Consider the following 57671-nt stretch of genomic DNA (forward strand, 5'->3'; position numbering starts at 1 on the left):
CCCTTGGCGGATGCCTCTCTTCCAGGTGCTGGGCCCGCATCTCCGATCTGCGCTCCAATATCTTCCTTTCCCGGCCGCCCGCGTTCCTGGCCGGGCTCGGCGTCGCCAGGCGAGCGCAATCCGTCGAGTAACCCGCCGATGCTGTCGCGCAGCTTCTCCGGAACGATGCGACGCACGATCTGGACCACACGCTGTCGGAAGGTGATGCCGTGCCTCTCGGCATAGCTTTGCGCCGGGTCGGCTTGCTCATAGTCGGATGCCATGTCCTTGGAGCGGTCGCGTGACAGCGTACGGACCAGCCGGTCGCGTGTGGCAAAGTCATCGGTGCCGTAGTGCAGATCCATGCCATCTCGATGGCGGGACAGGGCGACGTAGCTCCCGTGTGCATCCATGCCTGGCGTAGCAAGCACATGGGTGCGGTCAACTGTCATGCCCTGAGCCTTGTGGATGGTCGCGGCATAGCCGTGGTCAATGAGGGCATAGTTTTTCAGGTCAAAGCGCACCGACCTGCCGTCGTCGGTGCGCACGGCCATGCTCTGTGTGCTGACCTGTTCGATCACACCAAGCGTGCCGTTCTTGACGCCGAGCCCGCGCTCGTTGCGCAGGAACATGACACGGTCGCCGCCTGCGAAGTTTCTTGGGCCGCGTTCGACAGTCACTTGCACTTCGTCGCCGAGATCGCCGGCAATGCGCATGCGCTCGCGCGCTGCCTGGTTTAGGGCGCGCACCTCGTCGTTTGTGTGTGTGAGAATGATCCGGCTTGCCTCTGGATGCGCCTGCCTGTCACGATCCCAGCGCTCGACGAGTTCAGCTCGCGCGTCATCGCGCGTCGCGGCCTGATGCACCATGCCTTGCGCGTCGTATGCACTGATCGCGGCGCCGATCCTGCCGGTCGCCAGATCGCGCGTGGCATCGCGTTGCCAGTCCTCGCGCTGCCGGCGCACCTGGCCGATTTCGACGCCGCCATGACGCTCGTGAATCGAGCGGAATGCAGCACCGGCTTCGATCGCCTGCAACTGCTGGGGATCACCAACAAGGACGACCTTCGCCCCAACGTCCGCCGCATGGGAGAGCACGCGCTCCAACTGGCGCGTGCCGACCATGCCGGCCTCGTCGATCACGAGCACGTCGCGCGCAGTGAGCAGATCGCGACCCTGTCCCCAACCGTGTTCCATACTGGCGATCGTGCGAGACGGGATGCCTGATCCGCCTTCCAGATTCTCGGCCGCAATGCCTGAGAGTGCGGCGCCTTTAACCTCATAGCCCGCTGCCGCCCATGCCTGGCGTGCAACGCCCAGCATGGCGCTCTTCCCCGTTCCGGCAAAGCCGACGACGACACCAAGACCGCGCCCATCGGTGATGTGATCCAGTGCATCGGTCTGCTCGTCCGACAGGACAAGCCCGCGTTGTGCTGCCCGTGCCAAAGCTGCCTCGCGCTGTGCGTCACTCACCGCGTGACGCTCCTCGCCGGCCATGCGTTCCGCCGCGCGATGCAGGCACTGTTCGGTCTCGATCATCTGCCGGGTGGTGAACCGATCTTCGCCGCGTCCGTCCTTGCCGAGTTCGACCAGATCGGGTGAGTTGCCGATGGCTGCCATGACCGCGTTGAACTGCTCCATCCCGTCGCTGTGGCGATGCGAGAATTTTGCCATGTCCTTTCGGGTGAAGGTCGACTGCTGATGCGTGATTGCCACCAGCGCCACGGACGGATCCGCGATGATGCGCGCGCCATTGTTGCGCGCGATTTCGCGGTGCAGCTGGGCGCGATCTGCTTCAATGTCGGCGGCGTCAGTGCCACCGCCCTGAATGCGTTGAGCCGGTGCGCCAATCTGGGTTTGCGGCTCCAGGACAATACCCTGTGCTTCCAGACTGCGATGATCGATGCGGGCGTCTATGTCGAGTTCGGCCAGGCGCTCATTGGCAAGCTCCGCCCATCGCTCGCGCCAGCGTTCGACCATCTGGGTAGCATTCCAGTCGCGCACTTTTGCGCCAAAGCCATCTTCGTCCACGGACCGCATGGTCAGCATGACATGAGCATGCGGCTTGGGGCTGCCATCCTCTGCCCTGTCCCAGTGCACATTGAGATCGGCAACCATGCCCTTGCTGACAAACTCGACTTGTACAAAGTCGCGCGCCAGTTCGATGCCTTGCGCCTGGCTGAGTTCACGCGGGAGGGCAAACTCCACCTCGCGGGCCAGCTGCGCATCCTTGCGCAGCTCGAACGCCTCGACATCGTTCCACAGCCTCTCGCGGTCGCGCCAGGCCTCCGGTGCATCCTCCGGCAACATCACCTCGGAATGGACGACACCGCGCTTGGCCGAGAAGTCATGCGTGCGTTCGATCCGCTCGTCATGCAGCCGCGAAGCCGAACGGTAGGCGGCCGACGCCACAGCGCTGCTCCCTGCCTTGCGGCCAATGACCTTGACGTGAAGATGATAGATCGCCATCGCGACCAGATCATTTGCACGGCAAAGCGCACGTCGGCACGACGTATAAGCGCGCCCTCCCTCGAAAAATTCTCGGGATGGACCAGCCCGTCCCGGGCTGTCTCGGCAACCCTGAAGCCTTCCGGCGGTCGCTCGCCTATCATCGCCGCATCGCCAATCGATGGAGGCAGCCATGCGCAAACCACGGGACTTCGACGCAGATCTGAAGGCGCTGGAAGAAAAAGCGCGAGAACTCAAAACGCGAAAGGTGCAGCAGCTTGGCGAACTGGTCATCGCCACCGGCGCCGATCAACTCAGCACCGACGAGCTGGCTGGCGCGCTGGTCGCAATCGCCGAAACGACAGACACCGCAAAGCGTGAGGCATGGGCCAAGCGTGGGGTGATGTTTTTCGATAGCCGGTCGCGGCGAACTGCTCCGCCATCTCAGCGCAATCTTCGTGGCGCTTCAGCGCAACCGGGCAGCTCACAATTGCCTGCAAGCGGCACTGGCTCGCAATGACATGCGCACCTGGCAGGTCGAGCGCCGCAAGCGGACCCGACATCTGATCGAGCTTGGCGGGCTCGTTGTTAAAGCAGGCATTGTTGAGTTGGCCAACGACGATCGCGCCGTAATCTACGGAGCGATGCTCTGGATCGCCGCCAAGCTGCAGAGCGATGAAGGCAAGCATTCGCGCGACTTATGGGCTGTGAGGGGAAAGCAGGCGTTCAATGCGGAACAGCATGAGGAGAAAAAGGGCCAGCGAACGTAGCGGTGTTTGGCACGCGCGGCGGGCGGCGCGGAGACTTCAAATATCGTAGCGCCGCCCGCTTTGCTCCGGCAGTCGATTTTAGGTTCTAGAATCTCGAAGGTCTCGACGGGGCCCTGTATGGACGGCTCTCCGTTGGCAAGGGATTCTTTGAGCTTTGCCTTTGCTGGTTGGTGCGGCCATGTATCCGACCTGTAGGTGCGGCCTATCATGTGCCGCTGGCCATAATGCCATTCGCGCGTCTCAGGTCCCGATCGTAAGCTCGCACTCGAGGTGCACGGCCCCAGTGGGTTTTCCTGATCCGGCGGTATCAACCGGCTTTGTGCATTAGCTCCTGTCCGCCCTTTCCAACCTCGTCAGCGATCGCTCGCCTTATCTTGTTCTATGCGATGACCGGCTCCCTGTAGCGCTCACTGTTCGTCATCAGTGCCCAGACCATCCGGGCGGTCTTGTTGGCCAACGCAACCGCCGCAACCTTGGCTGTTCGCCGCGCCATCAACTGCACGAGCCATGGCCTCCTGGTACCGTTGCGCTCGGCATAGCGGATGACCGCCATCGCACCCACCACGAGCAACTGCCGCAAGTACCGATTGCCGGCCTTGGAGATACTGCCGAGCCTCTCCTTCCCCCCGCTCGAGTTCTGCTTCGGCACGAGTCCGATCCATGCCGATAGACAGCGCCCCGACTTGAACGCATGCGCATCGGCGACCGTAGCCACGAATGCACTTGCCAGCAGCGGGCCGACGCCTGGGATTTCCATCAACCTGCGACCAAGCTCGGTCTCACGCGCATTCGCCCGAACCCTACGATCGTTTTCGAGGATCTGTTTCTTCACGACCCTGAGCTGCGCCTCAAGCATGCGAAGGCATAGCCGCGCGTCAGCTGGTATCCTGGTCTCGTTCTCGTCGTTGACGACCACGAGCAGTTGCTCAATCCCATTCCGCCCGATCGGCGCTACGATCCCGAACTCGGATAGGTGTGCCCGCAACGCGTTCGATATCTGCGTGCGCTGGCGGTTGAGCATCAACCGGACCCGGTGTAGCATCATCACACTTTGCTGCTCGGGTGATTTCACAGGCACGAAGCGCATGGTCGGCCGAGTGACCGCCTCGCAGATCGCCTCTGCATCTGCGGCATCATTCTTCTGCCGCTTCAGATAAGGCTTCACATATTGTGCCGGCAGTAACCTCACATCGTGACCACGTGCGATTAGCTCGCGAGCCCAATAATGCGACGAGCTGCAGGCTTCGATACCGACCAGGCAACGTGGCAGGCTCTCGAAGAATGCCATCACGCGCCCACGCGTCAGCTTCCTGCGAACGACAACCTCACTCGCCGCATCCACCCCGTGGATTTGAAACACTGACTTCGCAATATCCAGACCAATCGTCGTAACGTTGCCCATCATAGATCTCCTCCAGCTTCTGGCCCAACGATCATACCGCAGGGCGGGAGGAGAGCCGTCCACCGCATCATAAGCGGAACATCGGCTTTCAGCATGCTCGGGCCAAAAAGCGTACATTCGCATCAGCCAAAGCCCACCTGGATGCAGTCTGACGACGCGTTGTCTACTTCTGCCGGAACGCTGTGTGCAAAGACGTCGTCAGTGGTCCAAGAATGTAGTCCAGCGCCGTGCGTTTCTCGGTCACGATCATCACGGAGGCCGGCATGCCTGGATAGAGCTGGATCTGCGGTGCGGCGGCGAGTTCCTGCTGATCTACGGCAATGTCGGCGACATAGTAAGGAAAGCCAGTTTTGGGATCGGTGATCCGGTCCGCGGAGATGTGGGTGACACGGCCGTGGATGACGGGCGTCGTGCGCTGCTTGTAGGAGGTGAAGCGAACCTCGGCCGTCATGTCGGCGCGCAGGCTGGATATGTCCTCAACCCGGACCTGCGTTTGGACGATCAGCGAATTCCTGGTCGGCACGATGTCGAGGATGGTCTGGCCCGGGGAGACGACCGCGCCAGTCGAGAAGATGGTCAAATCCATCACCTGGCCGTCGTAGGGAGCGCGCACTTCGGCGCGGTCCACGGTCGCCTGCGCGGCAAACATCTTCGGTACCAGGTCGGCGAGATTCGATTGCGTGTCGATCAGCATTGCCGAGAGTTTTGCGCGCCGTTCGTTGGTGAGCTGCGCGATCTGGCTTTCCAACTCGGCCTTGCTCTGGCGGTTGCCGGCAATTTCGCCAAGCGCCTGGTCAATGAGGCCCTGCAGGTCGGAGGCGGAACGGTCGAGTTCCAGGATGCGCGTGCGCGTCGTCAGCCCGGCCTTCAGCAATTTGTTGAGGCCCGCCTTTTCGTCGATCGTGGACTTGAGCTGCGCGCGAAAAGACTCGACGCGTGCCTGTTTGCCGTCGATTTGCTCGTCCAGTTCGGCTATCCGCTTCTGTAGGATCTGCTTTGCGCCAGCCATCGAGGCGCGCTGGCTCTCGAGGTCGGTGATCTGGTTGGCCATCGCGTCCTGCAGATAGCCTTGGTGCTCGGCGGAAATATCCTTGGGGAAGGCGACCGCCTCGCTGCCGTCGAGTTCGGCGCGGATACGAGCATCCGTTGCGCGCAGCAGCGCATATTGTTGAGAATAGAGGTTGAACTCGGAGCGGGCGCGGGTGTCGTCGAGCATGACCAGCATATCGCCGGCTTTGACGATATCGCCGTCCTTGACGCGGATTTCCTTCACCGTGCCACCATCGAAGTGCTGCACGCTCTTGCGGTTACCCTCGACTTTCACCACCGCGTCGGCAAGCACCGCGCCATTGAGCGGTGCTATCGCCGCCCAGCCGCCGAACACACCGAAGAAGACAAGAATGATAAGCAGCCCGACCAAGACCGGGCCCCGGATCGAATCCGGGTTGGCGCTCGCGTCTTCGGCGCCGGACAGGCTGTGATAGGTGGCCGCGATGTCAGTCATTGGGTTGCCACTGCAATCGGCGCGGCGCGCTGGTTGAGCAGCGCCACGATCTCGTTCCTCATGCCGAAGGCCTCGACCCCGCCGTCCCTGAGGAGCAGGATCTTGTCGACATTGGCCAGCGTCGAAGGCCTGTGCGACACGATGATCACCGTGCTTCCACGACGCTTGAGTTCCAGCGCGCACTCCGCGAGCGCACGATCACCGTCGGCGTCAAGGTTGGAACTCGGCTCGTCGAGAACGATGAGGTTTGGCGTTCCGAAGACAGCTCGGGCAAGCGCGATGCGCTGCCGGTAACCGCCCGACAGCACCGCGCCGCCTTCGCCGATCTGCGTCTCATAGCCTTGCGGCAAGCGGATGATCATCTCATGCACGCCGGCGAGCCGGGCCGCCTCGATCACTTCGCGGTCGACATCGATTTTGAAGCGCCCGATATTGGCAGCCACGCTTTCGGAAAAGAGCTCGATGTCCTGTGGGAGGTAGCCAATATGGTCGCCGAGCGCCTCCCTTCCCCATTGCGTCATGTCAGCGCCGTCCAGCCTGACCGTGCCCCGACTCGGCTGCATGATTCCGGCGAGGTGACGGGCAAGCGTCGACTTGCCGGCGCCGGAAGGACCAACGATGCCCAGGGCCTCGCCGGCCTCGAGCTTGAACGAGACATCGCGCAACAGCACCTTCTGCAGGCTTGGAATGGCGAAACTGAGCTGTTCGACGGCGATCTTGCCGGTGGGCTTGGGAAGGCTAAACGAGCGTTCCCCTTGCGCGCCGCCGTCAAGCAGCTTCTCGGTCCTGCCGAGAGCAGCCCGCGCCAGGATCAGGCTGCGCCAAAGGCCGACGATCTGCTCGACAGGCTGCAGCCCCCTGCCTAGAAGAAGGCTCGCCGCAAACATCGAACCGCCGGTGATCTGCCGCTCGATCACCAGATAGGCACCAAGGCCCAGAATCAGCGACTGCATGGTGAGGCGCAGGAAGCGGATAACCCCGGACATGAGTGCGGCCCGGTCGCTGGCCTGCCCCTGCTGCTGCAGCGCCAGGCCGCGGTCGCGTCCCCAGCGGCGGACGAGGCCGTCGATCATGCCCATGGCGCGAACGACTTCCGCGTTTCTCAGGCTCATTTCGGTGAAATTGTAATTGGCCGTGGCGAGATCGTTGGCCTGCTTCAGCGGCACTCGCACGATGTATTCGTTGAGCACAGCCATGGCGATCAAGAGCAGCGAGGAACCGAGCGCGAAGAAGCCGAGCCATGGATGAAGAAGGAAGATGATGCCGATATAGATCGGCGACCACGGCAGGTCGAACAGTGCGTGGATGCCGCTGCCGGTGATCACCTGGCGGAACGTGTCGAAATCCCGGATCGGCTGGCTTTGCGAGGCGCCTAGCGATGGCCTCTCGACGGAGGCCGCCAGGATCTTCGCCGAAAGCAAACGGTCGAGCCGCGCGCTGGCGCGCGTTAGGATAGCGGCGCGTACGAGGTCGAGACCGGCGAGCGCCAGGAAAGCGGCAAGCAACACCAGGGTGAGCATCACCAGCGTGGTCTCGCTGCCGCTGGTGACCACCCGGTCGTAGATCTGCAGCATGTAGAGCGGGGATGCGAGATAAAGCAGGTTGATCGCTAGGCTGAACGCCGCCGCAAACAGGAAATAGCGGCGGCAGGCGCGAAGCGCTTCCCTCACCACCTTGGATTTGCTGTCGAGACCCAAAATACCCAACGGAGAACCGCCCCCTGTCCAAAATGCATGCCCGGACCCGATACTACTCCCGATCCCTCAACCGGCCACCCGATCTGCACGTAAACCTTCCGTAAACCTTAATTCGTAAGCTAAACGCTAGGCCGGCTGAGAAACCGGGCTAGCCGCGCATGATTGCGGGCTCGCTCTCTTTCTGTCACGCAGCGAACTCGCTTGTTCCCCCGGCTACGCCAGTCAGCGTGAACTCCGGATTGTAGGTGACGACGGTATGGCCTTCGCCGTCATCGGCAAGCCTGAAGCCGTTTGCATCATAGGTGCCGAGCAAATGCAGCGTTGCATTGTGGGCGCCGTCGGAGACCGTCAACGTGCCGCCGCTGCCGTCCTGGCTCGCCTGATAGGCAACCGTCGTGCCGGTGCCGAACAAGACGTCGTTGAGGTCCAGCTTGTCGTCGTTGGTGATGCCGCCGATCCGTCCGCTGTAGTCAAAGGAGTCATCGAGCTCCAGCGTGCCGGCCGCGTTCTGCGCGAAGGTGACATCCGTCGACGACGCTGCGCCGAATTCCAGCTTCGACAGGTTGCCGATAGTGGCATCGCCGTCGCCGGTGACTTCACCGTGGATGACGATGTTGCCGCCATTGGCCGAGAGCATTCCGGAATTCGCGATCCCGCCGGCGACGATCAGGCCGCCCGAACCGGTCGCCTCCAGTGTGCCGGAATTGGCGACGACACTGCCGCCGGTATCGATGACGAGCGCATTGGTGCCCGAAGCGATGATGGTGCCCCTGTTGTCGAGGCCGAGCATGCCATTGCCCAACTGGCCGGCGCCCGAGATCGTGTTGTCAATATTGATCAGGGTGACGTCCGGACCGGTTCCGGAGATGACGTTGAACGCACTGTCGGAGAGCTCGAGCTGCCCCCCACCCTGCAGCGTCACGCCATGCTGGATGACCTGCAGCAGGGTTTCGCCGCTGGTCGAGTTCAGCGAGATGACGCCGCTGTTGTTGACCGTGCCGCTCAGCGGCAGCAGCGCGCCGTCGCCGATGGTCATGGTTCCGGCATTGTTGACCGCCGGCGTCTGGTCGAAGACGAAATTGCCGGCGCCGAGCGCGGAGGAATGCACGCCTTCCAATGTGATCGACTGCCCGTCGCCCAGCGTGATCACCGCATTGCCGCTGGCGTCGTCCGCGGTATGCGCCTGGACGTCGGCAAAGCTCTGGAAGCCGGAATAGCCGACGAGGTCGACCTGATCGGCGGCAGCATCGAAGCTGTGCACGGTGTCGTTGCCGATCGGCTGCGAGAAGACGAACAGATCATTGCCGCTGGAGCCGGTGAGCACGTCGTCGCCCGACCAGGCGAAGATCGGCGAGCCCGGCGCATAGGCCTCGACATTGTCGGCAACCGACATGCTGCCCGTCGTGCCGTCGGCATTAGTCCAGGTCATTTGAACGTCGAGCACCGCCGCGCCGGCGAAATCGGCCGGCGTGGTAGCCGTCAGCTCGTGGACGGCGCTGGACTGCACAGTCCAGGACCCGTCTGCGTTCTGCGTCGCGCCGTCGATGGTCCAGCCGGAAGGCACGCCCTTCACAATAACGGTGACGGCCTGGCCGTCCGACGGGTCGGTCAGCGCGAGGTTAATGGGCTCACCAGCAACACCAGCGGGCAAACTGAATATCGGGCTTCCTATGCCGCCATGTCCGGTAGAGTCTGTCCAGAATGACGAGCCCGTGCCGCTACTTATCACGCTAATAGTGTGCGACCCCCCTCCAGACGCGCCCTTAAGAGCCAGCGTGTAAATGTCATGGCCACCGGTCATCCCTACGTGAATGATCGGTCCATCGACGGTTGCTCCGACAATCTGGAGGTCGCTGAGACCAAAACCCGTAACCGCTTCGCTAAAAGTAAATGTAACCGTAGGTTTCGAACCGTTGTTGTCCGATGTTATGACCACTGTCGGCGGCGCATCGGCGGTGTTGACAGTATAGTTGACCGAGTTGGTTGTGGCCGCTGGGGCATTACCCGCTGGGTCTTGCCAGGAAGTGCCGACGGTGATCACGTTGGTAGCATCATTGATCGACGCGATCGGTGTTAGAGTGGCAGTGAAGACCTTTGGATCGCCCGTTGGCGTGATTGCGCCCAGGGTTGCGCTCGTGGTGTCATAGCTCACGTCTGCAGCAGAGAAGTTCGACGGTACTTCACTGAAGGTAAAGGTCACTGTTGCGACATCGCCGGTCGTGAGTGCGGTGTCGTTGATCCCGATCACAACCGTCGGGACGACGGTGTCCACCGCCTGCACAGATTGCGCCGCTGCCGTGCTACTGTTACCCGCAGCGTCAAGGGCGGCAGCCGCCACTACATTGACGGTCATATTGCCTGTAAAGCCCGCGTTCGGCGTCACGGCCAGTGTGTAGGTATCGGCATCGATTGCGGTGAACATGCCCTTGGTGCCGTTTGTGACTGCGACGTCACTAGCATCAAAGCCGGTTACCGCCTCGCTAAACTGGAAGGTGTAGACAACGTTGCCGCCCGCAATGTTGGCGGTGCCAGGCTCGTCGTCCGTGATCACAACGGATGGCGCCGAGGTGTCGAGGTCGATGGCGGCGCCGTTGGCCGAGGCCGTGTTGCCGGCATCGTCGGTGACGTGGAGCACCGAGCTGATCGGCCCGTCATTCATGCCCGACAGATCGACCGTGCCCGCCGAGGCGAGAACCGTCACATTGTGTGCCAGGACGCCGTCGCTGAAGGTCACCGTCGCATCCGCGCCGGCCACATCCGCGTCGATCCCGGAGACCGTGAAGGCAACCGCGGTCTTCTCCGAATTGTTGATCGTCGTGTCGGTGATCGACAGCGTCAGCGGCGCACCCAGGTCCGCCGAGGTGTCGATGGCAACCGTATCGCTACCACCAGCACCGGTATTGCCGGCAGTATCGGTGTAACTGCCGGCCGTTATCGAAACGGACCCAATGCCATCAAAACCGTCTGCTGCCGTGAACTTCGCCGTATAGTGCGAAGCATCAATTATCACAAAATCAGTCAGCGTGCCGTGAGACGCCGTAACATCGGCCGCAGTGAAGCCCGTCACCGGGCCAGTGAATGTGAACGTCACGACCGAGCTGTTATCGCTATCACTTAAGGCAGCATCGACAATGTTGACCGCTACAGGAACATGTCCGGCGCCATCGAGAACCACAACTTTCTCAACACCAGTGACCTTGAGATCAAGCGTCTTGAAGGTGTAGACAGAGCTGTCGGCCTGGGCAGTTTGTGCGCTGATATGCGCCGGAAGCCAAACGTTCTTGAAGTATGCAATCTCTGCCGTGATCGCGGCATCGCTCAGTTGGGCCGCACTGAGCCATATCTGCAAAGTGTCGGCGTCCGGCGTGGACCCAGCTTTGCCGAGCTGCACCGCGCCGTTTCCACCGTCGTAAGAGTCGTAGCCTGTAAAAGCACTTCCGCCGAGCAACGTCTGAGTGGGCACAGTTCCATCGGTGGTCTGGTCTGTTCCGGAATAGAGCGTTGCACCGGTTGTTGTCAGCGTGGAACTCGTGAATGTGCTACCCAGCCAATATTGGTTCTCGAAGGCCTTGTAGATCAGGATGTCCGATCCCGATCCGCCAAGCACCGTATCGAAACCGCTACCACCATTGAGGATATCATCGCCCGATCCGCCATTCAGGCGGTCGTTTCCAGCACCCCCGGAGAGCATGTCATCTCCGCTGCCGCCAACCAGATTGTCGTTGCTGCTCGTGCCGACAGTCGAAGCCATTGCTACCCCCTGCGGACAGACGCACCCAGCGTCCGCCTGTTTGCCGTCCTTGACGGCTGATTACCCCATGCCGAAAGAGTCGGCACCCAGTCCAACGGGAGAGAATAGCCATGCAACCAGGCGCAATGCGACAACCCGGCCCGTGAACGGCGCGCCTTATAAGAGCGGTTACAGACAGGCGGTGGCTCCGGTGGTGATGGCTGCAGCGGCTACATATAACCGCGCTGCGTTTCCCCTGCCCCAGTAGCGCCTAACCCGTTGTTGCCGGTCACGAGGTAATTTGCGCTACCACTACATTAGCATATTATTAACTTTGCCAAAGGCTGCGTCAACCTCCAATCGAATGAAGGGTTAACGACAGTATGCGTACTTGTACGTCATGCATCTAAATTGTACTTCGGCACCCCTAATGCATCGGTCTCCAGGACGGGGATAGGCTCCAAGCCGTCATCAGGTTTCATCCTGAAACCCCTTTGAACGCCGCTGTGGGCAACCAAGACCTCCGGTTTGCCGGCCGCAATCGTCCGCTTTCGGGAAATGGCACGTCGGCGTGCGTGTCCGACATTGGGAAGGGTTTCGGGTACCGTCAGGCGGACGAAAGCCTCTCATGCAGGAACCCGTGGGCCACAGTCGATGTCCATGGGGATTTCGGAGTTTGGCTGATGTCGGCGATGGCACGACCGCCTCTGGGAAGAGTCGACATGGGTGCCGACAGTCCACTTCGTTGCCTCTCGGCGTGAGACTGTCTGGGTGTGGCCGGACGGGCGGAAGTCCTCGGGTTCGCCTGGTGTGTCGTCATCGGGCGGCGCGGCGACGTTCAGCAGTTCCCGGGCGAGCGCGAGACTGGCTTTGCGGGCGGAGCCGGCGAGCAGCCCGTAGTGCCGGATGCGGTGGAAGCCTCGCGGCAACACATGGAGCAGGAAGCGGCGGATGAACTCGTCGGGGCCAAGCATCATGACCTGCTGGCGATCGGCGCCGTCGCGGCGATAATCCTTGTAACGGAAGGTGACACTGTTCTTGTCGAATGCGATCAGGCGGCTGTTCGAGATCGCGACCCGATGGGTGTAGCGGGACAGATAGGCGAGCACGGCCTCCGGTCCTGCGAACGGCGCCTTGGCGTAGACCACCCAGCGCTTCTTCCGGACGGGAGCAAGGTGGCGCAGGAATGCTCGGCGATCAGTGAGGTGTGCGATCGACCCGAAGAAGGCGAGCCGGCCGGCATCGTGCAGCGCGATCAGCCGGGTGAGGAAGAGCCGGCGGAACAGCGCCCCAAGCACGCGCACCGGAAGGGAAGGCCGGTCGCGACGAGACCCAGCGACTTCCGTCCGGCGCGATGCCGCCGCCCGGCACGATCATGTGGACATGCGGATGATGCGTCATCGCCGATCCCCAGGTGTGGAGCACGGCGGTGATGCCGATGTGTGCGCCGAGGTGCTTGGGATCCGCAGCGATGGTCAGCATCGTCTCCGACGCCGCTTGAACAGCAGATCGTAGACCAGCGCCTTGTTCTGGAACGCAATGTCGGCGACCTCGGCCGGCAGCGTGAACACGACATGGAAGTAGCCGACCGGCAGCAGGTCGGCCTCACGCTCGGCAAGCCAGGTGCGCGCGGCGGCGCCCTGGCACTTCGGACAGTGCCGGTTGCGGCAGCTGTTGTAGGCGACACGCCAATATCCGCAGTCCGTGCAGGCGTTGGCCTTGGAAGCGGAAGGAGCTTCGGAAAGCAGTAAGTTGCCTGACCGCGTAATCTAAGTTTGAAGTGCGTAGGAATGACGATTCTGGAGGACAATGGCCATTCCCGATTTGTGGGTCGCCGGACCGGGCAGGATTCGGATGCAAAAGAGCCGACGAGTCCGATTAGCCCGCTGAACGCTAGGTTGCTGCCAAGTGAGCAGCTTAAGTACTTATGCCGGCGGTGATCGCGCCAACCCGGAAAACAGCGGCCCTACCGTGAAATGCGAACTAACGGTGCGCCTTTAGGGCGTCTAGCAAATCTCCCCACTCGTGCATCAGCGTCACGCGTTGCTCCCAATAGGTCGCGCGGTTGTAGGTCCGCCGAATGGCGTTCTTGTCTTGGTGCGCCAGTACCGCCTCAATTACGTCTGGATCGTATTTGCGGGCGTTGAGGATGGTGCTGGCAGTCACCCGAAAGCCATGGGCGGTCACCTCGTCCTTTCGGTAGCCCATACGCCGTAGCGCGGCATTCATGGCGTTCTCGGAAAGCGGACGCTTGGTCGAGCGGATCGAAGGAAAAACCAGGCCGCCGCGCTCAGAAAGGGGCCAGACTTCTCCCAGGATCCGGAGCGACTGCTTGGACAGTGGCACATCATGCGGAGCACGCATCTTCATGCGCTCGGCCGGGATGTGCCAGACAGCCTTCTCTTGGTCGAATTCGGCGCGGGTCGCCCCCCGCACCTCGCCGGGACGGACGCAGGTCAGGGCGAGGAACTGGAGAGCAGCTTTGAGAGTCGGCCAGCCATCGTACTCATCGATTGCCACCAGGAGCTGACCGAATTTCTTTTCATCGGTGATAGCGGCACGACCATTGGCTTTAGGCGGCTGGAGAGCACCGCGGAGGGGCAGGGTTGGGTCGGTCTCTGCCCGCAGGGTGACAATCGCCAACCGGAAGACGCTCCCGATCACGCCGCGCAAGCGTCGCGCTGTTTCCCGTCGGCCGCTCCTTTCGATCTTCTGGAGAAGTTGGAGTATTTCCGCCGCAGTGATCTCTTTGATGGGACGTTTGGCCAGCGGGCTGGCCAGGTCTTTGAGTAGCCACTTGGTTTTGGTGGTGGTGGCCGCCGCAGCGTCCCGTTCCTCCATCCGCGTGACATATTCCTCGGCGATCAGGCCGAAGGTAGTCCGTGCTTCCGTGATGGCCGCGATCTTCTCCTCCTTGCGTTTGGTGGAGGGGTTGATGCCGGCGATTAGTGATCTCTTGGCATCGTCCCGCTTCCCTCTCGCGTCGAGAAGTGACACCAACGGGTATTTTCCAAAGGAGAGGATGTTTTCCTTCTCCAGGTAGCGGTATCGCAATTGCCAGAGCTTGGAGCCGTTTTTTTGGACGAGAAGATAGAGCCCGTCGCCATCAGCAAGGCGATACGGCTTGCCTTTGGACTTGGCGTTCTTGCAGGCTAAGTCGGAGAGCGACATGGGTAACGGACCTCCGGGGTAATGGGTAACACCCGGATCGTTACCCATAAACTGATGCGTTGCAACGGCACGCGGCGGGTCACCATGAGCAGCCAGGACAGACTAACTCATTGGTTTAATTGACTAGTGGGATGCTGTGAGAAGCTCTGGGAAAGGAAAATGGTGCCCAGAGGCGGATTCGAACCACCGACACGCGGATTTTCAGTCCGCTGCTCTACCAACTGAGCTATCTGGGCCTGTTCCGGCAAACGAAAACTCGCAGGCCGGAATTCATCGAGGCGCCGTGGGGCGCCCCTTGAAAGCGCGTGGGTTATAGCACGGGAATTCGGCCTGTCCAGCGCCTAGGTGGCGATTTCAGGCAGGAAAAGCGATGCCGTGCGGCGCCCGGGTTTCCATGCCGCTTGTGGGCCGGAATCGCGCACGGCATGGCACGATCCGGCCTTCGCCATTCTTGTCCGTGCCGCTATTGCAGGCTGAAACGCCGTGACATGTCTTTTAGCCGGGGCGGTCGAGGCGCAGCAATGCTCGCGGCACCGGGCGCCCGCAAGTCGCCATCGCCTATCTGGCGCCGGTCACGCCGCGGCGAAAATCGGAAGGCGACATGCCGGCGAGCTTGCGGAACGACTTGTTGAAGGCGCTGAGCGAGCCGAAACCCGAATCCATGGCGACACGCAGCACATTGGCGTCCTGATGCATCAAAAGCGCCTGCGCATAGCTCAGCCGCAACAGGTTCACATACTCATTGAGCGTCATGCCGGTGGATTTCTTGAACAGGCTCATGGCGTATTTGGGATGGATGTCGGCGGCCGCGGCGATGTTCACGCAATCGATGTCATAGAGGAAGTTTTCGGCGATGAAATCGCACATGCGTCCGACATTCCGCGACGATTGCTGGTCAAAGGGGCTGCCTGTTTCCTGGTCGGTCGGAGTTGCGGATACCAGCCGATAGGGCTCGAACCGCACTCGCTCCAGCCGCAGCAGCAATTCGTTGACGGCATGTTCGGCCTTGGCCTGGTCGCCGGACCGGGCGTAGCGGTTCCAGCGCTCGAAATTATGGTTGTCGGACTGGTCGGTGGCCGATGTCACCAGTGTTGCGCCCGTCATCAGCCGGTGCCTTATATCCGTGGGCAGGTGCAGCCGGAAGAAATGCACCAGCGGCAGATGCGCTCCGGCATAGATGGCGTCGTCGGACAAATCGTCCATCTGGTGCGGCAGGCCACCCCAGAACAGGCACATCTCGCCGGCCGAAAGCGAAATCTCGTGGTCGTTCATGCGGTAATGCACGCTGCCGCGCACGATGAAATTAACCTCGACCTGGGCGTGCCAATGCGGCTTGAGCATCACCAACGGATTGGTGTGAAACATCTGCAGGAGCAGCGGCAGGCCTTCCACGCTGCTGGCCCCAGGCTGGTAGAACGGCCGTTCAGGCATCTTACTTTCCGCCAATTTCATATTCCCTTTGACGGCGACAGGCCTTGCCCGGTGCATAGTCTAGCCACGCTCACAGTGAGAGAGCAAATGAAATGGGAGGATTTCAATGCGCATCACAATGACCTGCGCCGCGCTCGCGCTTGCCCTGGGCTCAGCCCCGGCCTTCGCGCAATCCGGCGAAATCACCATCTGGAGCTGGAATGTCGCGGCTTCATCGCTGAAAGCGACCATTGCCGGCTTCAACAAGCAATTTCCCGACGTCAAGGTCACGGTCCAGGATCTCGGCAACCAGCCGACTTACGACAAGTCGATCGCCGGCTGCGCCGCCGGCGGCGTCGGGCTGCCTGATGTCGTCACCATCGAGAACGGCGAGGCCGAGAATTACTGGAGCCAGTTCCCCGACTGCTTCGTCGACCTGCATACGCTCGGTTACACAGCCGACGACCAGAAAAAATTCCCCGATTTCAAGCGCACCGAGTTGGAAGTGGGCGACAAGGCCTACGCGATGCCGTGGGATTCCGGCCCGGTGGCCGCCTTTTATCGCCGCGATTTCTACGAAAAGGCCGGCGTCGATCCGGCTTCGATCAAGACCTGGGACGATTTCGTCGCCGCCGGCAAGAAAATCCAGTCCGCCAATCCTGGCGTCTCGATGACCAATGCCGATTTCAACGGCGACTCGGAATTCTTCCGCATGATCTCCAACGAACAGGGCTGCGCCTATTTCTCCGAGGACGGACAATCGATCACGGTCAACCAGCCCAAATGCGTCGATGCCATGACCAAGGTCAAGGAGATGAAGGACGCCGGCATCATCTCGTCGGCCGACTGGGGCACCAAGATCACCAACAACACCGCCGGCACCGTCGCCACCCAGATCTATGGCGGCTGGTATGAGGGCACCATTCGCACCGAATCTGCCGGCGAAAACGGCAAATGGGGCGTCTATCTGATGCCGAGCCTCACCGCCGACGGGCCGCGCGCCGCCAATCTCGGCGGGTCCTCGCTGGCCATCACCTCGGCTTCCAAGAACAAGGAGGCTGCCTACGCCTATCTGAAATACACGCTCGGAACCAATGAAGGCCAGATCACGATGCTGAAGGAGTTCGGCCTGGTACCGTCCCTGGTCTCGGCACTCGACGATCCCTATGTCGCACAAGGCCTGTCTTACTGGGGCGGCCAGGCGGTATGGAAGGACATTCTCGGCACCTTGCCGAAGGTTGTTCCGAGCCGCGGCACGCAGTTCCAGAGCGACGCCGAAATCATCGTCCGCGCCGTGCAGACCAAGTATCTGGCCGGCGGCTATCCTGACGCCAAGGCGGCGCTCGACGATGCCGCAAGCCAGATCGCGGCGGCGACCGGACTGCCCGTCAAATCTTGATCACCGCTTCTCCTTCTCCCCTTGTGGGAGAAGGTGGATCGGCGCGATAGCGCCGAGACGGATGACGGGTGCTCCAGCGGAGTGAGACGTTTGCGTTCTCTGGAACACCCCCTCATCCGTCGCCTTCGGCGACACCTTCTCCCACAAGGGGAGAAGGGAAGACCCAGGCGACGGCGTGAAACAACAAGCGGTAGAAGGAGGAGCAAGATGCGCAATCGTAACGCCACGGCCTATCGCTTCCTCACGCCCTATCTGCTGATCTTCGCGATCTTCTGGGTGTGGCCGATCATCAGCTCCTTCATGATCTCCTTCCAGGCAACGCGCACCGTGCCGTGGCGGTTCGCGCCGAGCTTCAACTGGGGCCGGTTGATCGGCGATCCGGCCTTCTTCAACGCCCTGAAGAACACGCTGCTCATCCTGGTCATCCAGGTGCCGGTGATGATCTCGCTGGCGCTCGTCATGGCGGTGCTTTTGAACTCGCCGCTCTTGAAGGCGCGTGGCCTCTACCGCTTCGCCTTCTTCGCCCCGGTCGTGGTCGGCGAGGTTGCCTATTCGGCGGTGTTCCGGCTGATGTTCAACCTCGATTTCGGCATCATCAACAAGCTCCTGAACAGCGTCGGCCTGCCCAAGATCGACTGGTTCTCCAACGTCACGCCGGCGATGGCGCTGATCATGATCGCGGTGACCTGGCGCTGGGCCGGTTACAACGCCATCATCCTGCTCGCCGGCATGCAGTCCATTCCCGAAGACGTCTACGAGGCGGCGACGCTCGACCGCGTCAGCAAGCTCAAGCAGTTCTTCTACATCACCCTGCCGCTGCTGAAGCCGGTCATCGTGTTCTGTCTCGTGCTGTCGATCATCGGCACCATGCAGCTGTTCACCGAGCCCTTCCTGATCACCGAGCGCGGCGGGCCGGGCGGCGGCACGGAGACGCTTGGCCTGCTGCTTTACCGCCAGGGCTTTCGGTCGCTCAACTTCGGCTACGCCTCGGCCGTCGCCTACACCATGGCCGGGCTGGCGATCGCCATCACGCTGGCGCAGCTGTGGCTGACGAGGGAACCGAAATGAGTTCGCGCTCCTCCGCCAGGCTGGGACGCAGCATCGCTCTGCATCTGTTCCTGACGCCGCTGGCGCTGATCTGGCTGTTTCCGCTGTGGATGATGGTGGTGTTCTCGACCATGCCCGACAACGGCATCTTCAGCCCCGGCATCGAGCTTTTGCCGCACGGCAATTTCATCGACAATTTCAACAATCTGCAGCGTGACACGAACTTCGTCGGCGCCATCGGCATTTCGGTCTCGGTGGCGGTGACCTACACCATCCTGTCGGTGCTGCTGACGTCGATGGCCGGCTGGGCGCTGGCCCGATACCAGTTCTTCGGCAAGGGCGCGGTCGTCGCCATCATACTGGGCACCATAACGCTGCCCTATGCGGTCGTGCTGATCCCGCAGTTCATCATGGTGGCGCGCGACTTCAAGCTCGCCAACACCTGGGTGGCGCTGATCGTTCCGCCGCTGTTCAATTCGCTCGGCGTGCTGTTCATGCGGCAGAGTTTTTCGATGATGCCGGACGACCTCTTCGATGCGGCGCGCGTCGAGGGCGTGAAGGAGTGGCGCATCTTCCTCTTTGTCGCGCTGCCTTTGGCGCGGCCGATGCTGGCCGCACTCGCCATCATCCTGTTCCTCGCCTCCTGGAACAATTATCTGTGGCCGCTTTTGATCAACAGCCAGCCTGGTTCGATGACGGCGCCGGTGGCGCTCGGCACGCTGATCGGCCTCACCAAGGTGTCATGGGGCGGCATTATGGCGGGCGCTGTAATGCTGACGGTGCCGATGCTGGTCGTCTTCGTGCTGCTGCAGCGCCATTTCATCGCCGGCATTGCCGCCGGCGCGGTCAAGTAAGGGGCAGCATGGCAACGGTCACGCTCACCAATGTCGTCAAGCGCTTCGGCGTCTTCGAGGTCGTCCATGGCGCCAGCATGGACATCAAGGACGGCGAGTTCGTCGTCTTCGTCGGCCCCTCCGGCTGCGGAAAATCGACGCTGCTCAGGATGATCGCCGGGCTCGAGGACATCAGCGGCGGCGAAATCGCCATCGGCGGCAAGGTGGTCAATGATGTCGAGGCGGCCGACCGCGGCATCGCCATGGTGTTCCAGTCCTACGCGCTGTATCCGCATATGAGCGTCGAACAGAACCTCTCTTTCGGCCTGCGCATGACCGGCAATCCAAAAGCCGACACCGAACGGCGGGTGAAGCGGGCGTCCGAGATCCTGCGCATCAGCGAACTGATGGACAGACGCCCGAAAAAACTCTCAGGCGGTCAGCGCCAGCGCGTCGCCATCGGCCGCGCCATCGTGCGCGAACCGCAGGTGTTCCTGTTCGATGAGCCGCTCTCCAATCTCGACGCCGAATTGCGCGTCCAGATGCGCGTCGAGATCTCCCGGCTCCATAAGGAACTGGGCACGACAATGATCTATGTCACCCACGACCAGACCGAGGCGATGACGCTCGCCGACAGGATCGTCGTGATGCGCGCCGGCCATATCGAGCAGATCGGCCGGCCACTCGATCTCTACGACAACCCCGACAATCAGTTCGTTGCCGGCTTTGTCGGCTCGCCGAAGATGAATTTCATCAAAGGCCGGGTTGTCGGGCACGATGCACCTGGCGTCGTGGTCGAACTGGCGGGCCAGGAGAAGACCCGCATCACGCTACCGCTGACTGGCACTGCGCCCGAAATAGGCAGCCCAAAAATCGGCAGCAAGGTCATTGTCGGTGTGCGGCCCGAACATTTCGGCAATGCCGGAGAAGGCGACGCCGACCTTGTGGTTGCCATCGACGTGATCGAGCACCTGGGCGGCACAAGTTTCCTCTATGCCAGAACGGCCAACGGTGACGACGTGGTGATCCAGCGCGACGCGGCAAAGGTCCCCGACACGTCCGAGATCACCGTTTCCATCCGCAAATCCTACCTGTTCGACGAAAAAGGACTGCGGCTGCGCTGACCGCCAGCCCTTTCCAGCCTTCAAGGAGAATGACAATGACCGCAACCACGCCCATTCGCTGGGGCATTCTCGGCCCGGGCAGCATCGCCCAGTCCTTTGCCGGTGGCGTGGCCGCTTCGGGCACCGGCAAGCTGGTCGCCATCGGCGCACGCAATCCCGCCAAGCCGGGGCTTGCCGAGCGTTTTCCCGGTGCCCGTATCCTCGACGGCTACGACGCGCTGCTCGCCGACCCCGACATCGACGCCGTCTACATTTCGATACCGCATCCAGGCCATGCGCAATGGGCGATCAAGGCGGCCGAGGCCGGAAAGCATGTGCTGTGCGAAAAGCCGCTGGCGCTGACCGCCTTCGAGGCCGACGCCATGATGCATGCCGCGCGCAAGGCCGGCACATTCCTCGGCGAAGCCTTCATGTACCGGTTGCACCCGCAGACCAAGAAGCTGGTGGAGCTGATCAGGTCCGGCGTCATCGGCGAGATCAGGATGATCAAGTCGAGCTTCGGTTTCGCCATGCCGGGCTTCATGCCGCAGCACCGGCTCTATGCCAACGATCTCGCCGGCGGCGGTATTCTCGATGTCGGCGGCTATCCCGCCTCGATGGTCCGGCTGATTGCCGGTGCGGCCGTCGGAAAGCCCTTCAGCGAGCCAGACAAGGTGGTCGGCACCGCCCATCTGGGCCAGTCCGGCGTCGACGAATGGGCCTCCGCGCTGCTGCATTTCCCCGGTGGCATTGTCGCCGAAGTCTCCTGCAGCATCTCGCTCAGCCAGGACAATGTCCTGCGCATCCTGGGCACTAAGGGCCGCATCGAAGTGCCGGACTTCTGGTTCGCCGGCGGCAACCGCGATGTCGGTCTCGGCCGGATAGACGTCATCGCCTCCGATGGTACGCGCCAGACCATCAGCGTCGACGAGAAGCGCCATGTCTATTCCTTCGAGGTCGACGCAGCCGGCGAGGCGATCCTCGCCGGCGGCCAAGAATTCGCCTGGCCGGGCATGGCGTGGGCGGAAAGCCTCGGCACCTTGCGTGTGCTGGACAAATGGCGGGCGGCAGCCGGCCTCGAATACGGGATCGAGAAGGCCGAGCAACGCACCAACACCATCTCCGGCCGGCCGCTGCTGTCCGGCGGCACGGCGGTCGCCAAGCGCACCATTCCTGGCCTGTCGAAGCCGGCATCGGTGGTGGCGCTCGGCTTTGAGGATTTCCGTACGTTTTCCTCAGGTTCGATCCTGCTCGATGCCTTTTTCGAGGCCGGCGGCAATCTCTTCGATACCGGCTATGTCTATGGCGGCGGCTATACCGAGAAGCTGCTTGGCGAATGGTTGAAAAACCGTGGCGTGCGCGCGCAATCGGTAGTCATCGCCAAGGGCGCGCACTCGCCGCTGTGCTATCCTGATGTGATCGGCAAGCAGCTCGACCAGACGCTCGAACGCCTGCAGACCGATCATGTCGATGTCTACTTCATGCACCGCGACAATCCGGATGTGCCGGTCGGCGAATTCGTCGATGCGATGGATCGCGAGGTCAAGGCCGGCCGCATCCGCGGCCCGTTCGGCGGTTCGAACTGGACGATGGAACGCATGGATGAGGCAATTGCCTACGCCGAACGCACCGGCAAGCAAAAGCCCGGTGCGCTGTCCAACAATTTCTCGCTGGCCGAAATGCTGGAGCCGATCTGGGCTGGCTGCGTCACGTCCTCCACGGATGCGTGGAAGGCCTGGCTGACATCCAGGAAGATGCCGAATTTCGCCTGGTCGAGCCAGGGGCGCGGCTTCTTCACCGATCGGGCGGGTCGCGACAAGCAAGACAATGAGGAGCTGGTGCGGGTCTGGTACTCCGAGCGGAATTTCGGCCGCCGCGACCGGGCGATCGAACTTGCCGCGAGACTGGGCAAGAGCCCGATCCATATTGCGCTGGCCTATGTGCTCGCTCAGCCCTTCCCCTCCATCCCGCTGATCGGGCCACGCACGTTGGATGAACTGGACGACAGCCTGCGCGCTCTCGACATCACGCTTTCGCAAGCCGATCTCGAATGGCTGGACGGCGGCAGCCTGCGCGCTGCCTAGTTGGCTGCCTGTTTAACCGTGGCGGCGTCAGGCCTCGTCATCGAACGCCCTGACGCCGCGCCTGGCCGGAGTCCGCAAATTCGCGTACATGCCTGTGGTGCGGAACTGGCTCGGTGTGATGCCGTAGCAGCGGCGGAAGACCTTTGAAAAATAGTTCGCTTCCTCGAAGCCGCATAGGATGGCGACTTCCTTCACCGGCAAAAAATCCGCTTTGGTCAGCAGCTTCGCCGCGCGTTGCAGGCGCTGCTGCAGCACGAACTCGGCCGGAGGCAGGCCTTCGCTCTCGGCGAAACAGCGTGAGAAATGGGCTCGGCTGAGGCCGCTGATCTGGACCAGGTCCGCCACCGGCAGCGGCTTGTCGAGATTGGCGTTGATGTGATCGATGACCGGCTGCATGGCGCTTAGTTTTTCGGCGAAGGAATGGGAACCGAAGACATCGTCATAGAGCGCCATCGCAGCCTCGTAGGCTATCGCGGAAGCAGCACCCGGCGAAGCGGCGCCTTTGATCAGGCGCAGGCTGCAATCGGCAAGATGATCGATTGTCGCCGGCTGCAGCCGAAATACAGGACCCGAGACGCTGAGGATCGACTTGTGGATGCGCAGCGCTTCCTCGCCGTTCATCGAAATCCAGAAATATTCCCAGCGCTCATCTCCAGCCAGCCAGTAGCGGTGGTTGTGCGGCACCAGCACCAGCAATGTGTCGTTCTTCTGCAAGCGGTAGTTGCGGTTTTCGTAGCGCAGCCGGCCAGTCCCGCTGATCGTGTGCTGGAGCACGGTGAACGGTGTCTGACCGCGCTTGCGGCCGTCCCAGTCGTAGATTTCGTCCTCGCGCACTTCGTAGCCCGTGCTCGTCGGCATGGCGTGCAGGCGCTGGCGGCCGCGCGGCAGCGAGATCGTGCGCATGGACTGTCCGTGTTCTATCAAATCATGCAGCACAAAATTACCCCTGAAAGCATAATCCTTCTCTGGTCGCGCTCGCGAATAAGCGCATAATCCCCATCGAAAAGCGAGAGAGATCCGCAGTCAAGGAGCGGACAGGGAGGTTGGCGAGCCGGATTCCGGCTTGTCCTGCATACATGTCGCGGCATGTGGCTACAGCCTCCATTGTCATTCCTTGCCTGCAATTCGAAATGGAATGAGGTGCGGCTGATGAGTTTCAAAATCGCTATCATCGGTGCCGGCAGCGTCGGCTTCACCAAGAAATTGTTCACCGACATCCTGTGCGTGCCCGAATTCAAGGACATCGAATTCGCGCTGACCGACGTCAGCGAGCACAATCTTCAGATGATCAAGGCGATCCTCGACAGGATCGTCGAGGCGAACAGGTTGCCGACCAGGGTGACGGCGACCACCGACCGCCGCAAGGCGCTCGAAGGCGCTCGCTACGTCATCAGCTGCGTGCGGGTCGGCGGCCTCGAAGCCTACGCCGACGATATCCGCATTCCCTTGAAATACGGCATCGACCAGTGCGTCGGCGATACGATCTGTGCCGGCGGCATTCTCTATGGCCAGCGCAACATTCCGGTGATCCTGGATTTCTGCAAGGATATACGCGAGGTCGCCGAGACGAACGTCAAATTCCTGAACTACGCCAACCCGATGGCGATGAACACCTGGGCGGCGATCGAATACGGCAAGGTCGACACTGTCGGGCTCTGTCACGGCGTCCAGCACGGCGCCGAGCAGATCGCCGAGGTGCTTGGCGCGAAGTCCACGCAGGAGCTCGACTATGTCTGTTCCGGCATCAACCACCAGACCTGGTTCATCGACCTGCGCCTCAACGGCCGCCCCATTGGCAAGGATGAACTGGTGGCCGCTTTCGAGGCGCATCCGGTCTATTCCAGGCAGGAGAAGCTGCGCATCGACGTCCTGAAGCGCTTCGGCGTCTATTCGACCGAAAGCAACGGTCATCTTTCCGAATATCTGCCCTGGTACCGCAAACGTCCCGACGAGATCACGCGCTGGATCGATATGTCCGACTGGATTCACGGCGAGACCGGCGGCTATCTCCGCTACTCCACCGAAACCCGCAACTGGTTCGAGACGGAATATCCGCAGTTCCTCGAAGCGGCGTCCAAGCCGATCGACCGCGAGAAACGCTCCAACGAGCATGCCAGCCACATATTGGAGGCGCTGGAGACCAACCGCGTCTATCGCGGCCACTTCAACGTCAAGAACAATGGGGTGATCACCAACCTGCCGCACGATGCCATCATCGAGTCGCCGGGCTTCGTCGACCGTTTCGGCATCAACATGGCCGCCGGCATCACGTTGCCGGAGGCTTGCGCCGCCACCTGCATCGCTTCGATCAACGTCCAGCGCATGTCGGTGCATGCCGCGATATCAGGCGACATCGATCTTCTGAAGCTCGCCGTGCTGCATGACCCGTTGGTCGGCGCGGTTTCGACGCCGGAGGAGGTTTGGCAGATGGTCGACGAAATGGTCGTCGCCCAGGCAGCCTGGCTGCCGCAATACGCCCATGCGATTCCGGCCGCCAGGGAGCGGCTGTCGACATCCAAGGTGAAGACCCGCGAGTGGGCGGGCGCCGCACGGCGCAGCGTTCGCTCGATCGAGGAATTGCGCGCCGAAAAAGCCGCGCTGAAGCAAGCCGGCTGAAACGGGCCGGCTGAAACGGGCCGGCTGGAAATTCATGCGGTGATGGTGGATCCATGGGAGGCGGATCCACTGCCACGAAGCCGTTTGAATTCGAGGAGAGGCGGAGCGGGTGCAAACGCTCCGGACCAACAAGAGGGAGAGAGACAGTGAGGAATTTACGCAATATCGGCCTTGCTGCCGGACTGGCGCTGAGCGTCTCGGTCTCGGCACTCAGTGCATACGCTTCCGAGCCGACGGTTCCGCCGGCGCCGACACCGTTTCCCGCCGAAGGCAAGATCAATTATGTCGCGCGCGACTCCATTCTGGAGTTCAAGGCGCTTCCCGAATATCACGAGCCCGACTGGGTCACCGAGAAATACGTCAAGACCGGCAAGCTGCCGCCGGTGAAAGACAGGCTGCCGAAGGAGCCGCTGGTCTTCAAGACGGGCAATATGCAAGACGGCATCGGCGTCTATGGCGATACGATGCGCCACGTCATCGGAGGGCGGCCGGAAGGCTGGAACTACGGCGCCGGTCAGACGCAAGGCTGGGGCGGCATCGACATCGGCCTCTCCGAATGCCTGACGCGCACCGCCCCGCTGTTCCAGGTCGAGGCCAAGGACACCGAGCCGCTGCCGAACCTGGCCAGGAGCTGGGATTGGTCGAGCGATGGCCACAAGCTGACCATGCACCTCATCGAAGGCGCGAAGTGGTCGGACGGCGTGCCGTTCAATGCCGACGACGTCATGTTCTACTGGGACGACGAGGTCGTCGATCCCAACGTCTCGCCGCTGAACGGCGCCACGCCGGAAACCTTCGGCGTCGGCACGACGTTGAAGAAGATCGACGACTACACCGTCGAATGGACCTTCAAGGACGCCTTCCCGAAGCAGTACCTGTATGCCATGGCCTACGGCACCTTCTGTCCTGGCCCCGCGCACATCCTGAAGCCGCAGCATCCGAAATATTCGAAGAACACCTATGATCAGTTCAAAAATGCCTTCCCGCCGGAATTCATGAACATGCCGGTGATGGGCGGCTGGGTCCCGGTCGAATACCGGCCGGACGACATCATCGTCATGCGCCGCAATCCCTATTACTGGAAGGTCGACGAAAAGGGCAATCAACTGCCCTATCTCAACGAACTGCACTACAAGCTGTCGACCTGGGCCGATCGCGACGTCCAGGCGGTGGCCGGCGCGGCTGATTTTTCCAATCTGGAGCAGCCGGAAAACTTCGTCGCCTCGCTGAAGCGTGCGGCGGAGGCGAACGCGCCTGCCCGTCTTGCTTTCGGCCCGCGGCTCATCGGCTACAATCTGCGCTTTAATTTTTCCGCCAATGGCTGGGGCAATCCGGACGAACGCGGCCAGGCGATCCGCGAGCTGAACCGCAACGAGGATTTCCGCAAGGCCGTCACCATGGCGCTCGACCGCAAGGCGCTCGGCGACTCGCTGGTCAAGGGGCCGTTCACCGCCATCTATCCCGGCGGCTTGTCGTCAGGAACCAGCTTCTACGACCGCAATTCGACGGTCTACTACCCCTTCGACCTCGATGGCGCCAAGGCTGAACTCGCCAAGGCCGGCCTCAAGGATACGGACGGCGACGGCTTCGTGAATTTCCCTTCCGGCACCGCCGGCGGCAAGAATGTCGAGATCGTGATGCTGGTCAACAACGACTACACGACCGACAAAAGCCTTGCCGAAGGCGTCGTCGCCCAGATGGAAAAGCTCGGGCTGCGGGTCGTGCTCAACGGCCTCAACGGCACCCAGCGGGACGCTTCGCAATACTCCGGCCGCTTCGATTGGCTGGTCCGGCGCAACGAACAGGAACTGACCTCGGTGGTGCAGAACACCGTGCAGCTTGCCCCGGTCGGCCCGCGCACCAGCTGGGACCATCGTGCGCCGGAAAATGGCGAGGTCGATGTGATGCCGTTCGAAAAGGACCTCGTCGACATCGTCAACAAGTTCGTCTCCACGCAGGACAATGACCAGCGCGCCAGCTTGATGAAACAATTCCAGAAGATCTCGACGGAGCACGTCTACAATGTCGGCCTGACGGAATATCCCGGCGCGCTGATCGTCAACAAGCGCTTCTCGAACATTCCGCAGGGCACGCCGATCTTCATGTTCAACTGGGCCGAGGATTCGATCATCCGCGAACGGGTGTTTGTCGCCGCAGACAAGCAGGCGAAATATGAATTGTTCCCCGATGAGCTGCCCGGCAAACCCGGAGAGAAGGGGCTGATGAATTAGGTTTACCTCCCTGACTGAGAGACCTCCGGCCGCGCCGCTGGCGCGGCCGGACAAACCAACCTCCGGACGCAACCAAGGGCGCGATCGGCGAGACAAGGAAACGAACCGTCCATGCTGCGATTCCTGCTCACGCGCATAGCGTCGGCAATCCCGGTCCTCGCCATCTTGAGCCTGGCCACCTTTGCCATCATCCAGGCGCCGCCGGGTGACTATGCCGACTACATCCGCTCGCAGGCGATCAACCAGGGTGGAGCTTCCTTTGCCGAGGCCGACGCGCAGGCAAAGGCCTATCGCATCGAGCATGGCCTCGATAAGCCGCTGCCCGTGCAGTATCTCAACTGGATCGTCGGCATCGTCACTCGAGGCGATTTCGGCTACAGCCTGTACTACAACAAACCGGTCGCCGATGTGGTCGGAGAGCGCCTGCCGCGCACGCTCCTTCTGGCGCTGGTCTGCCATCTGCTGGCCTCGGTGCTGGGCATCACATTCGGCATATGGGCGGCGACAAGGCAATACACCTGGATCGACTCGACACTGTCGGCCATCTCCTTCCTCGGTATGACGGTGCCGCGCTTCCTGATGGCGCTGATCATCGTCTATCTCCTGGTCTTCCAGTTCAACGTGTCTGAGATCGGCTCATTCTTCTCGCCGCAATATGGTGGTGCGCCGTGGTCGTGGGCCAAATTCGTCGACCTCGTCAAACATGTCTGGCCGGTGGTGGCGATCGCCACTTTCGGCGGCCTCGCCTACAATATGCGCGTCATGCGCGGCAATCTGCTCGATACGCTGAACGCGCAATATGTCGAGACGGCAAGGGCCAAGGGGCTGACGGGTGCTGCCGTCGTCATGCGCCACGCCGTGCCCAACGCGCTGCATCCGCTCATCATGTATCAGGGCGTGGTGCTGCCCTATATGCTGACCGGCGAGATCGAGACGGCGATCATCTTCGCACTGCCGACCGTCGGCCCGGCGATCGTCGGCTCCATGGCTGTCGGCGACGTCTATGTCACCGCCACCTTCATGATGGTCCTGTCGGCGACGCTCATCGTCGGCAACATCATCGCCGACATGCTGCTCGTGCTGCTCGATCCGCGCGTGCGCCAGTTCGGGGAGCGTTGAGATGCTGGCGCGCGATCCATCCCCTCCACCGCTGCCTGCCGAAGGGCCCATCGTCGCCAAACCGGCGCATGGCAACGAAAGCTACATGGCGCTTGTCTGGCGCCGGCTGAAGCGCTCCTGGACCGGCATGGCCGGGCTCTGGCTCGTCGTGCTGCTGCTGGTGATGGCCGTATTCGCCGAATTCATCGCGCCAATGGACCCGAAGGTCACGGATGTCGGCTTCGCTCCGCCGCAGGTGCCAAGCTTCCATGACAGAGACGGCGGTTTCACCGCACGGCCGAGGGTCTATGCGCTGGCCGATTCGGCGGACCTCGATCCGGTCACTTTCCAGCCCGTCGTCGGCCCCGACTATGATCATCCTAGGCTGCTCGGTTTCTTCGTGCATGGCGCGCCCTACAAGCTGTTTGGGCTGCTGCCGGCGGACCGGCATCTGTTCGGCTCGCTGGACGGCCAGCCGGTGCATTTCCTGGGCACCGACAAGTTCGGCCGTGACGTGCTGTCGCGCGCCATCCACGGCTCGCGCGTCTCGCTGATGATCGCCCTGACGGTCGTCTTCATCATCACCGTCATCGGCACCACCGTCGGCATGGTTTCCGGCTATTTCGGCGGCAGGTTCGATGTCTGGATGCAGCGCTTCGTCGAACTGGTGCTCGCCTTCCCGCAACTGCCGCTCTATCTGGCGCTGACGACGCTGATCCCGGTCACCGCTCCCACCAACGTCTTCCTCGCTTTCGTCATCATCGTCATGTCGGCCTTGGGCTGGGCGCAGATGTCGCGCGAGGTTCGCGGCAAGACGCTGGCGTTGGCGCGGATCGAGTATGTGCGCGCCGCCATGGCGGTCGGCGCCACCGACCGGCGCATCATCATGCAGCACATCTTCCCCAATGTGATGAGCCATGTGATCGTCGCCGTGACGCTGGCGATCCCGACCGTGGTGCTGCTCGAATCCTTCCTCGGTTTCCTCGGCTTCGCCGTCAAGCCGCCGCTGATCTCGTGGGGCCTGATGCTGCAGGACACCGCGACCTATTCCGTCATCGGCACCTATCCCTGGATCCTGTCGCCGGTCGGTTTTGTGCTGGTCACCGTCTTTGCCTTCAACGCGCTGGGCGACGGCCTGCGCGACGCCGTCGACCCTTATTGAGGTGGCACAGATGTCCGTCGCGCTCGCCGAATCCTTCGCACCGATCGTCCGTCACGACCATGGCGGACGCCAGGACCAGCCGATCATCGATGCCCGCAACGTCGCCGTGGCCTTCAAGGTGGAGCATGGCGTCGTCGAAGCGGTCAAGGACATCTCGTTCCAGCTCTATCGCGGCGAGACGATCGCCATCGTCGGCGAATCCGGTTCGGGCAAGTCGGTGACGGCGCGCACCGTCATGGGCCTGCTGTCGCGGCGCGCCACGGTGTCGCCCGGCTCGAGCGTCTGTTATGACGGGCAAAACATCCTGAAATTTCCCGAGAGCGCCCGGCGCAAGCTGCGCGGCAACCGCATCTCGATGATCTTCCAGGAGCCGATGAGTTCGCTCAACCCGATCTATACGGTCGGCAGCCAGATCGTCGAGGCGATCCGGGTGCATCGTAAGGTCAGCCGCAAACAGGCTTGGGCGCGAGCGCTCGAACTTCTGCAGCACGTGCAGATTCCCGATCCTGCCGCGCGGCTCAGACAATACCCGCATCAGCTCTCGGGCGGGCAACGCCAGCGGGTGATGATCGCCATGGCGCTGGCCAACAATCCCGACGTGCTGATCGCCGATGAGCCGACCACGGCGCTCGATGTCACCGTCCAGGCGCAGATCCTGAACCTGATCCGCAGCCTGCAGAAAGAGCTGCGCATGGCGGTGATCCTGATCACCCACGACCTCACCGTGGTGCGCCAGTTCTCCGACTACGTCTATGTCATGCAGCATGGCGAAATGTGCGAGCACAACGTCACCGAACGGCTGTTCGGCGATCCGCGGCATCCCTATACGAGGCGGCTGCTGGCTTCAGAGCCGCACGGGCAGCCGAAACCGCTGCCGGAGGGCTGTGGCACCATTCTCGAGGCCAGCGGCGTGCGCGTCTCATTCATGCTGCGCCACGGCACCTTTCTGAAACCCGACTGGCGCGAATTGGTCGCCGTCGACGATCTCAGCCTGAAACTCTGTCGTCATGAGACGCTGGGGCTGGTCGGCGAGTCCGGCTCCGGCAAGACCACCTTCGGCCAGGCCCTGCTCCGGTTGATCGACGCCAAGCGCGGCGAGATCCGTTTCGACGGCAAGCCGATCCACGGCCTGTCGCGGGCCGAGATGCGGCCGTTGCGCTCGCGCATGCAGATCGTCTTCCAGGATCCGTTCTCCTCGCTCAACCCGCGCATGACGATCGGCCAGATCATCGAGGAAGGGCTGATCGTCAACAGCATAGGGGCGACGCGGCGCGAGCGGGTCGAACGGGTGCGCGACGCGCTGGTCAGCGCCGGCATGCCGGGCGATATTCTGTCGCGGTTTCCGCACGAATTCTCCGGCGGCCAGCGACAACGGATCGCGATCGCCCGCGCCATAGCGCTCGAACCAGAATTCATCCTGCTCGACGAGCCGACATCGGCGCTGGACCTCTCCGTCCAGGCGCAGATCATCGACCTCCTGCGCAAGCTGCAGGACGAGCGCGGCCTCAGCTACCTCTTCATCTCGCACGACCTCAAGGTGGTGCGTGCGCTGTGCCATCGCGTGATCGTCATGCAGAACGGCAAGATCGTCGAGCAGGGCCCCGTCGACGACATCCTGTCCAATCCCAAGACCGCTTACACCGAACGGCTCGTCAGGGCCGCTTTCGATGTGGCCTGAACATATGCCGGAGGTTAGCATGGCAAGAAATCCCAAGATCACGTTCATCGGCGCCGGCTCGACGGTGTTCATGAAGAACATTGTCGGCGACGTGCTGCAGCGCCCGTCGCTGTCCGGCGCGACGATCGCGCTGATGGACATCAATCCGCAGCGGCTGGAAGAGAGCGCCATTGTCGTCAACAAGCTGATCGCGACGCTTGGCGTCAAGGCGAAGACCGAGACCCATTCGGATCAGCGCAAGGCGCTGGCCGGCGCGGATTTCGTCGTCGTCGCCTTCCAGATCGGGGGCTACGAGCCCTGCACAGTCACTGACTTCGAGGTGCCGAAGAAATACGGCCTGCGCCAGACGATCGCCGACACGCTCGGCGTCGGCGGCATCATGCGGGGCTTAAGGACCGTGCCGCATCTGTGGAAGGTGTGCGAAGACATGCTCGCCGTCTGCCCCGATGCGATCATGCTGCAATATGTCAACCCGATGGCGATCAACACCTGGGCGATAGCAGAGAAATACCCTGAGATCAGGCAGGTCGGCCTCTGCCATTCGGTGCAGGGCACGGCAATGGAGCTGGCTGAAGACCTCGACCTTCCCTACGAAGAGATCCGCTATCGCTCGGCCGGCATCAACCACATGGCGTTCTATCTGAAGTTCGAGCATCGCCAGCCGGACGGTTCCTACCGCGACCTCTACCCAGATCTCGTGCGCGCCTATCGCGAAGGCCGCGCGCCCAAGCCCGGCTGGAACCCGCGCTGTCCCAACAAGGTGCGCTACGAGATGCTGACCAGGCTCGGCTATTTCGTCACCGAGAGCTCGGAGCATTTTGCCGAATATACGCCCTATTTCATCAAGGACGGCCGCCCGGACCTGATCGAGAAGTACGGCATCCCGCTTGATGAATATCCCAAGCGCTGCATCGAGCAGATCGAGCGCTGGAAGGGGCAGGCTGAGGCCTATCGCTCGGCCGATCGCATCGAGGTCGAGCAGTCCCGGGAATATGCCTCCTCGATCATGAATTCGGTCTGGACCGGCGAGCCGTCGGTAATCTACGGCAATGTCCGCAACAATGGCTGCATCACCTCGCTGCCCCGCGATTGCGCCGCCGAAGTGCCGTGCCTGGTCGATGCCTCCGGCATCCAGCCGACCTATATCGGCGACCTGCCGCCGCAATTGACCGCGCTGATCCGCACCAACATCAACGTGCAGGAACTGACGGTGCGGGCTCTGATGACCGAGAACCGCGAGCACATCTACCACGCGGCGATGATGGATCCGCACACCGCGGCCGAACTCGATCTCGACCAGATCTGGTCACTGGTCGATGATCTCCTGGCCGCTCACGGCGACTGGCTGCCGGGCTGGGCGCGGGTGGCGCGCAAGACCGAGGCCGCCTGACGACCTCATTTCGGAGCGTCGGGATCCGTCTCTTCCTCGTCATCGCGGGCCTTGATGACATAGGCGCCCTTCAGCCAGCGGTTGAGGTCGATGTCCTTGCAGCGCGTCGAGCAGAACGGAAAGCTGTCGCGCGCCGAGGGCTTGCCGCATTCGGGACAGGGGCGCTTTGGGCGCAAGGGCGTGACTTTGGGATCGGAATTCACAGCCGGGTTCCCGCCAGCCAGCCGCCATGCACCTTGAAGCCTTCGCCGCTCAGCAGCGCGATGGTCTCATAGAGCGGCAGCCCGACGATGTTGGTGTAGGAGCCGACCAGCTTGACGACGAAGGCGCCGGCGAGGCCCTGGACGGCGTAGCCGCCCGCCTTGCCGCGCCATTCGCCCGAGGCGATATAGGCGTCGATCTCTTCGCGCGGCAGCCGCTTGAAACGCACCCGCGTCTCGACCAGGCGCTGGCGCAGCTTGCCACCCGGGGTGATAAGGCAGATGCCGGAATAGACACGATGCGAACGGCCCGACAACAGCCCGAGACAGTTGGCAGCGTCGTCGAGGGTTTCTGCCTTGGGCAGGATGCGCCGCCCGACGGCAACCACCGTGTCGGCGGCCAGCACGAAACCCGGCGCATAGTCGGCTTCGGTCTTCAGTGACGCAAACGCCTTTTCGGCCTTTTCCTTCGACAGCCGCTTGGCCAGCGAGCGCGGATGCTCGGCACGCAGCGGCGTTTCGTCGATATCGGCCGGCAGCACGCGGTCCGGCTCGATGCCGGCCTGCTGCAAGAGCTCGATTCGGCGCGGCGAACCCGAGGCAAGCACCAGCTTCTGCAAAATGCTCATCGCGGACCAGTCGGGCTTTGCTTACTTGAAACGATAGGTGATGCGGCCCTTGGTCAGGTCGTATGGCGTCATCTCGACCAGAACCTTGTCGCCGGTCAGCACGCGGATGCGGTTCTTGCGCATGCGGCCGGCCGTATGGGCGATGATTTCGTGTTCGTTTTCGAGCTTTACCCGGAACATCGCGTTCGGCAACAATTCCGTCACGACACCCGGAAACTCGAGGACTTCTTCCTTCGGCATTCGATACCTTTGCTTGGATGGTAGTTCCAGCACCCTGGCCGGAATTTCGGCGGAACCTATATGATAATCGTCCGCTTGTGAACACGCTTAATCCGTCGCGTTTTTTGCCTCTGGAAGCAAGAAACGTCGGCCTATGCGCACCTTCAGCCGCTCGCGGACGTCCCGGTACGCTGCCATGATCTGTTCGCGCGTGCCACCGGCGTCGGTCGGGTCCGGCGTCGGCCAATATTCGACCTCGACGGCGAGCGAGCGGGTGAGTTCGAGCGCGGCGTGGTGCGCTTCGGGTGCCAGCGTGACGATGAGGTCGAAATAGTCGTCCTCGAGATCGTCCATCGTCCTTGGGTGGCGCTCGCCCAGCGTGAGATCTTCTTCGGCCAGCACCGCATCGACGAACGGATCGCGCTCGCCGGCGCGAACGCCGGCCGAAGCGACAAAGACGGTGGCGGGCAGCATCCGGCGCGCCAGCTGCTCCGCCATTGGCGAGCGCACGGCATTCATGCCGCACAGGAACAGGATCGAACGGGGCAGGGCGCCGGGCGACAGGGCTAGCCCCGCCAGTGCAGCACGCAGACCAGCGTGAACAGCCGGCGCGCCGTATCGAAGTCGATGTCGATCTTGCCGGACAGCCGGTCCATCAGCGTCTGCGAACCTTCATTGTGCAGGCCGCGGCGGCCCATGTCGATCGCCTCGATATGGCTCGGCGTCGAGGAGCGGATGGCGTCGTAGTAGCTTTCGCAGATCATGTAGTAATCCTTGACGATGCGCCGGAGCGGCGTCAGCGACAGGATATGGGTGACGACGGCGGTGCCATCCTCGCGCGCCACGGCAAACACCAGGCGCTGCTCGGCCAGCGACAGTTTCAGCCGGTAAGGGCCGTCGCCGCTGTCATTGACGGGCTGGAAACTGTTCTCCTCGATCAGGTCGAAGATCGCCACTGCACGTTCATGCTCGACATCCGGCGTTGACCGGCCGATCGATTCATCGAGTTCGACATCGATCAGCCTGGCGCGGGTTTGATCGGGGCCAGACATCGCCGCCTACATGTTCAACCGTATGGCGACGGAGCGTCCATGCGCGTCAAGACCCTCCGCCTTGGCCAGCGCAATCGCCGCCGGCGCCAAGATACGCAACTGCTCCGGTCCAAGCTTGAGGATCGACGTGCGCTTGACGAAATCGAGCACGGACAGGCCGGACGAGAAACGCGCCGAGCGCGCCGTCGGCAGCACATGGTTGGAGCCGCCGACATAGTCGCCGATGGCTTCCGGCGTGTGGCGGCCGAGAAAGACCGCACCGGCATTGCGCATCCGCGACAGGAAGCCCTCGGCGTCGTCGATGGCCAGTTCGACATGTTCGGCGGCGATGCGATCGACCAGCGGCAGCGCGGCGTCGATGGTCGACACCTGGATCACGGCACCAAAATCGCGCCAGCTCGCCGCTGCCGTTTCAGCGCGTGGCAGGCTCTGCAACTGGCGCTCGACCGCCTGTTCGACCGCGATGCCGAAAGCCGGATCGTCGGTGACCAGGATCGACTGTGCCGAAGCGTCGTGTTCGGCCTGGGCCAGCAGGTCGGCAGCGATCCAGTTCGGATCGTTGCTGCCGTCGGCCACGACAAGCACTTCCGACGGCCCGGCGATCATGTCGATGCCGACGGTGCCGAAAACCTGGCGCTTGGCTGCCGCGACATAGGCATTGCCCGGGCCGACGATCTTGGCGACCGGCCGGATTGTCTCGGTGCCATAGGCGAGGGCGGCGATCGCCTGCGCCCCGCCGACGCGGTAGATTTCGGAAACGCCTGATATGTCCGCTGCCACCAGCACCAGCGGATTGATGATGCCGCCCGGCGCAGGCACGACCATGACGATGCGCTCGACGCCGGCCACTCTGGCCGGCACGGCGTTCATCAGCACCGAGCTCGGATAGCTCGCCGTACCGCCCGGCACATAGAGCCCGACGGCCTCGATCGCCGTCCAACGCCAGCCGAGCTCGACGCCGGCGGCATCCGTATAGCGATCGTCCTTCGGCCGCTGCCGTTCATGATGCGAGCGGATGCGGTCGCGCGCGAACTCCAGCGCCTCGATCGTCTTTGGGTCGGCCGTTTCGTAGGCGGTTGCGATGTCTTCCTTAGACACGGCAATGCCGAGGCCGGTCAAATCGGCGCGATCGAATTTCCGCGTATAGTCGATCAGTGCCGCGTCGCCCTCGGCGCGCACGCGCGCGATGATGTCGCGCACCGCGGCATCGACATCGGCGGAGACCTCCCGCTTGGTCGTGAGGAAGGCGGCGAAACGTTGCTCGAAATCGGCATCGGACTGACGAAGCGTGATGGCCATCGGACGCTCAGGCCTTGTGGATGGGGCGCGAGGTGGCTTCCCACGCGCCGCCGATGTCGGCAAGACGGGCCTCGATGCACTCGACGTCGAGCATGATCGCACCGCCGCCCGAGAAGATCAGCTCGACGATGCCGGCCGGCTTGCTGATCTCGATGAAGCTGATCGCCAGCAGCGACAGGACTTCGGCAGGCTTGTCGCGGTCAATACCGCTGGTCTTGGCGCCGAGCACGCGGTCGAAATGCAGCACGGCCTGCCGTCGCTCATTATGCTGGCGAAACAGGCCGGATTTTGCCTCCCAGACGAAACGGTTCATGGTCAGCAGGAAACGCTTGGCCGCAGGGAGGAATTCGAGGTCGCTGACTTTCAGCACGGCATCCTGGACATGAGCCGAAACGATGCTCAGATCCTGGTCGTCGAGCGCGATAAGCTTAAGGGCGGTCATACGGATTTCGCACCTGAAGGTTGATTGTTCAGCCTTCTGTTAGGCGGTCTTGGCGATCGGTGCAACCGCACCAGCAGTTGCAGCTCTGCGCTGCTCCTCATCGCCCTGCCGGGCACTTCTCCCCGGATAGTGACGGGGAGAAGGACGCTGCCGCGAAGGATTTCGCCAATCTCCTGCGTTGCTAGAGAGGAGCCGAGGTCGCGGGCTACGCCGAAATCCGTTCGATCACCGCGCCGCAGTTGGACAGCTTTTCTTCCAGCCGCTCGAAGCCGCGATCGAGGTGGTAGACGCGGTTGACCGTGGTCTCGCCTTCCGCCGCCAGGCCGGCGATGACCAGCGAGACAGAGGCGCGAAGATCGGTCGCCATGACCGGCGCGCCCTTCAGTTTCGGCACGCCGTCGACGATCGCCGTCTGGCCCGAAAGCGTGATGTGAGCGCCGAGCCGCGCCAGTTCCTGCACATGCATGAAGCGGTTCTCGAAGATCGTCTCGGTGATGCGCGACTTACCCTTGGCCATGGTCATCAGGCCCATGAACTGCGCCTGCAAATCGGTCGGGAAGGCCGGGAAGGGTGCTGTCGTCACGTCGACCGGCGAAATGCCGGCGCCGTTGCGCCTCACCCGGATGCCGGAATTGGTCGGCGTGATCTCCGCACCCGTCTGGGCGATCACGTCCAGTGCGGTCTGCAGCAGGTCCGCACGCGCGCCTTCGAGCACGACGTCGCCGCCGGTCATGGCGACGGCCATCGCATAGGTGCCGGTCTCGATGCGGTCGGGAATGACGCGCACGCGCGCACCGGAGAGCGATTCGACGCCGTCGATGGCAATGGTTGGCGTGCCGGCGCCGGAAATCTTCGCGCCCATGGCGTTGAGGCACTCGGCCAGATTGACGATCTCGGGCTCGCAGGCGGCATTTTCCAGCACCGTCTCGCCCTTGGCGAGTGCCGCGGCCATCATCAGCACATGGGTGGCGCCGACCGAGACCTTCGGGAAGATATAGCGGTTGCCGACAAGGCGGCCATTCCGGGTCTTGGCGATGACATAGCCGGTGTCGACGTCGATATCAGCGCCCAGCGCCTGGAGGCCCTCGAGGAACAGATCGACCGGCCGCGTGCCGATGGCGCAACCGCCCGGCAGCGACACTTTTGCTTCGCCCATGCGGGCCAGCAGCGGGCCGATCACCCAGAACGAGGCGCGCATCTTCGACACCAGCTCGTAGGGCGCTGTGGTGTCGACGATGTTGCGGGCGGAGAAGTTGATGGTGCGCGAATAGCCCTCATTCTGCTTCTCGCGGCGGCCATTGACCGAATAATCGACGCCGTGATTGCCCAGGATGCGGATCAGCTGCTCAACATCGGCCAGATGCGGCACGTTTTCCAGCGTCAGCGTGTCATCGGTCAAAAGCGAGGCGATCATCAAAGGCAGCGCCGCGTTTTTCGCGCCCGAGATCGGAATGCTTCCGGAGAGCTTGTTGCCCCCGACAATTCTGATGCGATCCATGGAAGAACGTCCCTCTCGGCCAAAAAAGGGCCGGTTCAATCGTTTGAGTAGCGGCCCGTCTAGACCATTGGCCAATCTGGTTCAAGAAATAGGATTTCGCCCACCCCAGGCCAAGAGTGACCTATTTGAGTTAATCTTTTTGTATTTTCTTCGATGCAGCGAGCCCGTCCGGGCGCAGGTCGGCCTCGCCGGTCCGCCGCGAGCGCGACTGCGCCTTGCGCTTCTGCAGATTGGCGCGCAATTGCTCGGCGAGCCGATCCTTGCGGATTGTTGCGCTGCTTTTCGGTGGACCATCCTTTTTCACTGGAATTGTCTTGTCGTCCATCGCCCCATCCCGCCGGCGACCCACCAGCTTGCTGTTCAGGGATAGCCAACATTGTGGCACTGCCATGTCATTAAAAGCCATCCGGCAAAGCCTTTCACAGAAGCGTTGCACTTGGCCTTGCGCTTGCCGGTTCGATATGGCAGAAGCCCCGCCATCAGCGGCTGCGGTAGCTCAGTGGTAGAGCACTCCCTTGGTAAGGGAGAGGTCGAGAGTTCAATCCTCTCTCGCAGCACCAGTTTCCAACATCCCTGTTGCCGCACGATCGTCCTCTGCATTTGCGAGGGCGAGGCGGGTACATGGGATGGCGCGGCTCTCGTGCCGGCAGACCCGATCAGCGGTTCATTGCTTCAGAAAATGGCTGCCACAGGCAAATCCAGCCGAAGCGCATCCCGGCAAGACACGATTCATTAACCAAGATGCTATTCATCGACATGACGTATTGTGGCATGGATGCCCGTCTTCGCCGGTCAGATCCATGCTTGTCAGGAAGAGGGCCGAAAGGCTCCTGATCTGGGCGGAAATCTAAATCGCCCGAAACAAAAGAACGTGCAAGGCATGAACGTGAGCGAAAACGTGCAAAACGCCCCCGGTGCTTCCCGTCTTTGGACCCTGCCTGCCATCATCGCAGCGTTCCTTTGCCTGTGCGCTACCGGCGCGTTCGCGGAGACGCGTGCTTTGAAGATTCAACATCTCCATACGGGCGAGAAGGCTGAAATCGTCTTCAAGCGCAATGGGCGCTATGATCCGGCGGGATTGAAGAAGATCAATCTCATGCTGCGCGACTGGCGTCGCAACGAACCGACGAAGATGGATCCGCGCCTGCTCGATCTTGTCTGGCAGGCCTATCGCGCCAGCGGCTCGACAGCCTATATCCATGTGGTCAGCGCCTATCGTTCGCCGGCGACGAACGCAATGCTGCGCAGCCGCTCGAAGGGCGTGGCCCGGGAGAGCCAACACATGGTTGGCCGCGCGATGGATTTCTTCCTGCCGGATGTGCCGCTGAAGAAGCTGCGCGACATCGGCCTCAAAATGCAGGGCGGCGGCGTGGGTTATTACCCCACCTCCGGTTCGCCTTTCATACACATGGATGTCGGCAATGTGCGGCATTGGCCGGGCATCAGCCGCCAGGAACTCGCCAGGGTATTTCCGAACGGCAACACACTGCATGTGCCGAGCGACGGCAAACCGCTGCCCGGCTATGAGCAGGCGTTTGCCGCCTACAAATCGCGCAAGGGCGCCGGCACGCCCGACATCGAGCTGGCAAGCGTCGACGGCGGCCAACGCAGGCCGCGTGGCCTGCTGGCGACGCTCTTGGGCGGGGGCGGCGCAGACGAGTCCGATGATGTCGCCGAAGCGGTGCCGGCGCCACGCAAACCGGCGAGGTCCGTCGAACCCAGACCGGCCGGACAGGGTATCGCTATCGTGCCGCCGCAGGATGCCCAGCGGGCGGACATCCAGATTGCTGCCAGCGATCCAGGCGAAGAACCGCTTGCCGGGCAGAAGGGGAAGACGCCTGAAGCGATCGTCATGGCGATGGCACCGGGCTCAGTGCCGCTGCCGGCCTTCGCACCGCGAGCCGAGTTCACGGCACCCGTTCCCACCCCGGAAACCGCACCGTTGGCAATCGCCGGCGCGTCCACGGCGCAGGCCGAGCTGGCCGTTGCCAAGCCGGACGCCGCGAATGCCGATGCCGCTGCCACGAGCGTCGCGCCGGAGATGATGGCGCTCAACGTCCCATTGCCGACATGGCGGCCGGAAAGCCAGTCAAGCCCGACGCGCCAGTTGGAAGCAGCCAAATCTGGCGATGCCATCGGTGTCTTGCTGGCCATGCATCACCCCGACGACGGGCTGGCCGGCGAGCGGATCGCGGCGCCGGCGTCAAAGCCAGAAGATCGCGTCAGGACGAACCCCAAGGCCGACCGTGTCCAGCGGCGCCCCGATTCCGAGGCAGATCGCGCTGTTGCCGGTGGGGCCGCATCAACAGGGACGCCCATGATTGCCGCCAATTTCATCCGCACGGCGCCGGAGCATGTCTATCTCGATGGATTCCAACCGCGGGGACGGACGTCCGATCACCGCCGCTTCACCGGCTCCGCGGTGAAATTCCTGCCCATCGCCAGTTTCAAATAGAGGGCGAAAGCACCGTTCGATCCAGTGTCGAAATGTGTTGCGCCATATCGATGGCCGGGGCGGTCACGGGATTCGCAATGCCGAACCCTTCCGCGCTATAACACTTGGCGAGCAGCGCGCTACTGCAGCGGGCAGTCGGCTCGTTGCTGTCGGCCGCCATCCGTTGCCTTTCGAGCAGATCGCCCCGCGAACTTGCCAGGATCGTGGTGGCGGCGCAAACGTGCACGAGGCATATTTGGCCCCGCCGGCCGCAACCGGCGGGACTAAGCCACAGGCCGCCCAGCGGGCGAGTTCTGCGAAAAGGATCACGCCTGGTGAATCACCAATTCGCTGGTCATGGGAATTCCTCTAAGGGCGCCAAGCACCATGTTGTGCGAGATCGCGCGTTCATGAATTTTCTCCAGATCGGCGCGGGGCGCCGAAGAACACACGGTTGCGCTGAGGTGCAGGGACACGTAGCAATGCCGGGCGTCCACGGGCGCCGTGAGCCCATCAAGTCCGTCGAACTCGCCACGCGGGTCGAACACGCCTTCCGCGATGAAATCGACCGAACGAAGATCGACCCCCGCATGCGCTGCCAGCATCGGATAATCCGAGCCGGCGCACACAGCCGCCGCGGCAAAGATCTGCTCCCAGGGAAAGACGGCGGTCGGCGAATTGTCCTTGAGGCTCGCCGGTCGCTCCAGTAGCGGTGTTGTGTAAGGATCGCCTGATTGCGGGTCGAAGCGGTAGCGGGCACGATAGGTGCCACGCACCGCGTCACCGTGTTTCTTTAGCACGGACACGATATCTTTGACTGTGCTGACGGTTTCTCCGAAGACTACTGGCATCTTTACCTCCCTATAAAATGAGAATTCCACTCCCTATTCCGGTCCGCGGATGCCGACGACGGTTGCCGCGGCCTGGCCCCAATTCCGACAATGTGCCGACAAGGCTCGCGCTACTTGGCAGGCGCGGCAGCCTGAGCGTCGCCGCCGAGATCCTTCTTGAAGGTCTCAAAGTCGACCTGCATGCCGTTGAAGATTGTGCTCCAGTGCCGTGACAGAGCGGCGATAGCGACGGCCTCTTCGATCTCGTCCTCCGTTGCGCCCGCCTGTTTTGCGCTCTCGGTGTCTTCCCAGATGCAATACTGGCAGGGAATTTGTGCGGAGACGGCGAGCGAGATCAGAGCCTTGACCTTCGGCGGCAGGGCGGTTTCGCTGGAGAACTGCAGAGCCTTCACCTCTGCCCAGGCGCCCGGCAGCGCTGCTTTTGAAACCTGATGGAGAAAGGTCGGCACCGAGCCGAGCGTCCGCTCGACGTCCTTATAGGTGGCGTCGACCTCAGCTTGACCGGCCCAGCCTAAGCCTGATGACAACAATGTGGCGCAGACGACAGTCGATGCGAACGCCGTGTGAAGGAGGCGGCGCGAGCGGCTGGGCCCGAGCTCGCCGTGGTGTGCGATGGAAGCAACATGGGAAACTGCGAAGGCGAACATGATCTCTCTCCTCTTTGGAACCATTTGCGTCCGGGCCAGATGATGCCCGCGTGCTGTAAGGAGTCACGGACGGGAGAAAAAGTTCGATCAGTCGTCCTCGATTCTAGGCGGACGCGGCGAAAGATGAAGATGCAAGCGTCGGGCCTTGCCGTCTCGCTGAAAGATCACCAGGACGACACCCGGCGGGCAGTGGAAAGGGTCTTCCGGCGGATTGACGAATAGTCCCTCGATCACGGTGACCTGGCTGGCGCTGAGAATGCGCTGCGGTTCCAGGCGGACGCCGGCTTCCGTGTCGGCGTCGACTTCCCAGGCAAGGAATGAGCGACCCAGCACTGGTTTGCTCGTCCCGCGGACAAGATGCAGGTCCTCTGCAAAGTGCCCAAGGAAGCGGTCACGCTCGCCATGCTGGTTGAGCCCATTGAAAATTTCGGAGTAGAATCGCTGGCGCTCGCGAGACTGCGAGCGAGCCTCTGTGTCGGCAAGGCCCGCCGTTTCCAGCAGCATCTCGGCAAGCTTGCGTTTGGCTTGCGACAAACGACTGCGAACCGTCCCAATCGGGACACCCAGAATGGCGGCCAGTTCCTCGTAAGACTGATAGCTTCCGAAATAGCGCAACATGGCGGTAGCCTGCAGCGGCTCGGGAAGCTTGCGTAGGGCGTCCCAAACCCATTCGCGAAGCGCGACTTTCTCCAGCCGCTCCTCAATGCTTGCGCGTTCGTCTGGGCGGTCTGGAATGTCGGCGGTCAAGATCTCGCGTCGTCGTCGACGCAATTGTTGCAGGCAACAGCGGTGCAACACAGTGCGAAGCCAGCCACCGACGGCTTGCGGATCCTTGAGTTCGCCGATGCGCCTCAGCGCGATCAGGAAAGTCTCATGCACAGCATCTTCGGCGTCCGACCCATAGCCGAGCATGTTCAGCGCTATCGCATAGAGCCGTGCGCGATGACGTTCCAGCAGCAGGCCGAGGCAACCACAATCGCCGCCCCGAGCGGCAAGGGCCAGTTCGGCATCACTCGGCACGATATGAGTTTCGTAGCCCATGGGCTTAAGATGCATCAACTGGCGAAAAAGTTCGAATGCCAGTTCAGCTTCGTCGCGATCCGTGTTCGGCGGGCACCAGTTCACCAATGACGCTTTGATAGGGTTTTGGATTGAGGTTGTGACCCTCACTTCACGTCCGTAACAACCGGCCCCGAAACGGGGTCCGTGAGAACCAGGCTCGCCGCCAAGATACTCAAGCGAGATCGAAAGTGCATATGGCAGTGAGCAAGGATTGGATTCTGGCGGATGCGGGCGATCTACGCGGCTAGATTCAATCCTGTAAAACTTTTTCCAGATTTGACACTATTTCACAAAATTGTAAGATAATCATCTTCCGTCAGCGATAGGCGATGACCATGTCGATCCGCGAAGAACTGGCCAACACGACCGTGGCGTTCACCTCCGCGGAAGAGAAGATCGTCCAGGTCCTGCTCGCCGATTACCCGATGTCGGGGCTGGGCACCGCAACCCGGCTGGCACGGCGCGCCGGCGTCAGCGACCCGAGCGTGACGCGGCTGATGACCAAGCTTGGCTATGTCGGCTTTGCCGATTTCCAGGCACGCCTGCTCACCGAAGTCGAATCCAGGCTGCATTCGCCGCTTTTGATGATGGAGGCCAAGCGTCCGGGCGGCTCCAGCGAAGGCACCGCACTTGCCTATTTCCATTCGGTGTCCGACAGCCTGGAGCGTACGCGCACGGCTGTGCCGGTGCAGGCCTACACGCGCGCCGTCAACATGCTGCTCGAGAGCAAGGGCCAGGTCGTGCTGCTGGGAGGCCGGTTCAGCCGGCATATCGCCTCCATGCTGGCCGGCTATCTCCTGCAGTTCCGCTCCGGCGTGCGCGACATCGGTTCGTTGAGTCCCGCCGATTTCGACCTGTTGATCGACCTTGGCAAGCGCGACCTCCTCGTCGTGTTCGATTACCGGCGCTACCAGTCGGACGTGGTGAGCCTTGCCCAGCAGGCCAAGGAGCGCGGCGTCTCCATCCTGCTGTTCACCGACGTCTGGCTGTCGCCGATATCTGACATAGCGGACCTGACCATGGTCGCGGCGATCGACGCCAACTCGCCGTTCGACACGCTGGCGACGGCCGTTGCCCAGATGGAAACCGTCTTTGCCCACGCGCTGGAGGGCCATGGCGCCGGGGTGCGCAAGCGCATCGAGGACATCGAGAAGATCCGCAGCGCCAATGCGGTCACGCTCGATACCGTCCTATCGTCATCGGCCGACGACGCCGCCAAATCCAAAACCACAAGGAAGTAGTGTCGTTGCGCGCAGTGCAGCGATGCAAAGCGCCGCGACGCAGAAAAGGAAGCGACAATGCCCGACAACCAGACCTTCATCGACGCCGTGCAGGCTGAGATCGAGACCGATCGCGACTGGTTGATCGGCCTGACCCGCGACATGGTCCGCATCCCTTCGGTCAACCCCAAATTCGAGCCCAATCCGGCGATCAACCGCGAGGCGGATGTCCAGGCGCTGCTCGAACCGATCCTCAAGCAGGACGGGTTCAGGACAGAGCAATGGGATGCCTTGCCCGGGCGGCCCAATCTGGTCGGCGAATGGGCGGGAGACGAGAGCCGCAGCCTGATCCTGTGCGGCCATATCGACGTCGTGCCGGTCGGCGCGATGAAGGACTGGTCGGTCGATCCGTTCGGCGGCGAAATCACCAATGGCCGGCTCTATGGCCGCGGTGCCGTCGACATGAAGGGCGGCGTCGCCGCTTGCATCGCCGCCGCGCGCGCGATCCGCAAGGCGGGCATCACGCTGCAGGGCCGGCTCGCCATCCACTCGGTCGTCGATGAGGAAGCCGGCGGCTTCGGCGCCATGGACGCGGTGAAGAAGGGCAAGCTCGCCAAGGCGGTGCTGGTCGCCGAACCGACCTGGGGCGATGTCCTGCCGGTCGAAGGCGGGCTGGAATGGGCGCGGGTGACGATCCGTGGCCGCAACGCCCATTCGGCGCTGCGCTACAACGAGATCTATCCGCAGCGCCACGACAAGGACCGGCTGGAGCCGGGCGTCAATGCGATCGAGATCGCCGCCCGCTTCATTGCCGCCGTGCGCCAGTATGAGCTGGACCGGACGCGAGCAAAATCCCATCCGCTGCTGCCGCTCGGCATGAACACCATCAACATCGGCGTCATGCATGGCGGCACCGGCCTTGGCGAGCACGGTCTGCCGACCGTGATGACCAACCCGGCCATCATTCCCGATGTCGCGGTGCTCGATCTCGACATGAAATTCCTGCCCGACGAGAATTCGGCCGACTACCGCCGCGATTTCGAGGCGTTCGTCCACCATTTCGCGCAGACCGATGCGTGGCTGCGCGACAACCCGCCTGCGATCCAATGGGAGCTCGGCGGGCTGCATTTTCCGCCGATGAACACGCCGGTCGACCATCCGCTGGTGAGATCGCTGATGAAGCGCAAGGCCATGGTCGGCAAGGCGCCGCAGGCGCGGGGCTTCGTCGCCGTGTGCGATGCCGCGCACTATGCCGGCGCCGGCGTCGACGGTGTCGTCTTCGGCCCGTCAGGCGACGGATTTCACGGTTCCGACGAGTATGTCGAAGTCGAATCGGTGGTCGAGACCGCCAAGGTGATCGCCGCTTCGGTCATCGACTGGTGCGGCATCCGCTGAGGCGGAGCCGCCAGTCCGAAACGGTCAGGCCGGGCGCTTCAGGCGTCCGGCGACGGCGCCCCATGAAGCCTTGATCATGCCGACCAGGCCGCTCGGGTAGGCCAGCATCACGCCGATGATCAGCACCGCCGTGATCATCGGCCGCCACGCGCCGAAATCGGCCATCCATTCGGCGAAGATCGTCAGCACGAAAGAGGCGATGATGGCGCCGTAAATAGTGCTGGTGCCGCCAAGCAGCACCATCGACAGGATGATGGTCGCAAGGCTCATGCCGAAGACGTCGATCGAGGCATTGCGCTGGTAGGCGGCGTAGAAGGCGCCGGCGATGCCGGTGAAGAAGGCGCTCGCGGCAAGCGTCAGCATGCGCTGGCGCACGATCGAGACGCCGCGGCTGATGGCGTATTCCTCATTGTCGCGCAAGGCGACGATGCTGGCCCCGGTGCGCGAGCGCACGAACACGCGCAGGAACAGGGTGCTCGCCACCAGCAGCGCCAACGCGATGTAGAAATAGGCTGATTTGCCGTCACGGACCATGTTGTGGTCGAACACGTATAGCCCGGGAATGCGCACCAACCCTTGCGTGCCGCCGGTGATGGCGGACTGGCTGATGATCACCTGCATCACCAGCTGCGCGAAGCCGAAAGTGACCAGGATGATGTAGATGCCCTTCAGCCGCAGGATCGGGATGGTCACCAGGATCGCCGCCAGGGTGGCGATGACACCGCTGGCAAACAGCGCGATCCACGGATCGAATTCGGCCAGCTTGGTGAGCAGGCTGTAGGCATAGACGCCGATGCCGAACAGCGCCAGATGGCCGAAATTGAAGACGCCGCCATAGCCGAGGCTGAGGTCCCAGTTCGAGGCGACGATCGCATAGATGAAGGCCATGATCAGGATGTGGCGGGCATAGGGGTCGCCGAAGATCAGCGGCAGCAGGGCCAGGAGCGCGAAGCCGAGCACGAAGCCGATGGCCTCCCGCTTCCACGGCGTACGGCCGGGAGCGATCGGGGTTGCCGCCGCTGTGTGGCTAAGGGTGATCGGCGATGTCGTGTCGGTCATGCTAGGCCTCGGGAGCGGCTGGCAAAGATGCCCTCGGGGCGCATCATCAGGGTCAGGATCAGCACGCCGAACAGCAGCGCCGGCGTCCAGTACAGGCCGAAATAATAGCTGCAGGCGGCCTCGAAGAAGCCGATCAGATAGGCGGCGAAGATCGGTCCCGAGATGCTCGATATGCCGCCGAAGACGACGACGATCAGCGCCTTGAGCAGCGGGTCGCTGCCCATCACCGGCGACATGAAACGATAGCCGCCCATGAAGATGCCGGCGAGGCCTGCAAGCGACGCGGCAATGGCGAAGGCCAGCCCATAGAGCGCGGTGACGTTCAGCCCGACCAGATGGCTGGCATCTTCGTTCTGCGCCACGGCGCGCAGCGCCAGCCCGAGCCGCGTGCGGTTGAGGAACATCCAAAGTGCGGCCAGGATCAGCGGCGTGATGACGATGATGGCGATCTGGTGCAGGGAGACGCCGACGCCGCCGACGGTGGTGTTGCCGGTGATCAGCGCCGGGATCTGCTTCGAGCGCGGTCCCCAGATGGTCAGCGCGCCGTTCTCGATCAGCGACCCGGCTGCCAGCGTGGTGATGACGACGACCAGCACGATGTTGGGTCGGCCGATCAGCGGCCGCACGACACTCGCCTGCAGGATCCAGCCGACGCCGGCCATGACGACGACGGCGATGGGAAAGGCGACCGCCGCCGGCAGGCCGAGTTCGACCAGCTGCCAGGCGATGTAGGCGCCCAGCATCATGAACACGCCATGACTGAAATTGAACACGCCGATCGTCGTCCAGACCAGAGCCAGCCCGACCGCCATCATGGCGTAGAGCGAGCCCTGGAACAGGCCGCCGAACAGGATTTCCGCCAATGCGCTCATCTTCGGATTTTCCTAATGGCCAAAATACATCGACATGATCTCGCCGTGGTCGAGGCTTTCGCCCGGCTTGATCTCGGTCGCAACGGCGCCATGGTTGACGAGGTAGAGTTGCTGCGTCAGTTCCAGCAGGAATTCGATGTCCTGCTCGACGACGATGAGCGGTACGCCGCCGTGCGAAATGTCCATGACGGAGGCGCAGAGCTCGTCCTTGATCTTGGGCGCCAGCCCCAGCGTCGGCTCGTCGAGGATCAGCAGGCGCGGATGGCTCATCAGCGCCGTGCCGATCGACACCATCTGGCGCTCGCCACCCGACAGCGTGCGCACGCGCTGGCGCCAGCGTTCCGCCAGTTTCGGGAACAGCTTGACCACCTTTTCGCGGTTTTCCGCCTCATGCGGCCGGGCCCGCGGCGAATAGGCGCCGAGCGCCATGCAGTCGGCGATCGAGAGATCGGGAAACAGCCGGTTGCCTTGCGGCACATGGATCAGGCCGGCGCCGACGATGGCGCGTGCGCTGTGGCCGACAATGTCTTGCCCGTCGAACAGGATGCGGCCGCTCTTCGGCTGCAGAAGCCCGGAGATCGCACGCAGCAGCGTCGTCTTGCCATGGCCGTTGGGGCCGAACAGGCCGACATTGCCGAAACGGCCGGCCTCCAGCGAGATATCGTGCAGCACGGTGACGCGGCCATAGCCGGCGGTGACGCCTTCGACGCTGAGAATGGGATTCACGCCGCCGACCTCCTCGTGCCGAGATAGGCCTCGATGACGTGCGGATCGGCGATCACGCCTGCCGGATCGCCGGCGGCCAGGACGCGGCCATTGTTGAGCACCAGCAGATGCTGCGAAAGGCTCATCAGGAAGGTCAGCACGTGCTCGATCAGAAGGATGGTGATGCCGCGTTCGGCGGTGCGGCGGATCAGGCCGATCGACGTCTCGATCTCGGGTTTGGTCAGGCTCGATGCCGGCTCGTCGAGCAAGAGCATGCGTGGCTGCATGGCGATCGCCGTGGCAAGCATCAGGCATTTGCGCTCGAACACGGACAATTCGCCGGCAAGCCGGCCGAACGACTGGGATCCCAGGCCGACGAACTCCAGCGCCTCGGCGGCGGCATTGCGGGCCGTGGCCGCTGTCTTTTCCTGCTTGCCGTAGCTGGCGCCGATCAGCGCGTTCTCGAATACGGTCAGCCCGTCGAAGCTGGTCTCCCGCTGAAAGGTCCGGGCAAGGCCGAGGCGCGCGATGGCGTGTCCCGATTTGCCGTTTATGGCAATGCCGTCAAAGCGGATGTTGCCCCGGTCGGGCCCGAACGGGATGCCGGTGATGATGTTGAACAGCGTGCTCTTGCCGCTGCCGTTCGGGCCGGCGATACCGAAGATCTCGCCGGCCTCGACCTTGAACGACACGCCATCGACGGCCTTCAGCGAACCGAAGGCCTTCGACACGTCGTCCAGTTCAAGCAGGGCCATTCCCTACTTCATCCAGGGCTGGAGCTTGAAGGCGCCGGTGGCATATTTCTCAGGCGAGATCAGCGTGCGCTGGCCATCCCAGATCTGGAAGAAGGTGATCGGAATATAGTCGTCGCCCTGCGTGGCAAGGTGGGTGGCGGGATCGAATTTCAGCCGCCCTTCCGCGACCTGCTTGTCGGTCTCCGACAGCGCCTTCATGATCGCCGCATGGTCGGATGCGCCGCCGACCTTCTTGACCGCATCGAAATAGACATTGGTCATTTCGTAGAGGCCGACGCCGTAGGTGCCGCTCTCGACGCCGTATTTTGCCTTGAACTTGGCTGCCACCTCATCGGCGCGCGGGTTCTTCGGCGTCGTCAGCGCGCCGCCGAGCAGGTTGTAGATGACGCCATCCGATTTGTTGCCGGTCAGCTCGACGAATTCCGGAACGCTCGGCGCGTATTGCAGGAAGACGAGGCTCTTGGTCGGCTGCTCGAGGAACTGGTTGAGGAACGACGCCGAATTGCCCGGCAGATAGTCGGTGTTGATGACGACATCGGGAACGTTCTCGCGCACCTTGGCGAGGATCGAACGCCAGTCGGTCACTTCGCCGAAGGGTACGATCTCGTCGACGGTGATGGTCCAGCCCTTCTCCTTGAACGTCTTCTTCATGCCTTCGGAGATGGTCTTCGAATAGGCATTGTCGGACGAGATGATGGCGACCTTCTTGGTCGGCAGGGTGATCTTGCCGTCGGCCGCGAGCTTCTCGACGAACAGGGTGACGTCGGTGTTGTAGGCGTCGAAGGAAGGCGTCAGTGACCAGCAGCACATGTATTTGTCGGGGCTCGGCGCGATGATGTCCCTGGTCTGCTGCGAGGTGGCCGCCAGCATGTAGGGCATTTCCGCCTCGGCCATGTTGTCGATCTCGAAATTGGTCAAGCTGGCATAGCCGGTCAGCATGAAGTGCACGCCCGGATCGCCAAGCAGGCGTTCGACGGCGCTGGTGACGTTGCCGGCGGACTGATCCTTGACGTCGCCGACCACCAGTTCGAACGTATCTCCGGCAACGCCGCCGGCTGCGTTCGCTTCGTCGATGGCCATCTGCACGCCGCGCTGGAATTCCTGGCCGTCCGCCGCGGCAGGGCCGGTGAGCGGCGCAAGCAGGCCGATCTTGACGACGTCGGCAAAGGCGGGGGCGGCTGATGCGGCAAACATGCCGATCAACGTCGTGCTCATCAGCATATGGCGGATTCGACTTGCGGCGGATTTGGGCTTCATCGTGCTGTTCCCTGTTTTCCTCCCGTTCATCGGGAGTTGGATAATTGACAATCTACGCATAATTGTTCTTATTTGAAAAGGATTTTTCAACGCAACCTGGCCGGGAACAAGGTTCCCGCAAAGGTATGGAAGCCGTGGCGCTTTGCTGCGCAACTGCATTAAAACAGGGCAATTCCCGATGGAGCGAACAATGACGATCTCGCAGAAGACCCTTGAAACCAGCCATGGCAAGATCGCGGTGCGTGAGACCAGCGGCCAGGGAACCGCTGTCATGCTGATCCACGGCAATTCATCTTCCAGTGCCGTTTTCCGCAACCAGTTGGACGGCCCGTTGGGCGAGCGATATCACCTCATCGCTCCCGACCTGCCCGGCCATGGAGCGTCCGGCGATGCGATCGATCCAGAGCGTTCCTACAACATGGAAGGCTATGCCGATGCCATGACCGAAGTGCTCGGGCTGCTCGGCATCGACAAGGCCATCGTCTTCGGCTGGTCGCTCGGCGGCCATATCGGGCTTGAGATGATCGACCGCTTTCCCGGCCTGCTTGGCTTGATGATCACCGGCACGCCGCCTGTCTCGCCCGAGGAGGTCGGCAGCGGATTCAAGCCGAGCCCGCATATGCATCTCGCCGGGCAGGAGACCTTCACCGGCGCCGACGTGGAGGCCTATGCGCGCAGCACTTGCGGCGAGCCGTTCGAGCCGTTTCTCATCGACACGGTGGCGCGCACCGATGGACGGGCGCGGCGCCTGATGTTCGAAAAGTTCGCGGCCGGCACTGGCCGGAACCAGCGCGAGATCGTGGCCGGCAAGACGCCGCCGATCGCCGTTCTGAACGGCATCGACGAGCCATTCGTCAACACCGATTTCGTCTCGGCTGTGAAATTCTCCAATCTATGGGAAGGCAAGGCGCATCTGCTCGACAAATCCGGCCACGCGCCGTTCTGGGATTCGCCGGATCGCTTCAATCCGGTCCTCGCCCGCTTCCTGGCGAGCGTCGACAGAGCGTAGGTCCGTCGGAAAACCGGCGCCACGGACCCGCCTTCGCGTTGGGTGGGTGACAATCACGCGCATCTGTCGTATATTGACATAAAGATATCCTTATGTGACATGAAAAGGCCTGTCGCCAAAGGGATAAAAAATGTCGCAGAATTCTGCCTCGCTGGACGCATTGTTCGGCCCCGTCGCGGCAAAACCGGACGGCTCGGAAGTGCTTGCCGCGCTGACAGCGGCGGCACGCGAGCGCATTCTCATCCTCGACGGCGCCATGGGCACGCAGATCCAGGGCCTCGGGTTTAACGAGGACCAATTCCGCGGCGAGGCTTTCGCCGGCTGCGCCTGCCATCAGCAGGGCAACAACGACCTTTTGATCCTGACCCAGCCCGGGGCGATCGAGGAGATCCATTACCAGTACGCCATCGCAGGCGCCGACATCCTGGAGACCAATACTTTCTCCTCGACCTCGATCGCCCAGGCCGACTACGGCATGGAACATGCCGTCTATGCGCTGAACCGCGATGGCGCGCGGCTGGTCAGGCGCGCCGCTGTTCGGGCCGAGCAGCAGGACGGCAAGCGAAGGTTTGTCGCCGGAGCGCTCGGGCCGACCAACCGCACCGCCTCGATGTCGCCCGACGTCAACAATCCTGGCTATCGCGCCGTGACCTTCGACGATTTGCGCCTCGCCTATGGCGAGCAGCTGCGCGGGTTGATCGATGGCGGCGCCGACATCATCCTGATCGAGACCATCTTCGACACGCTGAACGCCAAGGCGGCGATCTTCGCGGCGGAAGAGATCTTCATCGAGAAGGGCGTGCGCCTGCCCGTGATGATATCGGGCACCATCACGGACCTCTCCGGCCGCACGCTGTCGGGCCAGACGCCGACGGCCTTCTGGCATTCGGTGCGGCACGCCAGCCCCTTCACCATCGGCCTCAACTGCGCGCTCGGCGCCAACGCCATGCGAGCGCATCTGGCCGAAATATCCGGTGTCGCCGACACCTTTGTCTGCGCTTATCCGAATGCCGGCCTGCCCAACGAATTCGGCCGGTATGACGAAAGCCCGGACTTCATGGCCGCCCAGATCGAGGATTTCGCGCGTGAGGGACTGGTCAATGTCGTCGGCGGCTGCTGCGGCTCGACGCCGGAGCACATCCGCGCCATCGCCGAGGCGGTGGGGAAGTATCCGCCGCGCGCCATTCCGGACATTGAGCCCAGGATGCGCCTGTCCGGGCTGGAGCCATTCACGCTCACCGACGAGATCCCCTTCGTCAATGTCGGCGAGCGAACCAATGTCACCGGCTCGGCCAAGTTCCGGAAACTGATCACGGCGGGCGACTATGTCGCCGCGCTCGACGTCGCCCGCGACCAGGTCGCCAACGGCGCGCAGATCATCGACATCAACATGGACGAGGGTCTGATCGATTCGAAGAAGGCCATGGTCGAATACCTCAACCTGATCGCCGCCGAGCCGGACATCGCCCGCGTTCCTGTCATGGTCGACAGTTCGAAATGGGAGATCATCGAAGCCGGCTTGAAATGCGTGCAGGGCAAGCCGCTGGTCAACTCCATCTCGATGAAGGAGGGCGAAGAAGCCTTCCTGCATCATGCCAGGCTGGTCCGCGCCTATGGCGCCGCCGTCGTCGTTATGGCCTTCGACGAGGACGGCCAGGCCGACACCAAGGCGCGCAAGGTCGAGATCTGCACCCGCGCCTACAAGCTCCTCACCGAACAGGCCGGCTTCCCGCCCGAGGACATCGTCTTCGATCCCAACGTGTTCGCCATCGCCACGGGCATCGAGGAGCACGACAATTACGGCGTCGACTTCATCGAGGCGGCCGGCGAGATCACCGCCACGCTGCCGCATGTCCACATTTCCGGCGGCGTGTCGAACCTGTCTTTCTCGTTCCGTGGCAACGAGCCGGTGCGCGAGGCCATGCATGCCGTATTCCTTTACCATGCCATCCAGCGCGGCATGGACATGGGCATCGTCAATGCCGGCCAGCTCGCCGTCTACGATACGATCGAGCCTGATCTGCGCGAGGCCTGCGAGGATGTCGTGCTCAACCGCGCGCCCAAGGCCGGCGGCACCGCCACCGAACGCATGCTGGAGATCGCCGAACGCTTCAAGGGCACGGCCGGCAAGGAAGCGCAGGAGCGCGATCTCGTCTGGCGCGAATGGACTGTCGAACAGCGGATCAGCCATGCGCTGGTCAACGGCATCACCGAATTCATCGATGCCGACACCGAGGAAGCACGGCTTGCCGCCGAGCGGCCGCTGCATGTCATCGAAGGTCCGCTGATGGCCGGCATGAACGTCGTCGGCGATCTGTTCGGTGCGGGAAAGATGTTCCTGCCGCAAGTGGTGAAGTCGGCGCGGGTGATGAAGCAGGCGGTGGCTGGACTGCTGCCGCACATGGAAGCCGAGAAGCTGGCAAACGCCGCCAACGGCATCGACAATGGCGAACGCAAAACGGCCGGAAAAATCCTGATGGCGACGGTCAAGGGCGATGTCCATGACATCGGCAAGAACATCGTCGGCGTGGTTCTCGCCTGCAACAATTACGAGATCATCGATCTCGGCGTCATGGTGCCGGCGGCCAGGATCCTGCAGACGGCGCGCGAGCAAAATGTCGATATCATCGGCCTGTCCGGCCTGATTACGCCGTCGCTGGACGAGATGGCGCACATGGCCGCCGAGATGGAGCGTGAAGGCTTCGAAATTCCGCTGCTGATCGGCGGCGCGACGACCAGCCGCGTGCACACGGCGGTGAAGATCCACCCGCGCTACAGCAAGGGGCAGACGGTCTATGTCACCGACGCCAGCCGCGCGGTCGGCGTGGTCTCATCCTTGCTGTCCAACGAGAGCAAGGGCGGCTTTGTCGATACGGTGCGCGCCGAATACAAGAAGGTCGCCGATGCGCATGCCCGCTCGGAAGCCGACAAGCAGCGTTTGCCGCTGGCCAAGGCGAGGGCCAATGCGCATCGGATAGACTGGTCCGAATATGAGCCGCCGAAGCCGTCCTTCACAGGCGTCAAGGTGTTCGAGAACTGGGACCTGACCGAGCTCGCGCGCTACATCGATTGGACGCCGTTCTTCCAGACCTGGGAGCTGAAGGGCCGCTATCCCAAAATACTCGAAGACGAGGCGCAAGGCGCCGCCGCGCGCCAGCTGTTCGAGGATGCGCAGGCGATGCTGAACAAGATCATCGCCGAGAAATGGTTCGCGCCGCGCGGCGTCATCGGCTTCTGGCCGGCCAACGCCGTCGGCGACGACATCAGGCTGTTTACGGACGAGAAGCGGTCGCAGGAACTGGCGACGTTCTTCACCTTGCGCCAGCAACTGACCAAGCGCGACGGCAAGGCCAATGTTGCCCTGTCGGATTTCGTCGCGCCGGCGGAGTGCGGCAAAGCCGATTACATCGGCGGCTTCATCGTCACCGCCGGCATCGAGGAGGTGGCTATCGCCGAACGGTTCGAGCGGGCGAATGACGACTATTCCTCGATCATGGTCAAGGCGCTGGCCGACCGCTTCGCCGAAGCCTTTGCCGAGCGCATGCATGAGAAGGTGCGCAAGGAATTCTGGGGCTACGTGCCAGACGAATCGTTGGCGCCCGACGAGCTGATCGGCGAACCCTATCGCGGCATCCGACCGGCGCCCGGCTATCCGGCTCAGCCCGACCATACGGAGAAGGCGACTTTGTTCCGGCTGCTCGACGGCGAAGGCAATGCCGGCGTGAGCCTGACCGAAAGCTATGCGATGTGGCCGGGTTCATCCGTCTCGGGGATCTATCTGGCGCATCCCGAAAGCTATTATTTCGGCGTCGCCAAGGTCGAACGCGACCAGGTCGAGGATTATGCGCGCCGCAAGGCGATGCCGTTGACCGAGGTCGAGCGCTGGCTTGGCCCCATCCTCAACTACGTGCCGGCACACTATGCCGAGGCGGCTGAATAGCCGATGCCGGCGCGCCTGGCGGAAGCGACAGGCGACTGCCGGTCGCTTCTCCAGTGTCATCCTGGCCCGCTTCGATTCCTGTGGGCTATTGCATGGCCGACGGGTTCATCCACAGCAGCTCCCAGACGTTGCCGTCCGGATCTTCGATGTGACGGTTGAACATGAAACCGAGATCCTGCGCCGGGTTGGGATCGGCGCGACCTCCTGCCGACACGCCCTTCTCGATTACGACATTGACCTCGTCCTTGCTGTCGACGGTGAGTGCGATCAACATCTGGCTGTCCCGCTTGGGGTCGCCGATCGGGCGCGCTGTGAACTGGCTGTAATGCTGGTGCGTCAGCAACATGACCCCGATCGAGTCTGAGAACATGATCGAGCTGGACTGGTCGCTCGAGAACTGCGGGTTCAGCGTGCCCCCGATCGCGAGATAGAACTTGGTCGCCGCCTGCAGATCGCGTACCGGTAGATTGAGGAAGATCATTTTGGTCATCGGTCTAAGCCTTGCTGCCGTTGATGGGTACTAGCCAGTCTAGTACTGTAACCATGGCTACCATGCGGGAACGGTACCGTCTAGTACTGGTTGAGAGGCGCTATGAAAATTGATGGTGAGACCAGGTCGGCTCGCAAGGATCGTGAAATCATTGAAGCGGCTACGGCCGCCTTCATCGCCAAGGGCTATGATGGAACCAGCATGGAAGAGATCGCCACCAAAGCAGGCGCATCCAAGCAGACTGTCTACAAGCATTTCACGGACAAGGAGACGCTTTTCGGCGAAGTCGTCGAGTCCACCGCCAGCCAGACCAACGATGTCGTCGAGTCCGTGACGATGCTGCTTTCCGAGGCGAAATTCATGGAGGGTGGGCTACAGCAGCTTGCCCGACGCATGACAACGACGCTGATGGACGAAGAGCTGCTGAAGCTGCGGCGTCTGATTATCGCCAACGCGGATCGGATGCCGCAGCTTGGCCGGAGCTGGTATGAAAAAGGTTTTGAACGCATGCTTGCCTCGGTGGCATCATGCTTTCAAAAGCTTACCAGTCGAGGCCTGTTGCAGACCAGCGATCCCCGTCTGGCGGCCAGCCATCTCTTCGGAATGCTTCTCTGGATCCCAATGAACGAAGCCATGTTCACCGGAAGCAACCCGCGTTCGAAGGCGGATCTCGAGCGGCACGCCGATGCTTCGGTCGAAGCATTCCTTGCCGCCTATGGGGCGCGGCCGAAATAGTCGCGCGCCGCTCCGCCAGCGATGCTTATTGTGGTCGATTGTCCGTCCACGCCAGCGTCTTTTGCTTAAGGCCGGTGGCGGAGTCGGTTTAGGCACAGGATGCTCGCTTACGATCCAAGGCTGCGATAAACCCAGGGCAGCCGTCTTTGCAGCTGGAGCGCCAAATGACCGTATTCACCCGACGCGGGCTTTTGAAAACGGCAGCGATTGCCGGCGCGGGCGGGATCGGGCTTTCGGCCATGGGCCGGCTTGGCGGCTGGGCCGCCGCCACAGCTGAGCCTGTGGTTTTGCAGACGGCAAAAATCCAGGCGAAGCTGATGGATGTCGGCCAGACCAGGGATGTGCTGACCTATGGCAACGCTGGCATGCCGCCCGTGCTCAGGATGAAAAAAGGCGAGCCCTTTGCCGCGCGTCTCGTCAATGCCATCGACGACCCGACGACGATCCACTGGCACGGCATTCGCGTTCCAAACAAGATGGACGGCGTGCCGTTCCTGGTCCAGCCCTACGTCTACACCGGCGACCATTTCGACTACGCCTTCACGCCGCCTGACGCCGGCACCTTCTGGTATCATCCGCACTGCAACACGCTGGAGCAGATGGGCCACGGCCTGACGGGAGTGATCGTGGTCGAGAACCCCAGCGATCCGAAATTCGATGCCGAAATGGTCGTCAATCTGCGCGACTGGCGCCTCGGCGACGACGGTCAGTTCATCGACCAGTTCCGGCCGCGCGATGCCGCGAGGACCGGCACTTACGGCACGGTGCGCACCGCCAATTGGCTCGACCAGCCGCAATATGATGCGCCGGCCGGCGGACTGGCGCGGATGCGCGTCGCCATCACCGACGTGACGCGCATCTACGCTTTTCGCGTCGACGGTGCGCAGGCGAGTGTCATGGCGCTCGACGGCAACCCGGTGCCTGAGCGTTTTTCGCCCGATGCCTTGCTGCTTGGACCCGGCCAGCGCATGGAGCTGGTCATACGCATGCCCGACGAGGAAGGCGCGATCGTCAGCTTGAGGGACGTCAGGGGCACCAAGCCAAAAATCCTGGCAACCCTGCACGCGACAGGAAAATCCCTCAAACGGGACATTCGCGATGTTGCTCCACTGGAGCTCAATCCGGTGGCGGAAGTGGATCTCGCCAATGC

General features: G+C 62.5%; 46 protein-coding genes, 2 tRNA genes and 1 pseudogene (1 of these 49 running past the window's edge). 21 read left to right on the plus strand and 28 right to left on the minus strand.

Annotated features, from left to right (window positions below):
• A partial coding sequence (gene traA, locus EN955_RS09535; protein WP_127223410.1) for a Ti-type conjugative transfer relaxase TraA occupies window positions 1-2447 on the minus strand: 2447 nt, incomplete at its 3' end.
• Window positions 2448-2619: 172 nt separating this feature from the next.
• Here traA and EN955_RS09540 point away from each other — a divergent pair.
• Window positions 2620-2946: a conjugal transfer protein TraD gene (locus EN955_RS09540; protein WP_024503084.1), complete on the plus strand. Its 327-nt coding sequence runs from the start codon at window positions 2620-2622 to the stop codon at window positions 2944-2946.
• A gap of 1 nt (window position 2947) precedes the next feature.
• The gene (locus tag EN955_RS09545) at window positions 2948-3196 is read left to right on the plus strand and encodes a conjugal transfer protein TraD (protein WP_024503083.1); all 249 of its coding nucleotides are present in this window, start codon (window positions 2948-2950) and stop codon (window positions 3194-3196) included.
• A gap of 379 nt (window positions 3197-3575) precedes the next feature.
• Here EN955_RS09545 and EN955_RS09550 read toward each other — a convergent pair whose 3' ends face one another.
• The 8 genes and pseudogenes from EN955_RS09550 to EN955_RS09590 all read right to left on the minus strand — a co-directional run bounded on the left by EN955_RS09550 (window position 3576) and on the right by EN955_RS09590 (window position 16152).
• On the minus strand, window positions 3576-4598 hold the full coding sequence (locus EN955_RS09550; protein WP_081714277.1) for an IS110 family transposase: 1023 nt from the start codon (window positions 4596-4598) through the stop codon (window positions 3576-3578).
• Window positions 4599-4761: 163 nt separating this feature from the next.
• Window positions 4762-6102: an HlyD family type I secretion periplasmic adaptor subunit gene (locus EN955_RS09555; RefSeq protein ID WP_024503081.1), complete on the minus strand. Its 1341-nt coding sequence runs from the start codon at window positions 6100-6102 to the stop codon at window positions 4762-4764.
• Window positions 6099-7799 (minus strand): type I secretion system permease/ATPase, encoded by a 1701-nt coding sequence (locus tag EN955_RS09560; protein ID WP_024503080.1) that lies wholly within the window; start codon window positions 7797-7799, stop codon window positions 6099-6101. The genes EN955_RS09555 and EN955_RS09560 overlap by 4 nt, the downstream gene beginning before the upstream one ends.
• A gap of 184 nt (window positions 7800-7983) precedes the next feature.
• Window positions 7984-11550 carry an Ig-like domain-containing protein gene (locus EN955_RS09565; protein WP_164756382.1) on the minus strand — a complete coding sequence of 1189 codons (3567 nt, stop codon included), beginning with the start codon at window positions 11548-11550 and terminating at the stop codon, window positions 7984-7986.
• Between the two features lie 839 nt (window positions 11551-12389).
• Window positions 12390-13238 (minus strand): annotated as a pseudogene (locus EN955_RS09575) (IS91 family transposase); the annotation flags it as partial.
• Window positions 13239-13512: 274 nt separating this feature from the next.
• Window positions 13513-14700 carry an integrase arm-type DNA-binding domain-containing protein gene (locus EN955_RS09580; RefSeq protein WP_024504769.1) on the minus strand — a complete coding sequence of 396 codons (1188 nt, stop codon included), beginning with the start codon at window positions 14698-14700 and terminating at the stop codon, window positions 13513-13515.
• A gap of 160 nt (window positions 14701-14860) precedes the next feature.
• A tRNA-Phe gene (locus EN955_RS09585) sits at window positions 14861-14936 on the minus strand.
• A gap of 322 nt (window positions 14937-15258) precedes the next feature.
• The gene (locus EN955_RS09590; RefSeq protein ID WP_024504770.1) at window positions 15259-16152 is read right to left on the minus strand and encodes a helix-turn-helix domain-containing protein; all 894 of its coding nucleotides are present in this window, start codon (window positions 16150-16152) and stop codon (window positions 15259-15261) included.
• Between the two features lie 85 nt (window positions 16153-16237).
• Here EN955_RS09590 and EN955_RS09595 point away from each other — a divergent pair, with 85 nt between their 5' ends.
• From EN955_RS09595 to EN955_RS09615, 5 genes are all read left to right on the plus strand, one after another.
• Window positions 16238-17509, plus strand: coding sequence for an extracellular solute-binding protein (locus EN955_RS09595; protein WP_024504771.1), 1272 nt, complete (start codon window positions 16238-16240; stop codon window positions 17507-17509).
• A 207-nt stretch (window positions 17510-17716) separates the two neighbouring features.
• Entirely contained in the window at window positions 17717-18577 is an 861-nt protein-coding gene (locus EN955_RS09600) for a sugar ABC transporter permease (protein WP_013530184.1), read from the plus strand.
• Complete coding sequence (locus EN955_RS09605) at window positions 18574-19410, plus strand: carbohydrate ABC transporter permease (protein WP_013530185.1); 837 nt, start codon at window positions 18574-18576, stop codon at window positions 19408-19410. The genes EN955_RS09600 and EN955_RS09605 overlap by 4 nt, the downstream gene beginning before the upstream one ends.
• A gap of 8 nt (window positions 19411-19418) precedes the next feature.
• Window positions 19419-20513 (plus strand): sn-glycerol-3-phosphate ABC transporter ATP-binding protein UgpC, encoded by a 1095-nt coding sequence (gene ugpC / locus EN955_RS09610; protein ID WP_024504772.1) that lies wholly within the window; start codon window positions 19419-19421, stop codon window positions 20511-20513.
• Between the two features lie 35 nt (window positions 20514-20548).
• Window positions 20549-22576: an aldo/keto reductase gene (locus EN955_RS09615; RefSeq protein ID WP_024504773.1), complete on the plus strand. Its 2028-nt coding sequence runs from the start codon at window positions 20549-20551 to the stop codon at window positions 22574-22576.
• Between the two features lie 27 nt (window positions 22577-22603).
• Here the strand turns inward: EN955_RS09615 and EN955_RS09620 are convergent, their stop codons facing one another.
• Window positions 22604-23479 (minus strand): AraC family transcriptional regulator, encoded by an 876-nt coding sequence (locus tag EN955_RS09620; protein ID WP_081714376.1) that lies wholly within the window; start codon window positions 23477-23479, stop codon window positions 22604-22606.
• A 246-nt stretch (window positions 23480-23725) separates the two neighbouring features.
• Here EN955_RS09620 and EN955_RS09625 point away from each other — a divergent pair, with 246 nt between their 5' ends.
• The 6 genes from EN955_RS09625 to EN955_RS09650 all read left to right on the plus strand — a co-directional run bounded on the left by EN955_RS09625 (window position 23726) and on the right by EN955_RS09650 (window position 32751).
• Window positions 23726-25192, plus strand: a complete 1467-nt coding sequence (locus EN955_RS09625; protein WP_024504775.1) for an alpha-glucosidase/alpha-galactosidase — start codon at window positions 23726-23728, stop codon at window positions 25190-25192.
• Window positions 25193-25338: 146 nt separating this feature from the next.
• Entirely contained in the window at window positions 25339-27423 is a 2085-nt protein-coding gene (locus EN955_RS09630; protein WP_013530190.1) for an ABC transporter substrate-binding protein, read from the plus strand.
• Between the two features lie 111 nt (window positions 27424-27534).
• Window positions 27535-28542, plus strand: coding sequence for an ABC transporter permease (locus EN955_RS09635; RefSeq protein WP_013530191.1), 1008 nt, complete (start codon window positions 27535-27537; stop codon window positions 28540-28542).
• A 1-nt stretch (window position 28543) separates the two neighbouring features.
• Entirely contained in the window at window positions 28544-29683 is a 1140-nt protein-coding gene (locus EN955_RS09640) for an ABC transporter permease (protein WP_024504776.1), read from the plus strand.
• A gap of 10 nt (window positions 29684-29693) precedes the next feature.
• Window positions 29694-31361 carry an ABC transporter ATP-binding protein gene (locus tag EN955_RS09645; RefSeq protein ID WP_024504777.1) on the plus strand — a complete coding sequence of 556 codons (1668 nt, stop codon included), beginning with the start codon at window positions 29694-29696 and terminating at the stop codon, window positions 31359-31361.
• 19 nt (window positions 31362-31380) lie between these two features.
• Entirely contained in the window at window positions 31381-32751 is a 1371-nt protein-coding gene (locus tag EN955_RS09650) for an alpha-glucosidase/alpha-galactosidase (RefSeq protein ID WP_024504778.1), read from the plus strand.
• A 5-nt stretch (window positions 32752-32756) separates the two neighbouring features.
• Here the strand turns inward: EN955_RS09650 and yacG are convergent, their stop codons facing one another.
• From yacG to EN955_RS09695, 9 genes are all read right to left on the minus strand, one after another.
• Window positions 32757-32954 carry a DNA gyrase inhibitor YacG gene (yacG, locus tag EN955_RS09655; protein WP_013530195.1) on the minus strand — a complete coding sequence of 66 codons (198 nt, stop codon included), beginning with the start codon at window positions 32952-32954 and terminating at the stop codon, window positions 32757-32759.
• A complete protein-coding gene (locus EN955_RS09660) occupies window positions 32951-33580 on the minus strand; it encodes a Maf-like protein (RefSeq protein ID WP_013530196.1) in 630 nt (209 codons plus the stop codon). The genes yacG and EN955_RS09660 overlap by 4 nt, the downstream gene beginning before the upstream one ends.
• 21 nt (window positions 33581-33601) lie before the next feature.
• Window positions 33602-33820 carry a translation initiation factor IF-1 gene (gene infA, locus EN955_RS09665; protein WP_006200926.1) on the minus strand — a complete coding sequence of 73 codons (219 nt, stop codon included), beginning with the start codon at window positions 33818-33820 and terminating at the stop codon, window positions 33602-33604.
• A gap of 87 nt (window positions 33821-33907) precedes the next feature.
• Window positions 33908-34378 carry a low molecular weight phosphatase family protein gene (locus EN955_RS09670; protein ID WP_013530197.1) on the minus strand — a complete coding sequence of 157 codons (471 nt, stop codon included), beginning with the start codon at window positions 34376-34378 and terminating at the stop codon, window positions 33908-33910.
• Window positions 34366-34851, minus strand: a complete 486-nt coding sequence (locus EN955_RS09675) for a UPF0262 family protein (RefSeq protein WP_013530198.1) — start codon at window positions 34849-34851, stop codon at window positions 34366-34368. Before EN955_RS09675 ends, EN955_RS09670 begins: the two co-directional genes overlap by 13 nt.
• 6 nt (window positions 34852-34857) lie before the next feature.
• Entirely contained in the window at window positions 34858-36150 is a 1293-nt protein-coding gene (hisD, locus tag EN955_RS09680) for a histidinol dehydrogenase (protein WP_024504780.1), read from the minus strand.
• 7 nt (window positions 36151-36157) lie between these two features.
• Entirely contained in the window at window positions 36158-36592 is a 435-nt protein-coding gene (locus EN955_RS09685; RefSeq protein ID WP_013530200.1) for a DUF2948 family protein, read from the minus strand.
• Window positions 36593-36797: 205 nt separating this feature from the next.
• On the minus strand, window positions 36798-38090 hold the full coding sequence (gene murA / locus EN955_RS09690) for a UDP-N-acetylglucosamine 1-carboxyvinyltransferase (protein ID WP_013530201.1): 1293 nt from the start codon (window positions 38088-38090) through the stop codon (window positions 36798-36800).
• A 130-nt stretch (window positions 38091-38220) separates the two neighbouring features.
• Complete coding sequence (locus EN955_RS09695) at window positions 38221-38415, minus strand: hypothetical protein (RefSeq protein ID WP_013530202.1); 195 nt, start codon at window positions 38413-38415, stop codon at window positions 38221-38223.
• A 160-nt stretch (window positions 38416-38575) separates the two neighbouring features.
• Here EN955_RS09695 and EN955_RS09700 point away from each other — a divergent pair.
• Both EN955_RS09700 and EN955_RS09705 read left to right on the plus strand, forming a co-directional pair.
• Window positions 38576-38650 (plus strand) — tRNA-Thr (locus tag EN955_RS09700).
• Between the two features lie 320 nt (window positions 38651-38970).
• Window positions 38971-40545 (plus strand): DUF882 domain-containing protein, encoded by a 1575-nt coding sequence (locus EN955_RS09705; protein WP_024504782.1) that lies wholly within the window; start codon window positions 38971-38973, stop codon window positions 40543-40545.
• Window positions 40546-40850: 305 nt separating this feature from the next.
• On the opposite strand, the gene EN955_RS09710 is transcribed toward EN955_RS09705, so the two are convergent.
• From EN955_RS09710 to EN955_RS09720, 3 genes are all read right to left on the minus strand, one after another.
• Entirely contained in the window at window positions 40851-41375 is a 525-nt protein-coding gene (locus EN955_RS09710; protein ID WP_013530204.1) for an OsmC family protein, read from the minus strand.
• 110 nt (window positions 41376-41485) lie between these two features.
• Entirely contained in the window at window positions 41486-42022 is a 537-nt protein-coding gene (locus tag EN955_RS09715; protein ID WP_024504783.1) for a carboxymuconolactone decarboxylase family protein, read from the minus strand.
• Between the two features lie 87 nt (window positions 42023-42109).
• A complete protein-coding gene (locus tag EN955_RS09720; protein ID WP_164752857.1) occupies window positions 42110-43192 on the minus strand; it encodes a sigma-70 family RNA polymerase sigma factor in 1083 nt (360 codons plus the stop codon).
• A gap of 227 nt (window positions 43193-43419) precedes the next feature.
• Here EN955_RS09720 and EN955_RS09725 point away from each other — a divergent pair, with 227 nt between their 5' ends.
• Window positions 43420-44325 carry a MurR/RpiR family transcriptional regulator gene (locus EN955_RS09725; protein WP_024504785.1) on the plus strand — a complete coding sequence of 302 codons (906 nt, stop codon included), beginning with the start codon at window positions 43420-43422 and terminating at the stop codon, window positions 44323-44325.
• 57 nt (window positions 44326-44382) lie between these two features.
• Entirely contained in the window at window positions 44383-45699 is a 1317-nt protein-coding gene (locus tag EN955_RS09730) for an ArgE/DapE family deacylase (RefSeq protein WP_024504786.1), read from the plus strand.
• Between the two features lie 24 nt (window positions 45700-45723).
• On the opposite strand, the gene EN955_RS09735 is transcribed toward EN955_RS09730, so the two are convergent.
• From EN955_RS09735 to EN955_RS09755, 5 genes are read right to left on the minus strand one after another with little or no spacing between them, the layout of a single operon-like run.
• Entirely contained in the window at window positions 45724-46758 is a 1035-nt protein-coding gene (locus EN955_RS09735; protein ID WP_127223413.1) for a branched-chain amino acid ABC transporter permease, read from the minus strand.
• Window positions 46755-47630, minus strand: a complete 876-nt coding sequence (locus EN955_RS09740) for a branched-chain amino acid ABC transporter permease (protein WP_024504788.1) — start codon at window positions 47628-47630, stop codon at window positions 46755-46757. Before EN955_RS09740 ends, EN955_RS09735 begins: the two co-directional genes overlap by 4 nt.
• Window positions 47631-47642: 12 nt before the next feature.
• A complete protein-coding gene (locus EN955_RS09745; RefSeq protein ID WP_024504789.1) occupies window positions 47643-48356 on the minus strand; it encodes an ABC transporter ATP-binding protein in 714 nt (237 codons plus the stop codon).
• Window positions 48353-49090 carry an ATP-binding cassette domain-containing protein gene (locus EN955_RS09750; protein WP_024504790.1) on the minus strand — a complete coding sequence of 246 codons (738 nt, stop codon included), beginning with the start codon at window positions 49088-49090 and terminating at the stop codon, window positions 48353-48355. The genes EN955_RS09745 and EN955_RS09750 overlap by 4 nt, the downstream gene beginning before the upstream one ends.
• Before the next feature lie 3 nt (window positions 49091-49093).
• Window positions 49094-50347 carry an ABC transporter substrate-binding protein gene (locus EN955_RS09755; RefSeq protein ID WP_024504791.1) on the minus strand — a complete coding sequence of 418 codons (1254 nt, stop codon included), beginning with the start codon at window positions 50345-50347 and terminating at the stop codon, window positions 49094-49096.
• Between the two features lie 190 nt (window positions 50348-50537).
• On the opposite strand from EN955_RS09755, the gene EN955_RS09760 reads away from it, so the two are divergent.
• A complete protein-coding gene (locus EN955_RS09760; RefSeq protein ID WP_024504792.1) occupies window positions 50538-51356 on the plus strand; it encodes an alpha/beta hydrolase in 819 nt (272 codons plus the stop codon).
• A gap of 130 nt (window positions 51357-51486) precedes the next feature.
• Window positions 51487-55296, plus strand: coding sequence for a methionine synthase (gene metH, locus EN955_RS09765; RefSeq protein WP_024504793.1), 3810 nt, complete (start codon window positions 51487-51489; stop codon window positions 55294-55296).
• A gap of 85 nt (window positions 55297-55381) precedes the next feature.
• Here the strand turns inward: metH and EN955_RS09770 are convergent, their stop codons facing one another.
• A complete protein-coding gene (locus EN955_RS09770; protein WP_024504794.1) occupies window positions 55382-55786 on the minus strand; it encodes a VOC family protein in 405 nt (134 codons plus the stop codon).
• A gap of 102 nt (window positions 55787-55888) precedes the next feature.
• Between EN955_RS09770 and EN955_RS09775 the strand changes: the two genes are divergently transcribed.
• Window positions 55889-56521, plus strand: coding sequence for a TetR/AcrR family transcriptional regulator (locus EN955_RS09775; RefSeq protein WP_024504795.1), 633 nt, complete (start codon window positions 55889-55891; stop codon window positions 56519-56521).
• 164 nt (window positions 56522-56685) lie between these two features.
• Window positions 56686-57671 carry the 5' portion of a multicopper oxidase family protein gene (locus EN955_RS09780; protein WP_024504796.1) on the plus strand. Its footprint extends 409 nt past the window's final position, so 986 of the gene's 1395 nt are visible here — the first part of the coding sequence; its start codon is at window positions 56686-56688; the stop codon falls past the right edge of the window.

It is taken from the genome of Mesorhizobium sp. M7A.F.Ca.CA.001.04.2.1 (assembly GCF_003998485.1).
Lineage (GTDB): Bacteria > Pseudomonadota > Alphaproteobacteria > Rhizobiales > Rhizobiaceae > Mesorhizobium > Mesorhizobium ciceri.

What these genes read in the sequence shown, in the direction of transcription:
- EN955_RS09705 (WP_024504782.1), top strand. Translation starts at nt 38,971, where the DNA reads ATGAACGTGAGCGAAAACGTGCAAAACGCCCCCGGTGCTTCCCGTCTT.
- EN955_RS09595 (WP_024504771.1), top strand. Translation starts at nt 16,238, where the DNA reads ATGCGCATCACAATGACCTGCGCCGCGCTCGCGCTTGCCCTGGGCTCA.
- EN955_RS09615 (WP_024504773.1), top strand. Translation starts at nt 20,549, where the DNA reads ATGACCGCAACCACGCCCATTCGCTGGGGCATTCTCGGCCCGGGCAGC.
- EN955_RS09620 (WP_081714376.1), bottom strand. Translation starts at nt 23,479, where the DNA reads ATGCGCACGATCTCGCTGCCGCGCGGCCGCCAGCGCCTGCACGCCATG.
- EN955_RS09550 (WP_081714277.1), bottom strand. Translation starts at nt 4,598, where the DNA reads ATGGGCAACGTTACGACGATTGGTCTGGATATTGCGAAGTCAGTGTTT.
- murA (WP_013530201.1), bottom strand. Translation starts at nt 38,090, where the DNA reads ATGGATCGCATCAGAATTGTCGGGGGCAACAAGCTCTCCGGAAGCATT.
- EN955_RS09755 (WP_024504791.1), bottom strand. Translation starts at nt 50,347, where the DNA reads ATGAAGCCCAAATCCGCCGCAAGTCGAATCCGCCATATGCTGATGAGC.
- hisD (WP_024504780.1), bottom strand. Translation starts at nt 36,150, where the DNA reads ATGGCCATCACGCTTCGTCAGTCCGATGCCGATTTCGAGCAACGTTTC.
- EN955_RS09540 (WP_024503084.1), top strand. Translation starts at nt 2,620, where the DNA reads ATGCGCAAACCACGGGACTTCGACGCAGATCTGAAGGCGCTGGAAGAA.
- EN955_RS09660 (WP_013530196.1), bottom strand. Translation starts at nt 33,580, where the DNA reads ATGAGCATTTTGCAGAAGCTGGTGCTTGCCTCGGGTTCGCCGCGCCGA.
- EN955_RS09740 (WP_024504788.1), bottom strand. Translation starts at nt 47,630, where the DNA reads ATGAGCGCATTGGCGGAAATCCTGTTCGGCGGCCTGTTCCAGGGCTCG.
- EN955_RS09605 (WP_013530185.1), top strand. Translation starts at nt 18,574, where the DNA reads ATGAGTTCGCGCTCCTCCGCCAGGCTGGGACGCAGCATCGCTCTGCAT.
- EN955_RS09715 (WP_024504783.1), bottom strand. Translation starts at nt 42,022, where the DNA reads ATGTTCGCCTTCGCAGTTTCCCATGTTGCTTCCATCGCACACCACGGC.
- EN955_RS09625 (WP_024504775.1), top strand. Translation starts at nt 23,726, where the DNA reads ATGAGTTTCAAAATCGCTATCATCGGTGCCGGCAGCGTCGGCTTCACC.
- EN955_RS09580 (WP_024504769.1), bottom strand. Translation starts at nt 14,700, where the DNA reads ATGTCGCTCTCCGACTTAGCCTGCAAGAACGCCAAGTCCAAAGGCAAG.
- EN955_RS09710 (WP_013530204.1), bottom strand. Translation starts at nt 41,375, where the DNA reads ATGCCAGTAGTCTTCGGAGAAACCGTCAGCACAGTCAAAGATATCGTG.
- EN955_RS09750 (WP_024504790.1), bottom strand. Translation starts at nt 49,090, where the DNA reads ATGGCCCTGCTTGAACTGGACGACGTGTCGAAGGCCTTCGGTTCGCTG.
- EN955_RS09725 (WP_024504785.1), top strand. Translation starts at nt 43,420, where the DNA reads ATGTCGATCCGCGAAGAACTGGCCAACACGACCGTGGCGTTCACCTCC.
- EN955_RS09600 (WP_013530184.1), top strand. Translation starts at nt 17,717, where the DNA reads ATGCGCAATCGTAACGCCACGGCCTATCGCTTCCTCACGCCCTATCTG.
- metH (WP_024504793.1), top strand. Translation starts at nt 51,487, where the DNA reads ATGTCGCAGAATTCTGCCTCGCTGGACGCATTGTTCGGCCCCGTCGCG.
- EN955_RS09645 (WP_024504777.1), top strand. Translation starts at nt 29,694, where the DNA reads ATGTCCGTCGCGCTCGCCGAATCCTTCGCACCGATCGTCCGTCACGAC.
- EN955_RS09730 (WP_024504786.1), top strand. Translation starts at nt 44,383, where the DNA reads ATGCCCGACAACCAGACCTTCATCGACGCCGTGCAGGCTGAGATCGAG.
- EN955_RS09650 (WP_024504778.1), top strand. Translation starts at nt 31,381, where the DNA reads ATGGCAAGAAATCCCAAGATCACGTTCATCGGCGCCGGCTCGACGGTG.
- EN955_RS09590 (WP_024504770.1), bottom strand. Translation starts at nt 16,152, where the DNA reads ATGAAATTGGCGGAAAGTAAGATGCCTGAACGGCCGTTCTACCAGCCT.
- EN955_RS09685 (WP_013530200.1), bottom strand. Translation starts at nt 36,592, where the DNA reads ATGACCGCCCTTAAGCTTATCGCGCTCGACGACCAGGATCTGAGCATC.
- ugpC (WP_024504772.1), top strand. Translation starts at nt 19,419, where the DNA reads ATGGCAACGGTCACGCTCACCAATGTCGTCAAGCGCTTCGGCGTCTTC.
- EN955_RS09735 (WP_127223413.1), bottom strand. Translation starts at nt 46,758, where the DNA reads ATGACCGACACGACATCGCCGATCACCCTTAGCCACACAGCGGCGGCA.
- EN955_RS09770 (WP_024504794.1), bottom strand. Translation starts at nt 55,786, where the DNA reads ATGACCAAAATGATCTTCCTCAATCTACCGGTACGCGATCTGCAGGCG.
- EN955_RS09775 (WP_024504795.1), top strand. Translation starts at nt 55,889, where the DNA reads ATGAAAATTGATGGTGAGACCAGGTCGGCTCGCAAGGATCGTGAAATC.
- EN955_RS09695 (WP_013530202.1), bottom strand. Translation starts at nt 38,415, where the DNA reads ATGGACGACAAGACAATTCCAGTGAAAAAGGATGGTCCACCGAAAAGC.
- EN955_RS09675 (WP_013530198.1), bottom strand. Translation starts at nt 34,851, where the DNA reads ATGTCTGGCCCCGATCAAACCCGCGCCAGGCTGATCGATGTCGAACTC.
- EN955_RS09760 (WP_024504792.1), top strand. Translation starts at nt 50,538, where the DNA reads ATGACGATCTCGCAGAAGACCCTTGAAACCAGCCATGGCAAGATCGCG.
- EN955_RS09555 (WP_024503081.1), bottom strand. Translation starts at nt 6,102, where the DNA reads ATGACTGACATCGCGGCCACCTATCACAGCCTGTCCGGCGCCGAAGAC.
- EN955_RS09635 (WP_013530191.1), top strand. Translation starts at nt 27,535, where the DNA reads ATGCTGCGATTCCTGCTCACGCGCATAGCGTCGGCAATCCCGGTCCTC.
- EN955_RS09545 (WP_024503083.1), top strand. Translation starts at nt 2,948, where the DNA reads ATGCGCACCTGGCAGGTCGAGCGCCGCAAGCGGACCCGACATCTGATC.
- infA (WP_006200926.1), bottom strand. Translation starts at nt 33,820, where the DNA reads ATGCCGAAGGAAGAAGTCCTCGAGTTTCCGGGTGTCGTGACGGAATTG.
- EN955_RS09565 (WP_164756382.1), bottom strand. Translation starts at nt 11,550, where the DNA reads ATGGCTTCGACTGTCGGCACGAGCAGCAACGACAATCTGGTTGGCGGC.
- EN955_RS09640 (WP_024504776.1), top strand. Translation starts at nt 28,544, where the DNA reads ATGCTGGCGCGCGATCCATCCCCTCCACCGCTGCCTGCCGAAGGGCCC.